The organism is Rhodococcus sp. NCIMB 12038 (genome assembly GCF_002165735.1).
Classification (GTDB): domain Bacteria; phylum Actinomycetota; class Actinomycetes; order Mycobacteriales; family Mycobacteriaceae; genus Rhodococcus_F.
Genome location: NZ_NHML01000016.1, coordinates 56,876 through 114,357, shown reverse-complemented (window position 1 = coordinate 114,357; position 57,482 = coordinate 56,876). Strand labels below are relative to the sequence as shown.

The 57,482-nt window shown below is 67.6% G+C and carries 54 protein-coding genes and 1 pseudogene (2 of these 55 running past the window's edge); 31 read left to right on the top strand and 24 right to left on the bottom strand.

Going from position 1 to position 57,482, the window contains the following annotated elements; translation table 11 throughout:
- Nucleotides 1-67 carry the end of a DUF5709 domain-containing protein gene (locus CA951_RS24520; RefSeq protein ID WP_087559397.1) on the top strand. It extends 383 nt beyond the left edge of the window, so only the last 67 of its 450 coding nucleotides appear in the window; its start codon lies off the left edge, out of view; it ends in the stop codon at nt 65-67.
- Here CA951_RS24520 and CA951_RS24515 read toward each other — a convergent pair.
- A complete protein-coding gene (locus CA951_RS24515; protein ID WP_087559303.1) occupies nt 60-470 on the bottom strand; it encodes a helix-turn-helix domain-containing protein in 411 nt (136 codons plus the stop codon). The two genes, CA951_RS24520 and CA951_RS24515, sit on opposite strands and share 8 nt — an antisense overlap.
- Nucleotides 471-593: 123 nt before the next feature.
- Here CA951_RS24515 and CA951_RS24510 point away from each other — a divergent pair, with 123 nt between their 5' ends.
- Nucleotides 594-1,451 carry an SDR family oxidoreductase gene (locus CA951_RS24510; RefSeq protein ID WP_087559302.1) on the top strand — a complete coding sequence of 286 codons (858 nt, stop codon included), beginning with the start codon at nt 594-596 and terminating at the stop codon, nt 1,449-1,451.
- Nucleotides 1,452-1,472: 21 nt separating this feature from the next.
- On the opposite strand, the gene atzF is transcribed toward CA951_RS24510, so the two are convergent.
- The 14 genes from atzF to CA951_RS24440 form a co-directional block, all read right to left on the bottom strand.
- Nucleotides 1,473-3,203, bottom strand: coding sequence for an allophanate hydrolase (gene atzF / locus CA951_RS24505; protein WP_087559301.1), 1,731 nt, complete (start codon nt 3,201-3,203; stop codon nt 1,473-1,475).
- Complete coding sequence (gene uca / locus CA951_RS24500) at nt 3,203-6,853, bottom strand: urea carboxylase (RefSeq protein ID WP_087559300.1); 3,651 nt, start codon at nt 6,851-6,853, stop codon at nt 3,203-3,205. The genes atzF and uca overlap by 1 nt, the downstream gene beginning before the upstream one ends.
- Before the next feature lie 70 nt (nt 6,854-6,923).
- Complete coding sequence (locus CA951_RS24495; RefSeq protein ID WP_087559299.1) at nt 6,924-8,363, bottom strand: short-chain fatty acid transporter; 1,440 nt, start codon at nt 8,361-8,363, stop codon at nt 6,924-6,926.
- 33 nt (nt 8,364-8,396) lie between these two features.
- Entirely contained in the window at nt 8,397-8,930 is a 534-nt protein-coding gene (locus tag CA951_RS24490) for a carboxymuconolactone decarboxylase family protein (protein WP_087559298.1), read from the bottom strand.
- On the bottom strand, nt 8,927-9,793 hold the full coding sequence (locus CA951_RS24485; RefSeq protein ID WP_087559297.1) for an SDR family NAD(P)-dependent oxidoreductase: 867 nt from the start codon (nt 9,791-9,793) through the stop codon (nt 8,927-8,929). Before CA951_RS24485 ends, CA951_RS24490 begins: the two co-directional genes overlap by 4 nt.
- A 99-nt stretch (nt 9,794-9,892) precedes the next feature.
- Nucleotides 9,893-10,591, bottom strand: coding sequence for a GntR family transcriptional regulator (locus CA951_RS24480; protein ID WP_087559296.1), 699 nt, complete (start codon nt 10,589-10,591; stop codon nt 9,893-9,895).
- Nucleotides 10,591-11,304, bottom strand: a complete 714-nt coding sequence (urtE, locus tag CA951_RS24475; RefSeq protein WP_087559295.1) for an urea ABC transporter ATP-binding subunit UrtE — start codon at nt 11,302-11,304, stop codon at nt 10,591-10,593. Before urtE ends, CA951_RS24480 begins: the two co-directional genes overlap by 1 nt.
- Complete coding sequence (gene urtD, locus CA951_RS24470) at nt 11,291-12,136, bottom strand: urea ABC transporter ATP-binding protein UrtD (protein WP_087559294.1); 846 nt, start codon at nt 12,134-12,136, stop codon at nt 11,291-11,293. The genes urtE and urtD overlap by 14 nt, the downstream gene beginning before the upstream one ends.
- A complete protein-coding gene (gene urtC, locus CA951_RS24465) occupies nt 12,133-13,251 on the bottom strand; it encodes an urea ABC transporter permease subunit UrtC (protein ID WP_087559293.1) in 1,119 nt (372 codons plus the stop codon). Before urtC ends, urtD begins: the two co-directional genes overlap by 4 nt.
- Nucleotides 13,248-14,132 carry an urea ABC transporter permease subunit UrtB gene (gene urtB / locus CA951_RS24460; RefSeq protein ID WP_087559292.1) on the bottom strand — a complete coding sequence of 295 codons (885 nt, stop codon included), beginning with the start codon at nt 14,130-14,132 and terminating at the stop codon, nt 13,248-13,250. Before urtB ends, urtC begins: the two co-directional genes overlap by 4 nt.
- Before the next feature lie 44 nt (nt 14,133-14,176).
- Nucleotides 14,177-15,430 (bottom strand): urea ABC transporter substrate-binding protein, encoded by a 1,254-nt coding sequence (gene urtA / locus CA951_RS24455; protein WP_087559291.1) that lies wholly within the window; start codon nt 15,428-15,430, stop codon nt 14,177-14,179.
- A gap of 207 nt (nt 15,431-15,637) precedes the next feature.
- Nucleotides 15,638-17,050 (bottom strand): acetate metabolism transcriptional regulator RamB, encoded by a 1,413-nt coding sequence (ramB, locus tag CA951_RS24450; RefSeq protein ID WP_012689049.1) that lies wholly within the window; start codon nt 17,048-17,050, stop codon nt 15,638-15,640.
- Between the two features lie 73 nt (nt 17,051-17,123).
- Nucleotides 17,124-18,383 (bottom strand): formamidase, encoded by a 1,260-nt coding sequence (gene fmdA / locus CA951_RS24445; protein WP_087559290.1) that lies wholly within the window; start codon nt 18,381-18,383, stop codon nt 17,124-17,126.
- A gap of 21 nt (nt 18,384-18,404) precedes the next feature.
- Nucleotides 18,405-18,695 (bottom strand): FmdB family zinc ribbon protein, encoded by a 291-nt coding sequence (locus CA951_RS24440; protein ID WP_087559396.1) that lies wholly within the window; start codon nt 18,693-18,695, stop codon nt 18,405-18,407.
- Between the two features lie 402 nt (nt 18,696-19,097).
- On the opposite strand from CA951_RS24440, the gene aceA reads away from it, so the two are divergent.
- From aceA to CA951_RS24420, 4 genes are all read left to right on the top strand, one after another.
- Nucleotides 19,098-20,387 carry an isocitrate lyase gene (gene aceA, locus CA951_RS24435; protein WP_087559289.1) on the top strand — a complete coding sequence of 430 codons (1,290 nt, stop codon included), beginning with the start codon at nt 19,098-19,100 and terminating at the stop codon, nt 20,385-20,387.
- 119 nt (nt 20,388-20,506) lie between these two features.
- Nucleotides 20,507-21,403 carry a 3-hydroxybutyryl-CoA dehydrogenase gene (locus CA951_RS24430; protein ID WP_087559288.1) on the top strand — a complete coding sequence of 299 codons (897 nt, stop codon included), beginning with the start codon at nt 20,507-20,509 and terminating at the stop codon, nt 21,401-21,403.
- A 123-nt stretch (nt 21,404-21,526) separates the two neighbouring features.
- Nucleotides 21,527-23,821, top strand: coding sequence for a 5-methyltetrahydropteroyltriglutamate--homocysteine S-methyltransferase (gene metE / locus CA951_RS24425; protein WP_087559287.1), 2,295 nt, complete (start codon nt 21,527-21,529; stop codon nt 23,819-23,821).
- 82 nt (nt 23,822-23,903) lie between these two features.
- The gene (locus CA951_RS24420) at nt 23,904-24,944 is read left to right on the top strand and encodes an NAD(P)-dependent alcohol dehydrogenase (RefSeq protein WP_087559286.1); all 1,041 of its coding nucleotides are present in this window, start codon (nt 23,904-23,906) and stop codon (nt 24,942-24,944) included.
- Nucleotide 24,945: 1 nt separating this feature from the next.
- Here the strand turns inward: CA951_RS24420 and CA951_RS24415 are convergent, their stop codons facing one another.
- Together CA951_RS24415 and CA951_RS24410 are read right to left on the bottom strand one after the other, a co-directional pair.
- Nucleotides 24,946-25,743 (bottom strand): RNA polymerase sigma factor SigF, encoded by a 798-nt coding sequence (locus CA951_RS24415; RefSeq protein WP_087559285.1) that lies wholly within the window; start codon nt 25,741-25,743, stop codon nt 24,946-24,948.
- Complete coding sequence (locus tag CA951_RS24410) at nt 25,740-26,174, bottom strand: ATP-binding protein (protein WP_087559284.1); 435 nt, start codon at nt 26,172-26,174, stop codon at nt 25,740-25,742. The genes CA951_RS24415 and CA951_RS24410 overlap by 4 nt, the downstream gene beginning before the upstream one ends.
- A gap of 225 nt (nt 26,175-26,399) precedes the next feature.
- On the opposite strand from CA951_RS24410, the gene CA951_RS24405 reads away from it, so the two are divergent.
- Nucleotides 26,400-27,155 carry a GAF and ANTAR domain-containing protein gene (locus CA951_RS24405; RefSeq protein WP_087559283.1) on the top strand — a complete coding sequence of 252 codons (756 nt, stop codon included), beginning with the start codon at nt 26,400-26,402 and terminating at the stop codon, nt 27,153-27,155.
- Nucleotides 27,156-27,513: 358 nt separating this feature from the next.
- Complete coding sequence (locus CA951_RS24400; protein ID WP_236581068.1) at nt 27,514-27,822, top strand: STAS domain-containing protein; 309 nt, start codon at nt 27,514-27,516, stop codon at nt 27,820-27,822.
- 31 nt (nt 27,823-27,853) lie between these two features.
- Here the strand turns inward: CA951_RS24400 and CA951_RS24395 are convergent, their stop codons facing one another.
- From CA951_RS24395 to CA951_RS24385, 3 genes are all read right to left on the bottom strand, one after another.
- Nucleotides 27,854-29,056, bottom strand: a complete 1,203-nt coding sequence (locus CA951_RS24395; protein ID WP_087559281.1) for a glycosyltransferase — start codon at nt 29,054-29,056, stop codon at nt 27,854-27,856.
- 186 nt (nt 29,057-29,242) lie between these two features.
- Entirely contained in the window at nt 29,243-29,398 is a 156-nt protein-coding gene (locus tag CA951_RS43510) for a DUF6131 family protein (protein ID WP_087559280.1), read from the bottom strand.
- A 16-nt stretch (nt 29,399-29,414) separates the two neighbouring features.
- Nucleotides 29,415-29,972: a DUF2231 domain-containing protein gene (locus CA951_RS24385; protein WP_087559279.1), complete on the bottom strand. Its 558-nt coding sequence runs from the start codon at nt 29,970-29,972 to the stop codon at nt 29,415-29,417.
- Between the two features lie 105 nt (nt 29,973-30,077).
- On the opposite strand from CA951_RS24385, the gene CA951_RS24380 reads away from it, so the two are divergent.
- Nucleotides 30,078-30,299, top strand: a complete 222-nt coding sequence (locus CA951_RS24380; protein ID WP_072939646.1) for a hypothetical protein — start codon at nt 30,078-30,080, stop codon at nt 30,297-30,299.
- A 21-nt stretch (nt 30,300-30,320) separates the two neighbouring features.
- Here the strand turns inward: CA951_RS24380 and CA951_RS24375 are convergent, their stop codons facing one another.
- On the bottom strand, nt 30,321-31,181 hold the full coding sequence (locus tag CA951_RS24375) for a polyphosphate kinase 2 family protein (protein ID WP_087559278.1): 861 nt from the start codon (nt 31,179-31,181) through the stop codon (nt 30,321-30,323).
- A 35-nt stretch (nt 31,182-31,216) separates the two neighbouring features.
- Here CA951_RS24375 and CA951_RS24370 point away from each other — a divergent pair, with 35 nt between their 5' ends.
- Nucleotides 31,217-32,692, top strand: coding sequence for an NAD(P)/FAD-dependent oxidoreductase (locus tag CA951_RS24370; protein ID WP_087559277.1), 1,476 nt, complete (start codon nt 31,217-31,219; stop codon nt 32,690-32,692).
- Here the strand turns inward: CA951_RS24370 and CA951_RS24365 are convergent.
- Together CA951_RS24365 and CA951_RS24360 are read right to left on the bottom strand one after the other, a co-directional pair.
- Nucleotides 32,679-32,987 (bottom strand): DUF4873 domain-containing protein, encoded by a 309-nt coding sequence (locus CA951_RS24365; protein WP_087559276.1) that lies wholly within the window; start codon nt 32,985-32,987, stop codon nt 32,679-32,681. The genes CA951_RS24370 and CA951_RS24365 overlap by 14 nt on opposite strands.
- Nucleotides 32,988-33,036: 49 nt before the next feature.
- The gene (locus tag CA951_RS24360; protein WP_225858509.1) at nt 33,037-33,732 is read right to left on the bottom strand and encodes a TetR/AcrR family transcriptional regulator; all 696 of its coding nucleotides are present in this window, start codon (nt 33,730-33,732) and stop codon (nt 33,037-33,039) included.
- Between the two features lie 190 nt (nt 33,733-33,922).
- Here CA951_RS24360 and CA951_RS24355 point away from each other — a divergent pair, with 190 nt between their 5' ends.
- The 11 genes and pseudogenes from CA951_RS24355 to CA951_RS24305 all read left to right on the top strand — a co-directional run bounded on the left by CA951_RS24355 (nt 33,923) and on the right by CA951_RS24305 (nt 43,312).
- Nucleotides 33,923-35,194: a DUF445 domain-containing protein gene (locus tag CA951_RS24355; RefSeq protein ID WP_087559395.1), complete on the top strand. Its 1,272-nt coding sequence runs from the start codon at nt 33,923-33,925 to the stop codon at nt 35,192-35,194.
- Nucleotides 35,195-35,296: 102 nt separating this feature from the next.
- On the top strand, nt 35,297-35,803 hold the full coding sequence (locus tag CA951_RS24350; protein ID WP_012689029.1) for a helix-turn-helix domain-containing protein: 507 nt from the start codon (nt 35,297-35,299) through the stop codon (nt 35,801-35,803).
- A complete protein-coding gene (gene tadA / locus CA951_RS24345) occupies nt 35,796-36,629 on the top strand; it encodes a major lipid droplet protein TadA (RefSeq protein ID WP_087559274.1) in 834 nt (277 codons plus the stop codon). Before CA951_RS24350 ends, tadA begins: the two co-directional genes overlap by 8 nt.
- 72 nt (nt 36,630-36,701) lie before the next feature.
- Complete coding sequence (locus CA951_RS24340; protein WP_005251878.1) at nt 36,702-36,995, top strand: DUF2516 family protein; 294 nt, start codon at nt 36,702-36,704, stop codon at nt 36,993-36,995.
- A gap of 128 nt (nt 36,996-37,123) precedes the next feature.
- Nucleotides 37,124-37,900 carry a MerR family transcriptional regulator gene (locus CA951_RS24335; RefSeq protein WP_087559273.1) on the top strand — a complete coding sequence of 259 codons (777 nt, stop codon included), beginning with the start codon at nt 37,124-37,126 and terminating at the stop codon, nt 37,898-37,900.
- Between the two features lie 18 nt (nt 37,901-37,918).
- Nucleotides 37,919-38,950: an alpha/beta fold hydrolase gene (locus CA951_RS24330; RefSeq protein WP_087559272.1), complete on the top strand. Its 1,032-nt coding sequence runs from the start codon at nt 37,919-37,921 to the stop codon at nt 38,948-38,950.
- Nucleotides 38,951-39,232: 282 nt separating this feature from the next.
- Nucleotides 39,233-39,858 (top strand): annotated as a pseudogene (locus CA951_RS24325) (hypothetical protein); the annotation flags it as partial.
- A 315-nt stretch (nt 39,859-40,173) separates the two neighbouring features.
- Complete coding sequence (locus CA951_RS24320) at nt 40,174-41,046, top strand: SDR family NAD(P)-dependent oxidoreductase (protein WP_012689023.1); 873 nt, start codon at nt 40,174-40,176, stop codon at nt 41,044-41,046.
- 15 nt (nt 41,047-41,061) lie between these two features.
- A complete protein-coding gene (locus CA951_RS24315; RefSeq protein WP_087559271.1) occupies nt 41,062-41,295 on the top strand; it encodes a ferredoxin in 234 nt (77 codons plus the stop codon).
- Nucleotides 41,296-41,301: 6 nt separating this feature from the next.
- Nucleotides 41,302-42,531 carry a cytochrome P450 gene (locus CA951_RS24310; protein WP_087559270.1) on the top strand — a complete coding sequence of 410 codons (1,230 nt, stop codon included), beginning with the start codon at nt 41,302-41,304 and terminating at the stop codon, nt 42,529-42,531.
- A gap of 178 nt (nt 42,532-42,709) precedes the next feature.
- On the top strand, nt 42,710-43,312 hold the full coding sequence (locus CA951_RS24305) for a TetR/AcrR family transcriptional regulator (RefSeq protein WP_087559269.1): 603 nt from the start codon (nt 42,710-42,712) through the stop codon (nt 43,310-43,312).
- A 308-nt stretch (nt 43,313-43,620) separates the two neighbouring features.
- Here the strand turns inward: CA951_RS24305 and CA951_RS24300 are convergent, their stop codons facing one another.
- Nucleotides 43,621-44,235: a TetR/AcrR family transcriptional regulator gene (locus tag CA951_RS24300; protein WP_087559268.1), complete on the bottom strand. Its 615-nt coding sequence runs from the start codon at nt 44,233-44,235 to the stop codon at nt 43,621-43,623.
- A gap of 71 nt (nt 44,236-44,306) precedes the next feature.
- On the opposite strand from CA951_RS24300, the gene CA951_RS24295 reads away from it, so the two are divergent.
- From CA951_RS24295 to CA951_RS24250, 10 genes are all read left to right on the top strand, one after another.
- Complete coding sequence (locus tag CA951_RS24295; protein ID WP_087559267.1) at nt 44,307-45,488, top strand: Rieske 2Fe-2S domain-containing protein; 1,182 nt, start codon at nt 44,307-44,309, stop codon at nt 45,486-45,488.
- Nucleotides 45,485-46,246, top strand: a complete 762-nt coding sequence (locus tag CA951_RS24290) for an enoyl-CoA hydratase/isomerase family protein (protein ID WP_087559266.1) — start codon at nt 45,485-45,487, stop codon at nt 46,244-46,246. Before CA951_RS24295 ends, CA951_RS24290 begins: the two co-directional genes overlap by 4 nt.
- Entirely contained in the window at nt 46,243-46,914 is a 672-nt protein-coding gene (locus CA951_RS24285; protein WP_087559265.1) for a PaaI family thioesterase, read from the top strand. Before CA951_RS24290 ends, CA951_RS24285 begins: the two co-directional genes overlap by 4 nt.
- Complete coding sequence (locus tag CA951_RS24280) at nt 46,911-48,161, top strand: CaiB/BaiF CoA-transferase family protein (protein WP_087559264.1); 1,251 nt, start codon at nt 46,911-46,913, stop codon at nt 48,159-48,161. Before CA951_RS24285 ends, CA951_RS24280 begins: the two co-directional genes overlap by 4 nt.
- Before the next feature lie 191 nt (nt 48,162-48,352).
- Nucleotides 48,353-49,894 carry a class I adenylate-forming enzyme family protein gene (locus CA951_RS24275; RefSeq protein WP_087559263.1) on the top strand — a complete coding sequence of 514 codons (1,542 nt, stop codon included), beginning with the start codon at nt 48,353-48,355 and terminating at the stop codon, nt 49,892-49,894.
- A 62-nt stretch (nt 49,895-49,956) separates the two neighbouring features.
- Nucleotides 49,957-51,360, top strand: coding sequence for an MFS transporter (locus tag CA951_RS24270; RefSeq protein WP_087559394.1), 1,404 nt, complete (start codon nt 49,957-49,959; stop codon nt 51,358-51,360).
- Between the two features lie 3 nt (nt 51,361-51,363).
- Nucleotides 51,364-53,493, top strand: coding sequence for a molybdopterin-dependent oxidoreductase (locus tag CA951_RS24265; protein WP_087559262.1), 2,130 nt, complete (start codon nt 51,364-51,366; stop codon nt 53,491-53,493).
- Complete coding sequence (locus tag CA951_RS24260; RefSeq protein ID WP_087559261.1) at nt 53,493-55,730, top strand: molybdopterin-dependent oxidoreductase; 2,238 nt, start codon at nt 53,493-53,495, stop codon at nt 55,728-55,730. Before CA951_RS24265 ends, CA951_RS24260 begins: the two co-directional genes overlap by 1 nt.
- On the top strand, nt 55,730-57,352 hold the full coding sequence (locus CA951_RS24255) for an FAD-dependent oxidoreductase (protein ID WP_087559260.1): 1,623 nt from the start codon (nt 55,730-55,732) through the stop codon (nt 57,350-57,352). Before CA951_RS24260 ends, CA951_RS24255 begins: the two co-directional genes overlap by 1 nt.
- Nucleotides 57,349-57,482 carry the 5' end (the start) of a molybdopterin-dependent oxidoreductase gene (locus CA951_RS24250; RefSeq protein ID WP_087559259.1) on the top strand. The gene runs 2,008 nt beyond the window's last position, so 134 of the gene's 2,142 nt are visible here — the first part of the coding sequence; its start codon is at nt 57,349-57,351; its stop codon lies beyond the right edge, outside the window. Before CA951_RS24255 ends, CA951_RS24250 begins: the two co-directional genes overlap by 4 nt.

Sequence of the window (57,482 nt, the reverse complement as noted above, 5' to 3'; positions counted from 1 at the left end):
GGCATCGGCCGAGGAGGCCGCGGTCCACATCGTCGACGAAGAGTCCGATCTCGACGACCTCAGCTGACGCCGCGACCGGCGTCGTACTTTTCCTGCGCTGCCAGAACGTCGGGTACGCGCGCCTCGACCAGTTCGATCAGTTCGATCAGGCGTGAACCGACCTCGGCGCCGAGCGGCGTGAGGCTGTATTCGACCTTCGGCGGGATGGCCTCGAGCACGTCGCGGACGACGAGGCCGTCCCGTTCGAGTGCCTGCAGTGTCTGCGACAGCATGCGTTCGCTGACGCCGTCGACGCGTCGGCGGAGTGCGCTGAATCGATAGTTGCCTTCCGTCAGTGCCGCGAGCGCGAGCACACCCCAGCGGCCGGTGATGGTCTGCAGGGTCTCGCGCGACGCGCAGTTGCGTGCGAAGACGTCCGCTTCGAGGGTGCGGTCTTCACTTTCCTGTGCTGGGTGCGCGGGCTCGGACATGCGTCCAGTGTATCCCACGAAGGGGAAGCACTTACTCAAACATTTGCACTTACGAAAAATTAGTGCATTATGGAAAGTGAGCTTGAACAGTCAACTCGCACCACTACGCGCTAGGAGTTCGTCATGACCATCGCCGTCACAGGAGCAACCGGACACCTCGGCAGGCTCGTCGTCGAGGCACTGCTCGACAAGGGAACGCCCGCCGCCGACATCGTCGCCGTCGTCCGCACCCCGGCCAAGGCCGCAGACCTCGCGGACAGGGGAGTTGAGGTCCGGCAGGCCGACTACAGCGATCGCGCCGCGCTCGAGACCGCATTCGCCGGCGTCGACAAGCTGCTGCTCGTCTCCGGCAGCGAGGTAGGACAGCGGGTTGCCCAGCACGCCAACGTGATCGACGCCGCGAAGGCGGCCGGGGTCGGCTTTGTCGCCTACACCAGCGTCCTCGACGCGCAGAACAGCACGATCGGGCTGGCCGTGGAACACCGCGCCACCGAGGATCGGCTGGCGCAGTCCGGGATCGACTTCGCGCTACTCCGCAACGGCTGGTACTGGGAGAACTACCTCGGCAGCATTCCCGCGGCGGGCGAGACCGGTGCGCTGTTCGGCAGCGCCGGGACCGGTGTCGTCGCGGCTGCCGCCCGCAAGGACTACGCCGAGGCCGCCGCCGCCGTCCTGCTCGCCGACGGACAGGCGGGCAAGGTCTACGAACTCGGTGGCGACGAGCGCCTGACGTACGGCGAACTCGCGGACGTCATTTCCTCCGTCATCGGAAAGCCGGTGTCGTACAAGGACCTTCCGCAGGACGAGTACGCCGCCGCGCTCGAGGGTGCCGGCCTGCCCGCACCGATCGCGAGCATGCTCGCCGATTCCGATGCGGGCGTGGCCGTCGGCGCTCTGGACACCGAGAGCGGCGATCTGCAGAGGCTGATCGGCCGCAACTCGACCCCTGCCGCCACCGTCCTCGCCGTGAGTACTTCTTAACCGCCCGACGTTAATAAGTACTCACGGGCGCGAAGCGGCATAGGCGACCCAGCTCCCGAACTCGGTGATGTCCGTGGCCCCGTCGACCGCGTCGTGGGTGCAGCTGAAGCCCACCACGGCGCGGCCGTCGGACAATTCGACGCTCGTCAGGGCCATCGGGGCGGGCAGCGCCGCGAGGAAGCTGCCCAGCCCCGCGGCGGACACGCGGAACAGTTCCCCGGAAATCGGGGAGCCCGCGCCGGGACCGCGGCGGACGAGGCCCGGTTTGGGCGGGGTGGTGGCGAGCGCGGTGAGCCGGTACGCGTCCGTGGTGGTGACGGTGCCGACGAAGCGTGCCCCGATGTCCTCGAGTTGGAAGTGCAGCGGCTGCCCGCGTAGGTGCGCGCCGAACACGGCCAGTTCCACCCCCTCCTCGACGAGGGTGGGTGCGGGCGCGCCGAGGAGCCGGGCGGCGAGGTCGACGGCCACCTGATCGGCGAACGCCGGCACCACGAACATGACTCCGAACGGGTCGCCGGCGGCGGTCGGCGCGCCTGGGACGGCGACCGCCGCCATGTCGAGCAGGTTGCAGAAGTTCGTGTACGTGCCCATCCGCCGGTTGATGCCGATCGGATCCGCCTGCACGGCAGCGATGGTCGGATGTTCGGTGGTGGTGGGCAGCAGGAGCCCGTCGAAACCGGCCAGCAGATCCCGCGTCTGCGCCTTGACGCGGGTGAGCGTGTCGAGGTCGGCGGCGAACTCGTGGCCCGCGGGCTTGCGCGCCGACTCGACGATGGCGGTGACCACCGGATCGGCACCCGCAGGCGCCGTGTCGAGGAATTGCCCGACGGCGGTGTACCGCTCGGCGACGACGGCACCGTCGTACAGCAACCGGGCGGCGTCGAGGAGTGGGGAGATGTCGACCGACTCGACGGCGAACCCGCGGTCCGTCAGCGACGCGACCGTGTCGGCGAACGCCGCGCGGTACTCCGGCGTCAGCAGGGCGAGGTTCGCTTCCGTGGGAATCGCGACGCGTGCGTGCGCGGGCGCGGCGAGCCTGACGTCGGACGGCCATGCGCGGCTGCGCGGGTCCGCCGCCGCGGGCCCCGACATGATGCGGGCGGCGGTCACGGCCGTGTCGAGTTCGGTGGCGAAGACGGTGACGCAGTCGTAGTCGACGCACGCGGGAACGACGCCGTCGGCGGGGATGACGCCGAGCGTCGCCTTGATCCCGACGAGACCGTTGAACGCCGCCGGCACCCGGCCGGATCCCGCTGTGTCGGTGCCGATTCCGATGTCGGCGATGCCGAGGGCGACGGCGACGGCGGAACCCGAACTGGATCCGCCCGACACACGTTCGGGGTCCCACGAGCACCGGACGGCGCCGTACGGACTGCGTGTCCCGACCAGTCCGGTCGCGAACTGGTCGAGGTTCGTCTTCCCCAGTACGACGGCGCCCTGGTCGACCAGGCGGCGCACGGAAGTCGCGGTGACGTCGGGGAGATAGGCGAACTCGGGGCACGCGGCCGACGTCGGGAGCCCGGCGACGTCGATGTTGTCCTTGACCGCCACGACCTTCCCGGCCAGGGGCAGGTGCTCGCCTGCATCGAGGCGGGCCTGCACGGCAATGGCATCGGCGTGGACGTCCTCGGCGGGCCGGAGGGTGATCCACACCTCCGGGCGGTCCACCTCGGCGATCCGCCGGAAGACGTCCTCGACCCGGGCGGTGGGGGACAGGGCGGTGTGTCCGCGGTTCACGGCATCGACAGTCATCAGTTTTCTGCTCCAATCACGACGAGAGGGGTGCCCGGTTCGACGATCGCGCCCGGTGACACGAGGACTTCGAGGACGGTGCCCGGCGAGGTGAACGCGACCGGCATCTCGAGTTTCATCGCCTCGAGCACCACGGCGTTCTGGCCCGCGTCGACGCGTTGCCCGGCCTCGACCTCGACACGCCACACGCTTCCGACCATCGGCGCCTCGACGACGACGGCGCCCGGCGGGAGGTCACCGCGCGCGGACGACTCGGGTGCGGGGGCCTGTTCGACACGGTCGAATTCGCCCGACGCACGCCACGCCGCCTTCTCGGTGTCGAACGCCGCGGACTGTCGGGCGTCGAACGCGGCGATGGATTCGGCGTTGTCCTGCAGGAACTTCAGATGGTCGGCGAACGGGAACGTGCTCTCGGAGATCTCCGCGTCGAACCGCCCGGCCACCGCCTGCGCGCGGTACTCGAGCAACTGCTCCGGGGTGACGGGTTCCCACACGATGCGGTCGAAGAACCGGAACATCCAGGGTTTGCCCTCGTCGAACGGGCGGTGCTGCCGGTACCCCGACCAGATCGGGACGGTGCGCCCGATCAGCTGGTAGCCGCCCGGCGACTCCATCCCGTAGACGCACAGGTACTTGCCGCCGATCCCGACGGCGTCGGACGGGGTCCACGTGCGGGCGGGGTTGTACTTGGTGGTGACCAGGCGGTGCCGCGGGTCGAGGGGCACGGCCAGTGGCGCGCCGAGGTAGACGTCGCCGAGTCCCAGGACCAGGTATTCGGCGTCGAACACGGCGTCCCGGACGTCGTCGATGCTGTCCAATCCGTTGATCCGCCGGATGAATTCGGTGTTCGACGGCAGCCACGGCGCCTCGTCGCGAACCCCGCTGCGGTAGCGGTCGATGGCCTCGGCGATGGACGGGTCGTCGAACGACAACGGCAACCGGACCGTGCGACTCGGAACCACCAGATCGTGCGTGGCAGGCAGCAGTTCCTCGATGTCCTGGAGGATGTCCAGCAGCCTTCCGGCCGGGAGGCGGTCGGCGTCGAAGTGCAGGTGCAGCGAACGGACGCCCGGGGTGACGTCGACGATGCCCGGGACGCGGCGCCGGACGAGCGCCTCCGACAGTGCGTGGACGCGCATGCGGAGCCCGAGGTCGAGTTCTTGGTCCCCGTATTCGACGAGGATGTTGTCGTCGCCGGCGCGCAGGTACGCGACCTCCGGTCGGTCCAGGATCGGCGCGATGCGGTGCAGCACTCCGCCGTCGCTGTGCGCCGACCGGGTCGCCGCGGGCGGAACATCCAGTCTGCGACCCGTATCCGATGCCCGCAGCGCGTGTGCACCGTGGTCGGAGATGGCGACGAACCGCACGCCGTCGCCGGGCCGGATCTGCCCGAGCTTCCACCGGTGGGCCTTGGCCACGGTGAGGGGGCACGCGAAACCGCCGAGGCTGGGGCCGTCGGGGCCGAGCAGAATCGGAGTGTCGCCGGAGACGTTGAGGGCTCCGACGCTGTACGGGTTGTCGTGCAGGTTCGACGGGTGCAGTCCGGCGTCGCCGCCGTCGGTCCTCGACCACGCCGGTTTGGGGCCGTCGAGTCGGAGTCCGGTCCGGTTCGCGTGGGTCTGGACCTTCCAGGTGGTGTCGTAGAACTGCGCCATGTCGGAATCGGTGAAATAGGCGGGCGCGGGCTGCGGTCCCTCGGTGACGGCCAGATGCCACACGTGCGTGAACTCCGGGATCGAGTCTTCCGGGACGGGATGCGGCGCGTCGAGACCCGTCGTGTTATCGAACAGCGAGTCGTCGAACAGGCCCAGCACGTCGCCCGTGGCGACGGCCTTGCCCGTGATGCCGCCGAACCCGCCGAGCGTGAATGTGGCTGCGCTGCCGTGATACAGCGGGGCGTCGATCCCGCCCCGGAACGCGACGTACGTGCGCAGGCCGGTGTCCGGCGGAGTGCCGACGTCGAGTACGGACCCGGCAGGCACTTCCACCGGGTGCCACAGGGGGATCGGCTCGTCGTCGAGGGTGACCGGAGCGTCGGCGCCGCCCACGCAGATCACGGTGGCGTCCGAGAACACGAGCCGCGGCCCCTGCAGGGTGCATTCGAGCCCCGGTGCGCCGGGCGGATTGCCGACCGCCGTGTTGACCAGCTGGAACGACAGGTCGTCCATCGGCCCGGACGGGGGAATTCCGACCTCCCACAACCCGATTCGGCCGGGGTGGTCCTGCACGGTGGTCATCGTTCCCGCGCGGAGAACGTCGACGCGGCGGCCGGTGGGCCGCAGATCGGCCAGCGACTGCGTGGTGTGCTCGGCGTCCAGGACGGTGTCGGCGACGCAGATCCGCCGGAGCTGGGGCAGGTTGGTCTGGATCCCGTAGATGTGGGTGTCGGCGAGCGCCTCTGCGAGGGCGGCGAACGCTGCCGTGCGCCGGTGCCCGCGGGTGACCACCTTCGCCAGCATCGGGTCGTAATAGGCGCTCACCTCGGTGCCCGTGTCGACCCACGTCTCCACCCGCGTGTGAGCCGGGAACTCCACACCCGTGAGGCGTCCGGCGCTGGGGCGGTAGTCGTGGCCGGGGTCCTCGGCGTAGATGCGGGCCTCGACGGCAGTTCCCCTGATTTCGGGTCCGGAGTCGGGCAGCCCGTCCAGCATGGAACCGTCGCCGCGGGCGAGCCTCAGCATCCACTCGACGAGATCGACGCCGGTGACCTCCTCGGTCACCGGGTGCTCGACCTGCAGTCGGGTGTTCATCTCGAGGAACGAGGCCTCACCGCGGTCCACGTCGTAGACGAACTCGACGGTTCCGGCCGACCGGTAGTTCACCGAGGACGCGAGACCACGGGACGCGCTCAGGAGTTGCTCCACCACCTCGTCGGAGAGTCCGGGCGCCGGAGCCTCCTCGACCACCTTCTGGTTGCGGCGCTGCAGCGAGCAGTCGCGGGTGCCGAGGCTGAGCGTGCGGCCGCGGCCGTCGCCGAACACCTGTACCTCGATGTGCCGGGCGCGGGCCACGAACCGTTCCAGGAACACCCCCGAGGAGGAGAAGTTGGCTTGGGCGAGGCGCTGGACGCGGTCGTAGGCTTCGCGGAGTTCCGCGGCGTCGAAGCACGCCTGCATCCCGATGCCGCCACCGCCGCCGACCGCCTTGATCATCACCGGATAGCCGATGTCGGAGGCCGCGGTCAGGGCGGCGTCGGCCGAGTCGAGGAGCCCGCTGCCCGCGACGAGCGGGACGCCCACGGCGCGAGCGGCCTCGCGTGCGGTGTGCTTGTTGCCGAAGGTGCGCAACTGTTCGGGGGTGGGACCGACGAACGCGATGCCCGCGGATTCCGCGGCCGCGGCGAACGCGTCGTTCTCCGACAGGAACCCGTACCCGGGATGAATCGCGCCTGCGCCCGTGGCGAGTGCGGCCTCCACGACGGCGTCGGCCCGCAGATACGACTCGTGGGCGGGAGCCGGGCCCAGCCGGACGGCCACGTCGGCCATCTCGACGTGTGCAGCCGCGGAATCGGCGTCGGAGTACACCGCGACCGTCTTCAGTCCGAGGAGGTGCGCGGTTCGCATGATGCGGCAGGCGATTTCGCCCCGGTTCGCGACGAGCAACGTGTCGAAGGAGTACTCGATCGGCGGCGTATTCATCCCTGTGGACATGGTTGTATACGCTAAGGACGAGGTGTTTCACCGAGATTTCTCGAAGTAAAGCGTGGGTTAGTAACACCTCTCACGGTGTCGAGGGCTGCACCGGGGGGACGAAGTCGAATGTGGTGCCGAGCAGCCACACCAGCAGCAGGACCACCGGCAGGTGGAACATGAACTGCAGGAACGTGAATCCCACCAGATCGCGCGCCCGGAGCCCCAGCACCGCGAGCAGCGGCAGCATGAAGAACGGGTTGATCAGGTTCGGCAGCGCCTCGGCGACGTTGTACACCTGGACCGTCCAGCCCAGGTTCATCTGGACGTCGGTGGCCGACTGCATGACGTACGGCGCCTCGACCAGCCATTTTCCGCCGCCGGACGGCACGAACAGGCCCAGTACGACGGTGTAGAGGGCGATGACGACGGTGAACGCTCCGCCGCTGCCGATGTTCGTGAAGAACTCGGCCAGGTGCTCCGAGATGGTGAGGCCATTTCTGCCCTCGGCCTTGGTGAGGATCGCGGCCATCGCGGCGTACAGCGGGAACTGGACCAGGATGCCTGCCGTGGCCGGGACGGCCAGGGCGACGGCCTGCAGAAATTTGCGCGGCGTCCCGTGCAGCACCAGCCCCAGCATGAGGAAGACCAGCAGGTACCCGTTGAGGCTGCTGACGACGGTGAGCAGGGGTTTGGTCGCCAGTTGGGAGATGAGCCATCCCAACGTCATCAGACCGGCGAGTATCGGCAGGATCCGGCTGTACTCGAGCCATTCCCCCGGACGCGATCGGGGCGGGACGTCCTTCGGCCGGTCGTCGAGGTCCACCTCCAGGTCCTGGGCGGTGGTGACGGCGGCGCCCCTCGGCGCCGAGAAGTGGGCGATCACCACGGTCAGCGCGATGATGACGGCGCACATCAGCAGCGACTGCCAGGTGAAGATCGTGGTTCCGAAGTCGAGGACGCCCGTGATCTGCAGCAGCGCCGGCGGCAGGGAAGCGGCGGTGGCCTGGAGTTGGGCGGCGGAGGACGACATGCCGAGCGCCCACACCGCGCCGAGGCCCATGAAGGCCGCCGCGCCCAGGGCGCGGTAGTCCACCCGCAGGTCGGTTCGGCGCGCGATGGCCCGGGCCAGCAGCCCGCCGAACACCAGACTGAGCCCCCAGTTCAGGAACGAGACCGACATGGACAGGAACGCGACGAAACTGACTGCGCTGCGTGCAGTGCCGGGCACCGTCGCCAGACGGTCGATCAGCCGGGCCACCGGCGGGGACGTCGCGACGACGTACCCGGTCAGCACCACCATCGCCATCTGCAGGGTGAACGCGGTCAGATCCCAGAACCCGTCGCCGAACGCGTCCACCACTTCCTGAGGAGACGAACCGTTGGCCAGTGCGGCCACCGCGACGACGAAGACGCCGACGAGGGCGAAGACGTAGGCGTCCGGAAACCACTTCTCCGTCCACCCGGCCAGTGACTGGGCGACCCGCGCCAGACCTTTCTCGGAACGGACGTCTTCGGTGGCGGAGGTCATGCAGCCGTTCCTCTTCTCTGCGCGATGCGGAGCCTACGAGTAGTCGCGTTCGATCCTCAGCGTCCCGATGGTGGTGGCCAGGGCGTCGTACTGGGTCACCAGAAAACAGAACTCGATCAGCCGGCGATCGTCGAAGTACGCACCGAGCGCCGACCACGTGGCGTCATCCAGGTTGTCGGTGGTGACGAGTTGGTCGACGGCGGTGAGGATGGCGCGGCGGCGCGCGTCCCAGCCTTCCGCGTCCGGACCTTCCAGCACCTGTTCGAGCAGCGCCGGGGTGACGCCGGCCCGGCGTCCGAGGCGCACGTGGTGGTCCATCTCGTAGCCGCACTTCCGCAGGTGCGCCACCCGGAGAATGATCAGTTCGGTCTCGTGCCGGGAGATCTTTCCGCCCGGCATCAGCTTGCCGGAGTACCGCAGCCACGCGCGGAAGAGGCCCCCCGTGTGGCCCACCGTGCTGAACAGATGCGCGTCCGGGACGCCGGCGACGCGGGAGATGATGCGCCACAGCACCCAGTTGACGGGACCGAGTTCCTTCAGACGTCCCGGTGGAATGCGTGCGGTCACGCCGCCCCCTCTCCTTGTACTCGCCCCCTGGCAGGAACGGTTGCGTGCGTGCGTAGTTCGATCGACCGGGTCATCTCGGTCGCCCGAGATGCGATGCCCCGAAGTGGGAGGGCCCGGAGTGCGAGCATACGCACAGAATCCGACCCGGGTACCCGGGACGGCGCGGAAATCCGGTTCTTCCGTCCCGCGATTCCCCGTTCGAGCGCGTCGATCGCCACCGTGATCGAGTAGGTCCGGGCGAGTGCGCTGCCGCGGGGTGCAGGGACCGCTGCGCCGTCGAAACCGATCAGTGTGCGATCCGTGTCGATCTCGCCGAGCCGGGCGATGCCGACCCGGGTCCCGAGCGGCTTCAACTCCTCCCGCAGCGCCTCGCCGAGTTCCTCGGCGCCGCCTCTCGTCGCACTGTGGACACCACGCAGCGGGTCGAATGCCGTCGACGATGCGACGACCAGTGCGTACCCGTTGCGATGCCCGATGTACGGCCCCGCGGCCCGCAGCGTGTGGTACGTCCCGAGCACGTTGACCTCGATGGCGTAGCGCATCACTTCCGGATCGCCCGCGACGATGTGCGCCGGGGGCGTCACTCCCGCGTTCGCGACGACGACGTCGAGGCCGCCGAGCTGGTCGGTGAGGTAGTCGAACGAGTCCTCGACGGCACGCCGGTCGCGGATGTCGCACCGGCACCACGGCGCCCGACCGCACGTGGTGGCCGTCTGTTCGAGGAGTTCGGGTTCGAGGCCGAGGAGCCCGACGCGGGCGCCCCGCTCGTGAAGTCGTCTGGCGAGTCCGGCGCCGATTCCCCGGGCCGAGCCGGTGATCAGGACGCGGCGTCCGACCAGATTCTCTTCGAGAGTGCGTGACATGAAGCGAGTTCCCAACCTGTGTTACCGAGCGGTAGCAAGACGCTAGCACCCGCTCGGTGCATTGGTGGGAAAAATGTCCCACCGAGTTGGACAACTGTCTCAATCACGGATCGCCCAGGCCATCCGCGCCAGGGACAGCGCCTGCTCGGCGCGCTCGATCACCACCTCCCGCGACTCGCTGATGTGCGCGAGCAGCGTGTCGTACGCGGTGTCGAGCTTGCCGTCGAGCGCGAACTCGGCCACTGCGATGTGCTCGTCGATCGTCGCGCTCATCCGGTCGGGGGTCAGATAGTCGAACATCCGGACCGGCCGCACCTTCGCGTTCACGCTGACCAGCGCGTCGGACAGCGCCCGGTTTCCGGCCGACCGCAGCAGCACCGTGTGGAACTGCTCGTCGAGCGCCACGAATCCGGCATCCGGCTCCGGGTTCTCCTTCCGCAGCGCGTACCACCGCTCGAGTTCCGGACCCAGAACGTCCGGGTCGTGCGACAGCGACTCGTCGGCACGGACCCGGGCGATTCCCTGGAGCTCGAGCGTGATGCGCAGTTCGTAGAGTCCGGCCAGTTCGTCGATGCGGGGGCGGTAGGGAAACAACCCGCCCACGTCGCGCTGGACCAGTCCGTCGGCGAGGAGCCGGGCCAGGGCCTCCCGCACCGGTGTCCGCGACACCCCGTAGGTGTCGGCGAGACGCTCCTCGCCGAGCCGCTGTCCCGGCGGGATCCGGCCGCTCATCAGATCGGTGCGCAGCGACAGGTACACGTGGTCGCTGAGGGACCCGGCCGGTTCTCGGCGTGCCATCAGATCGCCATCGCCGCGCGGACGTCGGAGACCGCGGTCCGGACGTCGGAATCGGGTGCGGCGCCGCCGTGGCCGGACGATGTGACCCGTCCGGACTCGAGGACGTAGTAGCGCTCGGCGGATTCGAGCGCGAACCCGATGTGCTGTTCCACCAACAGAACTCCGAGGCCGCCGCGGCGGGTGAGTTCCATGATCGTGCGTTCGATCTCCGTCACGACGGACGGCTGGATTCCCTCCGTCGGTTCGTCGAGGATCAGCATCTTCGGTTCCGTGATCAGCGCCCGCGCGATGGCGAGTTGCTGACGCTGGCCACCGGAGAGGAGGCCGGCGCGCCGGTCGAGCAGGCCGCGCAGCGCCGGGAACAGGTCCAGCGCCTCGCCGACGAGTTCCTTGCCGCGCTTGCGGCCGTCCGCCACCACCTGCAGGTTCTCCGCGGTGGTCAGCTGACCGAACGACTGCTGGCCCTGCGGCACGTACGCCAGGCCGCGCGCCACCCGGGCGCTGGGCCGCAGCGCCGTGACGTCCTCGCCGTCGAACAGCACCCGCCCGGAATTCACCTTGATCAGTCCGACCGCGGCCCGGAGAAGCGTGGTCTTGCCTGCACCGTTGTGTCCCATCACCGCGGCGACCCCGTCCGAGGGGACGGTCAGCGACACTCCGTGGATCACCTCGGTTCGGCCGTACCCGGCCCGGACGTCGTCAAGCTCGAGCATCGCTGTCCTCCTTCGAAACGTCGGGCTGCAACTCGGGGGCGGCGCCTGCCGCGGCGGTCCCGAGGTACACCTCCTGCACACGTGGATCGGCCTGCACCTGCTCGACAGTTCCCTCGCTCAGCACCTTCCCGGCATGCAACACGGTCACCGAGGTCGCGAACGCGCGCATGAAGTCCATGTCGTGCTCGACCACGACGACGGTCCGTTCACCGCCGATGCGGCGCAGCAGGTTTCCCGTCTCCTCGCGTTCCTCGTGGCTCATGCCGGCCACCGGTTCGTCGAGCAGCAGGACGGAGCAGTTCTGTACCAGGAGCATGCCGATCTCGAGCCACTGCTTCTGCCCGTGCGCGAGGATTCCGGCGGGGGTGTCGCGGAGCTTGCCGAGACCGGTGACGTCGAGCGCCTCTTCGATCGCGGGGAGCACCGACTTGCGGCGGCGCAGCAGGGTGAGCGCGGAGCGGCCCGCGCCCGCGGCGATGTCGAGGTTCTGGAGCACCGACAGTTCCTCGAACACGCTCGCCGTCTGGAACGTGCGGCCCACGCCGAGCCGGGCGATGCGGTGCACCTTCCTGCCGATCAACTCGACGCCGGATTTCGTGACCGACCCGGTCGCCGGGACGAGCCCGGTGATGGCGTCGACCAGCGTGGTCTTGCCCGCGCCGTTGGGGCCGATCAGGAACCGCAGATCGCCCTGCATCAGAGTGAGGTCGACGCCGTCGACCGCCTTGAAGCCGTCGAAGCTGACCCGCAGGTCCCGGACCTCGAGGTACTCGCTGGACATTCCGGCGTTGCCGCCGAGCACCGGCTCCCTGGACGTGGTGGGAATCGTCATCGCGCCATCTCCATTCGCTGCGCCGCCTCGGTCTCGTCCTCCGGCCCGGGCGGTGGCTGCTGCTCGGACGCGGCCTTCCGCTTGCGCTTCAGCAGCGCGAACAGTCCCGCGACACCGGCCGGGAAGAATCCGACGACCACGATGAACAGCAGACCCTGCGCGTAGATCCAGCCGGACGGGAACGACTCCGAAAAGGCGCTCTGCGCCCACGCCACGCCGATGGCGCCGAGGACGGGGCCGAGCAGCGTGGAGCGCCCGCCGATGGCCACCCCGATGAGGAACGCGATCGACGGGACGATCCCGACGTCGGCGGGGGAGATGATGCCGACGATCGGCACGAACAGCGCACCGGCGAGGCCGGCGAAGAACGCTGCCGTCACGTAGGCGACGAGCTTGATGTTCGCCGGGTCGTACCCCAGGAAGCGCACGCGCTCCTCCTGGTCCCGGACGGCGACGAGAAGTTCGCCGTAGCGGCTGTTCATCAACTGCCGGGTGACGGCGACGACGGCCAGCAGCACGCCTGCGGCGATGAAGAACAGCATCTGCTTGTTGGCCGGATCGTTCAGGTTGAAACCGAAGAACGTGCGGAACCGGTTGAGGCCGTTGCTTCCACCGGTGCTCTGCTGACCCACCAGCAGGATGGCGAACGCGGCCGCGAGCGCCTGGCTGAGGATCGCGAAATATGCGCCCTTGACGCGGCGCTTGAACACGCCGAGACCGAGCACGAAGGCCACCGACGCGGGGATCAGAAGGATTCCCAGGATCGTCACGATCGGCGACGTGAACGGCACCCAGTAGCCCGGCAGTTCCCGGATGCCCGCGATCTGCATGAAGTCGGGCACGGGGTCGCCGCGGAGTTCGGCGTCGGCGATCTTCAGATGCATCGCCATCATGTACGCGCCCAAGCCGAAGAACACACCCTGACCGAGGGTGAGCATGCCGCCGCGGCCCCAGGCCAGGCCGATCCCGACCGCGACGATCGCGAAGCACAGGAACTTGCCGAGCAGACTCAGCCGGAAGTCGCTGAGGACGGCGGGGGCGACAACGAACAGAAGCAGCGCGGCCAGCGCGAATCCCGCCCACGCGCGGTAGCGGCCACTCGTCAGGATGCTCATACGAGACTCCTCGTCTTGACGGCGAACAGGCCCTGCGGCCGAACCTGCAGGAACACCACGATGACCACGAACACGATGACCTTGGCGATCGACGCCGTGGTCGAGTACTCGACGAACGAATTGAGAATGCCGAGCGCGAACGCGGCGATCACCGCGCCCTTCATCTGACCCAGGCCGCCGACCACGACCACCAGGAACGCGTCGATCAGGTAACTCTGGCCGATCGTCGGGCTCGTCGAACCGATCAGGGTCAGCGCCACACCCGCGACACCAGCCAGCCCGGAACCGATGAAGAACGTCGTCACATCGGTTCGGCGACTGGAGATCCCGCTCGTCTCCGCGAGATCGCGGTTCTGCACGACGGCGCGGATGCGGCGTCCCATCGACGACTTCTGCATCGCCAGCGACAACGCGACGACGGCCACCACGGCGAGCACCAGGATGAACAGCCGCGTCTTCGGGACCACCGCGCCCAGGATCTCCACCCCACCGGACAGCCAGTCCGGTGCGGCGACGTTGACGGCGGGCGCCCCGAAGACGTCGCGGGCCAGTTGCTGCAGGATCAGTCCCACACCGAACGTCACCAGCAGCGTGTCCAGCGGCCGGTGGTACATCCGCTTCACGAGCGTCACCTCGAGGAGGACGCCCATCGCGCCGCCGACCACGAAGCCGACGAGCAGAGAGACGAACAGAGAACCGGTGGCGCTCGACACCACCTGCTGCACCACGTAGGCCGTGTACGAGCCGGCCATGATGAATTCGCCGTGGGCCATGTTGATGACGCCCATCTGGCCGAATGTCAACGACAGCCCCAACGCTGCGAGCAACAGGATCGATCCGATACTCAACCCGGTGAACAGCTGTCCGATCACTACATCCATCGATGTATGTCCTCTCTCTTCCCTCGTGCTCGTCGGACCGTGTTCTAGCTACCCAGCGCCTCGGCCCACGGGTAAGACTTCAGGTACGGGTCCGGCTGAATCGGGGTGCCCGAATCCCAGACCGTGTAGATCAGGCCGTCGCCCCGGATCTCACCGATCCGCGCGGTCTTGGTGATGTGGTGGTTGGACCCGTCGATGGTGACCGGACCCTCCGGTGCGGCGAACGTGACGCCGTCCGCGTTGTCCTGGATGTCCTTGGTGGCGAACGAGTTCGCCTTCTCGACGGTGTTCTTCCACAGGTACACGGACGTGTACGCGGCTTCCATCGGGTCGGACGTCGGCTTGTTCGCGCCGTACCGGGCCTTGTACGCGTCGACGAACTTCTTGTTCTCCGGCGTGTCGATGGTCTGGTAGTAGTTCCACGCGGTCAGCTGACCCTCGACGTTCTGGACGCCGATGCCGCCGACCTCCTCTTCGGCGATCGACACCGACACGACGGGCATGTCGGCGGGCTTCAGGCCGACGTTCGCGTACTCGCGGAAGAAGGCGACGTTCGAATCGCCGTTCAGGGTGTTGAACACGGCGTCCGCGTCGGCGGAGCGGACCTTGTTGACGATGGTCGAGAAGTCGGTGGAGCCGAGGGGCGTGTAATCCTCGCCCTTGATCTCGATGCCGTTGGCCTCCGCGTACGCCTTGATGATGCGGTTGGCCGTCTGCGGGAACACGTAGTCGCTGCCCACCAGGTACAGCGACTTGACGCCCTTCTCCTTCAGGTAGTCGAGAGCGGGCACGATCTGCTGGTTGGTGGTGGCACCGGTGTAGAAGATGTTCTTCGAATCCTCGAGCCCCTCGTACTGCACGGGGTAGTAGAGCAGCGAGTTGTTGTCCTCGAAGACCGGCAGCATCGCCTTGCGGCTCGACGACGTCCAGCCGCCGAACACGGCCGCGACGCAGTCGCTGCTGATGAGCTTCTCGGCCTTCTCCGCGAACACGGTGGGCTCGGAGGCGCCGTCCTCGGCCACGATCTGGATCTTCTTGCCGAGCACGCCGCCCGAGTTGTTGATCTCGTCGACCGCGAGTGCGATCGAGTCCCGGACGGTCACCTCACTGATGGCCATGGTGCCGGACAACGAGTTCAGCGACCCGACCTTGATCGTGTCCCCGGACGTGTCCACACAGGACGCCGCGGTGGACTCGCCGGCCGTGTCGGACGCCTTGCTGCCGCAACCGGTCAGCACGAGCCCGATGGCGGCGAGCGCGGTCGGTGCAGCGAGGGCGCGCTTGGAGAAGGTGCGCATGTACGGGCCTTTCCGTCGGAGGACTTGGTGGACCTCCGCAACCCGGGACATGTATCCGCCCCACGTATACAGAGGTGTATTCGTGGGGCGAACATTAAGCGGCCGTTGTTGCGCCTGAATGTCTGTCGGTGACGTGTTCGTGACGCGAATTACGGTTGCGTGAACAACCGCTCACAGTGCCCCGGTGTGGCCGGGAACCGGTGTGCGCTAACGGATCAGGTACGGGGAGACCGAACTCTGGTGCTCGCTGATGTCGAGTTGCTTGCCGAGGGGCGGGAACGCGCGCTGCGGGCAGTTGACCCTCTCGCACACCCGGCAGCCGGCGCCGATGGGGGTGCCCGGGTTGGAATCGTCGAGGTCCAGACCGTCGCCGTACACGAGCCGGTGCGCGTGCCGGATCTCGCAGCCCAGCCCGATCGCGAAGATCTTGGCGGGCTGACCGTAGCGCTGGGCGCGACGTTCGACGGTGCGGGCGATCCACAGGTACCGGCGGCCGTCCGGCATCTGCGCGATCTGGTTCATGATCTTGCCGGGGTATGCGAACGTCTCGTACACGTTCCACAGCGGGCACGTGCCGCCGCTGGTGGAGAAATGGAACCCGGTGGCGGACTGCCGCTTCGACATGTTGCCCGCCCGGTCGACGCGCACGAACATGAACGGGACACCGCGCAGCTTCGGGCGCTGCAGCGTGGAGAGGCGGTGGCAGATCGTCTCGTAGCTCACCGAGTAGAACGCCGACAAGCGCTCGATGTCGTACCGGAAGTCCTCGGCCACGTCGTGGAACTGGCCGTAGGGGAGAACCGTGGCCGCGGCGAAGTAGTTGGCCAGCCCGAGCCGGGCGAGTGCGACGGACTCGTCGCTGGTGAAGCCGCCCTCCGCCACCAGTTTGTCGAGCAGGTCGCCGTATTCGAGGAACGCCAGCTCGGTCGCGAACTTGAACACCTGCTGCCCACCCGACAGATGCGGCGAGATCTCCAGCAGCCGCGACTCGGGGTCGTACCGGTGCAGGACATTCTCGCCGAGGTCGATGCGCTTGACGATCTGCACATCGTGCACGGTCTGCAACCGGCGGGCGATCTCACCGCCGACGTCGCCGCGGTGGAACCGCATCCGTGCCGTCAGTTCCTCCGCCGCCGTGTCGAGTTCGTGCAGATAGTTCTGCCGCTGATAGAAGTAGTCGCGGACCTCCTCGTGCGGCATCGTGATCGCGCCGCTGCCGCTGCCGTCGCTGTAACGGTCCTCCGTCGCGAGAGCCAGCTGGGCTGTGGTGTTGCGGAAGCGGCGGTGCATATTGACCATCGCCTTCGCCAGGCCCGGATGCGACGCGACCATCTCTGCGATCTCCTGGGCGTCCGCGTCGATGCCCATCTCCTGGTCCAGCGCGACCTCGCGCATCTCCGCGATCAGGCGCGTGTCGTCCTGGGAGGAGAAGAACGTGGTGTCGACGCCGAAGACCTCACTGATCCGCAGCAGCACCGGCACCGTCAGCGGCCGGACGTCGTGCTCGATCTGATTGAGGTAGCTGGCCGAGATCTCCAGCGTCTTCGCCAGCGCCGCCTGGCTCAGACCACGCTCGGTTCGGAGCTGACGCAACCGGGTACCGACGAAGGTCTTGGACATACGGCAATGGTACCGGTGCAGGTCAGGTGTGCGAACGGAACCTTCGCAAGATTTACTCGCGAGGGTCCGGCGATCAGCCCTTGTTCTCCGAGCGCGGGGCGCCGATGCCCGGGTCGATCCGGAACGGGCCCGACGTGGACGGTGCGACGGGGAAGTCGAACATCGCCGTCGGCAGGTAGACGGTCGAGCAGGAGTTCGGGATGTCCACGACCCCCGACAGCCTGCCCTCGATCGGTGCGGCCCCGAGCAGGAGATACGCCTGCTCGGGGCTGTACCCGAACTTGGTGAGGTAGTCGATCGCGTGGAGACACGCACGCTGATAGGACAGGTGCGAGTCGAGGTACTTCTGTTCCCCGTCCAGGGTGACGGACGTCCCGGAGAACGCGAGCCACTCGGAATACTGCGGATCCGTGTTGCCGGGCATGAAGATCGCGTTCTCGGACACGCCGTACGTGTCCATCCCGCCGGGAATGATGTCGACGCGCAGGTCGATGAAGCCGCCCATCTCGATGGCGCCGCAGAACGTGATCTCGCCGTCTCCCTGCGAGAAGTGCAGATCGCCGACCGACAGGTTCGCGCCGTCGACGAACACCGGGTAGAAGACGCGGCTGCCCTTGGTGAGGTTCTTGATGTCCTGGTTGCCACCGTTCTCCCGCGGGGGAGCGGTGCGGGCGGCCTCGCCGGCGACGCGGTCGAAGTCGGCGCCCGGCAGGGACCCGAGGACGGCGTCCTGCGGTTCGGGCGGTAGGGCGAGTGGGGGAACCCGGCCCGGGTCGGTGGCGATGAGCGCACCCTCCCGCGCGTTCCACTTCGAGAGCAGGGCGGCCGACGGCGCGGTGCCCATCAGCCCGGGGTGCACGATGCCGGTGAACGAGACGTGCGGGACGTGCCGCGACGTGGCGGTCTGACCGGAGAAGTCCCACACGGCCTTGTAGGCGTCGGAGAACTGCTCGGTGAGGAATCCGCCGCCGTTGTGGCGGGAGAAGATGCCCGTGTACCCCCAGCCCTGGCCTGCCAGCGGGCCGGAATCCTCCTGGGGGATGGGTCCGACGTCGAGGATGTCGACGATCAGCAGGTCGCCGGGCTTCGCGCCCTCCACGGCGAAAGGTCCGGACAGGGTGTGCACGGTGGTGAGCGGTGCGTTGAGGATGTCGTCGGCGGAGTCGTCGTTGTGGATGGCGCCGTCGAACCATTCGCGGCAGTGCACTCGGAAGGAGTCGCCCGGTTTCACCGTGACCGCGGCCGGGATGTCGGGGTGCCAGCGGTTGTGGCCGACGATCGCCTGATCGGTGAACTTCTTCGAGGAATCGAGCGGAAACAGCAGTTCGGGCATGTGCGCTCCTTCTGTGGCCGGTCAGGGACGAGGAAGTCGGCGGTGCAGCGGGTTGTTCGTGACGGGTGAACGCCCGGTTGCGGCCCGCGGCGGCGGCCCGGCGACGACGGCCGGTTCGTGAGCCGACCTCTTCGTTCCGTCGAGGAGTTTCATCGCGGGCGAGGTCCCGTGGCCGAGGCGCGGGGAGGACACGAGCCGGGTGGCGTCGCCTTCGCATCCGGGGCAGGGGACCGATCGGGGCACGTCGGCCATGGGGAACGACCGCTCGAACGGGCCGCAGTCGGCGGCGCATCGGAATTCATACAGCGGCATCGTGGTGCCCTTCGCCCGGAGGAGACCATTCGAGGTCACGGTAGCCGACCGGATCCGTGATTGCAGTCACATCCGATGCGCCGGGGCCCCTGCGCAAGTGGTGAACTGCACGGTCCGGCGGGAGCAACTATCTGTGTACGACGGGTTGCGTGCATTCGGTTCACCACCTGCGAATATTTGCTACTCGCGAGTATTTTTCCTCCCCGATCGGGCAGGTTTGCCGCTGAACTTTCTTAACAGTCTTTGCAAAGTGCTGTGAAAAGCTAGCCAAGATTGGCAGTAGCAACAGGTAGACGGCACTTTTTGCTTATGTCATTCTCGGTGAGTACATACGAAGGGCCTGGCAAGGATGTGAAGCAGTACATCCGTACCGGACCAGAAGTCGAAGAGAGTGGAGTCTTGATGTCGACCACCGGCACCCCGAAGACCGCAGCTGAAATCCAGCAGGATTGGGACACCAACCCGCGCTGGAAGGGAGTAACCCGCAACTACACGGCGGAGCAGGTCACCAAGCTCCAGGGCACAGTTGTCGAAGAGGCGACCCTCGCACGCCGTGGATCCGAGATCCTCTGGGACCTCGTGAACAACGAGGACTACATCAACTCGCTGGGCGCGCTGACCGGTAACCAGGCCGTGCAGCAGGTCCGTGCAGGTCTCAAGGCCATCTACCTGTCCGGCTGGCAGGTCGCCGGTGACGCGAACCTGTCCGGACACACCTACCCCGACCAGAGCCTCTACCCGGCCAACTCGGTCCCGCAGGTCGTGCGCCGCATCAACAATGCGCTGCTGCGCGCCGACGAGATCGCCAAGGTCGAGGGCGACACGTCCGTCGACAACTGGCTCGCCCCGATCGTCGCCGACGGTGAAGCCGGCTTCGGTGGCGCGCTCAACGTCTACGAGCTGCAGAAGGCCATGATCGCGGCCGGTGTCGCCGGTTCGCACTGGGAGGACCAGCTCGCGTCGGAGAAGAAGTGCGGCCACCTCGGTGGCAAGGTGCTCATCCCCACGCAGCAGCACATCCGCACCCTGACCTCGGCTCGCCTCGCGGCCGACGTCGCGGACGTCCCCACCGTGGTCATCGCCCGCACCGATGCCGAGGCCGCGACCCTCATCACCTCCGACGTGGACGAGCGTGACCGCCCGTTCCTCGACGGCACCCGCACCGCCGAGGGCTTCTACGGCATCAAGAACGGCATCGAGCCCTGCATCGCGCGTGCCAAGGCCTACGCCCCGTACTCCGACCTCATCTGGATGGAGACCGGCGTGCCGGACCTCGAGGTCGCGAAGAAGTTCGCCGAGTCCGTGCGCAGCGAGTTCCCCGACCAGCTGCTCGCCTACAACTGCTCGCCGTCCTTCAACTGGAAGGCGCACCTGGACGACGCGACCATCGCGAAGTTCCAGAAGGAGCTCGGCGCGATGGGCTTCAAGTTCCAGTTCATCACCCTGGCCGGCTTCCACTCGCTCAACTACGGCATGTTCGACCTGGCGCACGGCTACGCCCGTGAGGGCATGACCGCCTTCGTCGACCTGCAGGAGCGCGAGTTCAAGGCCGCCGAGGAGCGTGGCTTCACCGCCATCAAGCACCAGCGTGAGGTCGGCGCCGGCTACTTCGACAGCATCGCCACCACGGTCGACCCCAACACGTCGACCGCTGCGCTGAAGGGCTCCACCGAAGAGGGTCAGTTCCACTGAGCCTTGTTGTCCGAGGCTTCGACCGATCATGGTTTCACCTGATCAACCCGAACCCGGGGAGGGGCCTGTGACAGGGCCCCTCCCCGGGTGACGACTCCACTAGACGAAAAGGAGCTGACGTGACCAGCGAAAAGATTCAGCGCGTCGGCGTGATCGGCGCCGGGATCATGGGTGCCGGAATCGCAGAGGTGTGCGCTCGCGCACACGTCGACGTTCTGGTGTTCGAGCAGACCCGTGAGCTTGCGGCCGCGGGGCGCTCGCGCATCCTGCGTTCGCTCGATCGCGGTGTGAGCAGCGGCAAGATCACCGAGCGGGAACGTGAGCAGGCCGCCTGGCGGCTGCGGTTCACCTCCGATCTCGGTGATTTCGCGGATCGGCAGCTCGTCGTGGAGGCCGTCGTCGAGGACGAGAAGGTGAAGAGCGAGATCTTCGCCGAACTGGACCAGGTCGTGACAGATCCGAACGCCGTGCTGGCGTCCAACACGTCGTCGATCCCGATCATGAAGCTGGGCATCGCCACGACGGCCCCGGAGCGGGTCATCGGGATGCACTTCTTCAACCCCGTTCCCGTGCTTCCCCTCGTCGAGCTGGTGACCACGCTCAAGACGAGCAAGTCGGTGGCCGAGCGGGCCGAGGCCTTCGCGAGCGACGTGCTGGGCAAGCAGGTCGTCCGGTCCGCGGACCGTTCCGGATTCGTCGTCAACGCCCTCCTGGTGCCGTACCTGCTGTCCGCGATCCGGATGGTCGAGTCCGGGTTCGCCACCAAGGAAGACATCGACAAGGCAACGGTTCTCGGCCTCGCACACCCGATGGGTCCGCTCGCGCTGACCGACCTGGTGGGCCTGGACACGGTGAAGTCCATCGCCGACTCCATGTACGAAGAGTTCAAGGAGCCCCTCTACTCGGCTCCGCCGCTGCTGCTCCGCATGGTCGAGGCCGGGTTGGTCGGCAAGAAGTCCGGCGCGGGCTTCTACGAGTACGGCGACAACGGCCGTGCGAGCAAGAAGGCCAGCTAGTAGTCAGGTAGGCGACTACGCCTGTGCGCCTTTCACGACCTCCGGCGGTTGTGAGAGGCGCACAGGTGCATCGAGCCCAGAGGCATTCTCAGCCACCGGACTGAGCCCAGAAAGGTCGACCGCATGTCCAGCACCGCAGCATACGGATCCAGCATCCTGGGGTATCCCCGCATCGGACCTCGCCGCGAACTCAAGCGTGCCCTCGAGTCCTACTGGCACGGCGCGGGAACGAAGGAAGAACTCGTCGCCGTCGCCCGGGATCTCCAGGAGGAGACGTGGAGTGAGCTCGCCGCGACCGGTCTGACCCAGGTCCCGGGCAACACGTTCTCCTACTACGACCACGTACTCGACAACGCGCTGCTGTTCGGTGCGGTCCCCGAGCGGTTCGCGTCGCTCGAGAACCAGCTCGATCCGCTGGACTTCTATTTCACGCTGGCACGGGGCAGGCCGGACTTCCCGCCGCTCGAGCTGGTGCGGTTCTTCGGCACCAACTACCACTACCGCCAGCCCGAATTGGACGAGAACACCGAGTTCTCGCTGCGGTCCGAGATCCTGCTTGACGAGTTCGAGCGGGCGAAGGCACGCGGGATCGAACTGCGTCCCGTCGTGTTGGGACCCGTGTCGCTGCTCCTGCTGTCGAAGGTCGGTCCGACGTCGAAGCGGCACGGCTTCTCGACCCTCGACCTGCTGGACAAGCTGCTGCCGGAATACGAGCTGCTGTTCGAGCAGCTGGCGAAGGCCGGCGCCACGTGTATCCAGCTGGACGAGCCGTCGTTCACCGAGGACCGCACGCCGGAAGAGCTGGCGGCGCTGGCCCGGGTGTACGAGAAGTTGTCGCACGCGCCGCTGCGTCCCCGCATCCTCGTCACCGGCCCTTACGGGCATCTCGGGGAGGCTCTCGCGATCCTCGCCCCCACCAAGGTCGAGGCGCTCGGACTCGACCTCGTCAGCCACCGGCTCAGTGCCGACGAGCTGGCGAGGATCCCGGGGATGAAGCGCAAGCGCATCTACGCCGGTGTGGTCGACGGCCGGAACGTGTGGCGCGTCGACCGGTACAACACGCTGACGTACCTGAACACCCTGAAGGACGTCGTGCCCGATCTTGTGGTCTCGACGTCGACGTCGTTGCTGCACGTGCCGTACGACGTGTTGTCCGAGTACGACATCCCGGGTGACGTCGCGGACCGGCTCGCGTTCGCGAAGCAGAAGGTCGGTGAGGTGGTCTCGCTGGCCAAGGCGCTGACGGAGGGCCCGTCCGACAAGTGGCGCAAGCGTCCCACGTCGGTGCACTTCAAGCTCAAGCACGCGGTGCGCGCACGGGTCAACGCCATCAAGCCGGACGACCGCATCCGGGCTCCGTACGAGGAGCGGCGCGTCGCGCAGCAGGAGCGACTGAACCTGCCGCTGGTTCCGGCGACGACGCTGGGTTCGTTCCCGCAGACGAACGAGATCCGGAGGGCCCGGTACGAGCTCGGGCAGGGGCGCCTGGAGTGGGACGAGTACTACACGCGGATCCAGGCGGAGATCGAAAGCACGATCCGGTTGCAGGAGGACATCGGTCTCGACGTCCTCGTGCACGGTGAGCACGAGCGCAACGACATGGTGCAGTACTTCGCGGAGCTTCTCGAGGGGTATGCCTTCACCCACAACGGCTGGGTGCAGGCTTACGGCTCGCGGTGTACACGTCCCCCGATCCTCTACGGGGACGTGTCGCGGCCGAAGCCGATGACCGTCGAATGGATCGCGTACGCGCAATCGCTGACGGACAAACCGGTCAAGGGCATACTGACGGGCCCGGTGACGATGATCGCGCGGTCGTTCGTCCGCCAGGATCAGCCGCTGTACGAGACTGCCGACCAGTTGGCGCTGGTGATCCGTGACGAGATCGCCGACCTGGAGGCCGCGGGTATCGCGATCATCCAGGTCGACGAGCCGGCCATCCGTGAACTGCTGCCGTTGCGCGAGAACGGCCGCGAGGCGTATCTCGAGTGGGCGGTCGACGCGTTCCGTCTCGCGACGGGTGCGGCGAAGCCGGAGACGCAGATCCACACGCACCTCACGTACACGAGCCGGGCGTCGGTGGTCGACGCCATCGAGCGGCTCGACGCGGACGTGACGGCGATCGTGGCGACGCGTTCCATCACGTGGGTGCTCGATGCCATCAAGGAGCGGGCGCTGACCCACGGGGTCGGTCCGGGTGTGTACGAGAGCCGGTCGGCCCGGATTCCGGACATCGACGAGTTGGACGAACTGCTCACGGAGGCGAGCGAGTCGGTTTCGCTGGAACGGTTGTGGGCCAACCCGGACGGTGGCCTGAAGACTCGCCACTACTGGCAGCTCGAGCCTTCGCTGCGCAACCTGGTGGCGGCCGCGAGGCGTCTGCGCCGGCGGTCCGAGAAGGAAGAATACGAGGACTGATTCCTCAGGTCTGTTCGGGGTCACCGCGGAAGCGGTGGCCCCGAACGTGCGTTCGGTCGCGCAAACATGTAGGCATGTAAGCATGGTTACCGCAGCCGCATACGCAGTCACGTCCGCAAACAGCCGTTTCGAGAAGACCACCGTGCAGCGCCGCGATCTCGGACCGCTCGACGTGCTCATCGAGATCAAGTTCGCCGGCATCTGCCACTCCGACATTCACACCGCCCGCAACGAATGGGGCGGCACCCACTACCCGGTCGTGCCCGGTCACGAGATCGCGGGCGTGGTGAGCGCGGTCGGCTCCGATGTCACGAAGCATCGGGTCGGCGACCGCGTCGGGGTCGGCTGCTTCGTCGATTCCTGCGGCGAATGCGACGCCTGCCGGGCCGACGAGGAGCAGTACTGCTTCAACCGGGCGACCGGGACGTACAACGCCACGGGGCGGGACGGCGAGCGGACGCAGGGCGGCTACTCGACGCACATCGTCGTGACGGAACGATTCGTCCTGTCCATCCCGGACGGCCTCGAACTGGACGTCGCGGCGCCGCTGCTCTGCGCGGGCATCACGCTGTACTCACCGCTCGCCCACTGGGGCGCCGGACCGGGCAAGAAGGTCGCCGTCATCGGGATGGGCGGTCTCGGACACGTCGGCGTGAAGATCGCGCATGCGATGGGCGCCGAGGTCACCGTGCTCAGCCAGTCACTCGGCAAGAAGGACGACGGCCTGAAATTCGGCGCCGACCACTACTTCGCCACCTCGGATCCGGGCACGTTCACCCAGTTGCGCGGACAGTTCGACCTCATCGTCAACACCGTCTCGGTGAATCTCGACATCGACGCGTACATGTCCATGCTCGCGATCAACGGCACCCTCGTCGAACTGGGGTTGCCGGAGAAGCCGATCGAGGTGCGCGCGTTCAGCCTCGCGGCGAACCGTCGCAGCCTGGCCGGTTCGATGGTGGGCGGCATCGCTCAAACGCAGGAGATGCTGAACTTCTGCGCCGAACACGGAATCGGCGCCGAGATCGAGGTGATCTCGGCGGACCAGATCGACGCCGCCTACGACCGCGTCGTCGGCAGCGACGTGCGGTACCGATTCGTGATCGACACGGCAACGATCTGACCTACGCGTCACCGAGTTGATCTCGCAGCGACGCCAGTGTCTTCGCGAGCAGGCGGGACACGTGCATCTGCGAGATGCCGACGCGGTCGGCGATCTGGGTCTGGGTCATGTTGCCGAAGAACCGCAGCATGAGGACGGTCCGCTCCCGTTCGGGCAGTGACTGGAGCAGGGGCCGCAGGGTTTCGTGGTTCTCGACGTCGTCCATCGCGGCGTCGTAGTCGCCGAGCGTCTCCACCATGGACAGCTCGCCTGCCCGGTCCGAGGACGTGTTGTCGACGGAAACGGTCTGGTAGGCGTTGCCTGCGAGGAGTCCCTGCGCCACCTCCTCCTGTTCCAGGTCCAGATGCTCGGCGAGTTCGGAGACGGTGGGGGCGTGGCCGAGGCTCTGCGACAGTTCGGCGACGGCCTGGCTGAGAGCGAGGTGCAGTTCCTTCATCCGGCGGGGTACCCGGACGGCCCACCCGGTGTCGCGGAAGTGCCGCCGGACCTCGCCCATGATGGTGGGGACGGCGAACGACACGAAGTCCGATCCCCGCTCCACGTCGAACCGGTCCACGGAGTTGACCAGGCCGAGGCGCGCGACCTGCACCAGATCGTCGTGCGCCTCGCCGCGGCCGTCGAAGCGGCGTGCGATGTGCTCGGCAAGCGGCAGGCAGCGAGTCACGACGGCGTCGCGAAGTCTGCCGCGCCGGGGGTCGTCCTCGTCGAGGGCTGCCATCTGTTGAAACATTGCTGTGACGTCCTGATACTCGTCCGGCCAACGGGCCGTGTGCCCCCCACTGTGAGTATGGGACGTCACAGACTCAGGCCGTTCTTCACCTTGGTGAATTCCATGGTGGTGACGAAACCCGCGGTGGCGGGGTCGGGCTCCTGTTTCAGGTCGACCGAATCGGTGAGGGCGTTGAGGACGTGCCAGGCGAACGAGCGCTCGCCGAGGGAGTCGACCGAGGTGGTGGTGCTCGAAACGTCGACTCGCAAGGTGCCGTCGAGAAATTGCAGCCGGCACACCAGAAGTGCATCCGGTGTCGCGCGGACGATCAGCTGGGTGCAGATCTCGTCCATGGCCAGTTTGATGTCGGCGATGGAGTCGAGGTCGAAGTCTTCGTGGATGGCAACGGTAGCTGCCAGGGCGCGCAGTACGGAGAGCTGATCGGGCGTTGCTCGCACGCGCAGTTCGACGACGGGATGTGTGTGATCCTGGTCGGGTTCGATTGTCTTGGCGATGGCCATGAGACCTCCGGGTAGGGCGTACCGTGCTGTCTGCGAGCGGTGGGTCGGCTCGCGCTGCTGAGAAGTCAGGGTAGCGATCCGGCGACACCGCAGGTGGAATACCGCAGAACAGGACCGATCAAACCAGTCCGATCAGTACGTTTGCGCGGGTAGTGTGGGCGGCACGATCAGCGTTCCTGAGGCCCTCGGCAGGGTCATGGCGGTCACGGGAGACGAGTGAGTGGGATGCCTGACGAGATTCACCTGCACACGTTGACAAGTGACGTCGACGCCGACGCGGTCACCGTCTCGCTCGACTCCGTGCTCGAATTGCTGGGGCCCGAGGACGAGTTCGAGGTCGTGCTGAACAGGGTGTGCCGTCGGATCGTGTCGACGTTCCCGGGTGCGGCGATGGCCGGGGTCACCGTTCTCCGGGCGACCGGTCCGGTAACGGTGGCGGCGACCTCGGACGACGTCGCGGCACTCGAGGAGTTGCAGTACCGATTCGGTGAGGGCCCCGCGCTCGACGCCATCCGCTCCCGCGAACCCGTGCGTGCCGACCGTGCCGCCGCGTACGAGAAGTGGCCGGCGTACGCCGCGAGTTCCGAACCGGCGGGAGTCCACAGCTATCTGTCCGTGCCGCTGCCCGGCCCGGAGCAGTCGGCCGCACTGAATCTGTACGGACTGTTGCCGCACGCCTTCCACCGGATGGACGAATCGGTGCTCGAGTTGCACGTCGAGGCGGCATCGGTCGCGGTGCGCAACGCGCGACGGTACGGCGAGGCGAGAAATCTGATCGAGCAACTTCGTATCGCACTTCGTTCCCGTTCCGTCATCGACCAGGCGAAGGGAATCGTGATGGCGTTGCGGGGTCTCGACGCCGAGACCGCATTCGACGTCCTCGTCACCCGTTCGCAGCGCGAGAACGTCAAACTTCGGGTGGTCGCAGAACGTGTCGTGGCGGCTGTTTCTGCCCGCACAACCGTGCATAACGGTTTGTAATCGCTCACCAGGGCAAATGAGGGCCCCAGTATCTGTTATTTCCTTGTGACACATCACAGGCGGGAGTAGTCTCGAACCGAGGTTGAACACACAGCCGATGTCGGGAAGCGCTGCCGTAGCAGACAGTGTCATGTGTCCGAGGTCGGGTCTGTCTGCAGGTGCTCCGCTTCCCCTCTCAATGTTCGAGATGGGGTGAGCCATGTCTGTTGGTCAAGGGGTCCCAGAACCTGAAATGGCGTGTTCGGGCACGGAGTTCGGTACCACGTGCAAGCCGAGGGTAACGCTCGCGGCCGTCGGTTCCGCTCCGACACGCTGTGCGAGCGCGGAATTCACTTCCGAACGTCTCGGTTCCGGGGTGATGTTGGTAGGGGTGCGGGGCGAGATCGACCTGTTCAGTGCACCGGGGTTCCGCGACTACGTGTGCACGCGGATCTCGCCGGAGGGGCAGTTCATCCTCGACATGTCGAAGGTGGACTTCATCGGAACCGCGGGGCTGTCGGTGCTCGACACCGTTCACGCGACGAATGTCCGGGACGGGCGGACGTGGGCGATGATCTGCGGCCGGCCGGTCTACCGGTTGCTCAGGGCGGCGGGCCAGGAGTCGAGCTACCCGTGCTTCGCGTCCGTGGACAGCGCCCTCGTGGCCTGGCACGGCCGAACGGCGTAAGCCGCCGAACCGGCCGAACCGGCGCCCGAGTTCAGTGGGCGCCGGTTCGACTCGTGCGCGGAGGGGCCGACACGCAGCGGCCGTAGGCGCGGAGGATGTCGGTGGCGACCCGGTCCCACGAGTAGCGGGCGCGGGCGCGATCGCAGCCCGCCATGCCGTATCCCGTGCGCAGGGCGTCGTCGTCGAAGATCTGCCGCAGGGCCTCGGCCAGGCGGACCGGGTTGCGCGGGGAGATCAGCCGTCCGGTGATGCCGTCGACCACCGTGTCACGCATGCCGCCGACGGCGGACGCGACCACCGGGGTGCCGCAGGCCATCGCCTCGAGCGGCACCATGCCGAACGGCTCGTACCACGGGGTGCACACGACGGCGTCCGCCGACCGCAGCAGCGCGGGCATGGCGTTTCGCGGTACCCGCCCGACGATCCGTACCCGGTTGCGCACCTTCGTCTCACGAGCCAGCGTCAGCAGTCTGGACGCTTCGGGGTCGTCGGCGACGTCGGCGGCGGCGGGTCCGCCCGCGATGACGAGTTCGGTGTCGGGGAAGTGGGTGAGCGCCTCGATGGCGGTGTCGAAACCTTTGCTCGGCGCCAGCCGGCCGACCATGACGAGGCGGTGGCGTTTGCCCTTCTCGTCGGCGCGGCCGTCGGGCGTGAACTCCTTGACGTCGACGCCGGACGGGACGACGGAGGTGCGCGAGCGGGGCAATCCGAGGTGGGAGAGTTCGAAGACCTCGTCCGTGCACGTCGCCACCACTCGGGTGGCGCCGCGGGCGATCAACTGCTCCAAATGAATTCGGTTGTGCGTGCTCGACGTGTCCGCGTGCTCGAACCGCTGCTCGACCACTCCGAGGGCGTGGAACGTCTGGACCACCGGTATGCCGAGGGTGCGGGCCGCGAGTTGCGTCGCGATCCCGGACATCCAGTAGTGGGCGTGGACGATGTCGGGCCGCTCGGCCTCCCATTCGGACTTCAGGAAGCTGCCGAATGCCCCCATCAGCGGCAGGATCTCGGCCTCCGGCATCGGCCGTGCGGGGCCGACCGGTACGTGCACGACTGTGTACCCGCTCGCGGTCGTGACGCGCTCCGGGGCGTCTTCGTTCTCCGCCCGCGTGTAGACCGTGACGTCGTGGCCCTCCCTTGTGAGGGCCGCCGACAGTTCGGCGAGGTGAATGCTCTGCTCTCCGACTTCGGCGCCGTCCGACACGTCGAGGGGACTGGCGTTGGCGGAGACCATCGAAATCCGTAATCGTCTCGAGGTGCCGACTGCGGCCGTTCTCATCGGCTGCCCGCCGCACACGGGAGGTCTGGGTTCGCGATGAATGGCCGTCATGCCACGGGGATTCCCGAAGTTCGGGTTTGTAAACCGACCGACTCGCATTCTGTCACGGGACGGGTGACACGAGCCGACCGGTGTTGCGTTCTAATACCAGCGACGCCTGCCGCCGACCGCACGCCCGGTCGCGCCGAGAATCCACAGGACCACGCCGATCACCACGAGGATGATGCCGATGGTCCAGAGCCAGTTGATGCCGGCCAGCCATCCGATCAGGAGCAAGATCAGTCCGAGCACGATCATGACGTTCCTCGATTCTTCATCCCACCGAGGTGAGGGGCGAGTCCGACCGCGGACCCTCCCGCACCTCGTCGACCCCTGCGCCCATTGCGTAGGTCAGATGCCCGCCGAGCGCGCCGCCGATGCCGATCGCGAGGAGTCCCGCGGTGCTCGTGGCGACAGCGCGTCCGTCCGTACCGTGTCTGCGGCGAACGTAGGACGCGAGCATGGCCACGACACCGATGGCGTTGGCCTCGGCGTGGATCAGTCCGACGCGGCGCTGTACGGTATCGCGTTCGGCCCAGTCCACCCAGCCGGTCATCAGCGTCGGGGGAGCGGCGAGCAGTCCGAGGCCGATCAGCCTCCGTGCGCCGGCGTGATCACGAAATGCCAGATCGAAGACGCTCGCGCCGACCCACGCCCCGATGGGGAGGCTGACGAGAACGGGATGCACGGGGTGCCCGAGCCAGGACCCGCGCAACAACGGGCCCGCGGCGGAGGAACCGAGTGCCCCCTGGATCCGCTGCTGCAGAAACCGGCTGCCACCGTCGAGGAACCGGGCGGCCTCCGCTTTCCGGAACACGCTCTCGAGGTTCATGCCTTCCGGTTACCCACGGCGGCCCGAAGAAAACCGGTCCGCCTTGTCGTCGGTGCAGGTCGGGCGTAGCGTCGGGACCACGTTCTCGAAGGTGAGGTGAGTGCAATGAAACTCAATCTCTTCGCAGCTTGGGTCAGCTTCGCACTGGTTCTGCTCTCGGTGGTCTGTCTCGGCGGGTTCCTCGTCGCCGCGGGATCCGGGCAGGGCGGCTGGGCGGTGATCTCCGGGTCTCTGTGCGTCGTCGCACTGGCCGGGGCGATGGCGCTGTACGGCGGAACTGTGCGCCACGACCACAGGTTGCATCACGAATCGCCGCACCTGTTCTGACTGCGGCAGTTCCGGACGGCGTCAGGATTCCGCAAGTCTCCGCTTCTCCGCGTCGATGTCGAAAGTGGCGGGCGGCCAGTCGAGGTCGAGCTTCTCCAAGGCGTCGATCAGCAGTTCGGTGACCGCGAGCCGGCTGTACCACTTGCGGTCGCACGGAACGACATACCACGGCGCGTAGTCGGTCGACGTCAGGTCGAGCATGGCCTGGTAGGCGTCCTGGTAGGCCGGCCACAGCAAGCGCTCGTCGACGTCCGAGGGGTCGTATTTCCAGTATTTGTCGCGGCGCTCCAACCGCTCCCGCAACCGTGACTTCTGCTCGTCGAGTGACACGAACATCGCGACCTTGACCAGGGTCGTGCCGCCTGCGACGAGTTCCTTCTCGAACTGGTTGATCTCGTCGTAGCGGCCGCTCCAGATCTCCTCGGGCACGAGATCGTGAACCCGGACCACCAGTACGTCCTCGTAGTGCGACCGGTCGAATACGCCGAGTTGCCCGGCGCGGGGGACGGCCTTGCCGATCCGCCACAGGAAGTGGTGGCGCTTCTCCTCGGGAGTGGGAACACCGAACGAGGCGTGATCGACACCCTGCGGGTCCACGTGCCCGATGACGTGGCGGACCATTCCGCCCTTCCCCGCGGTGTCCATGCCCTGGAGCACGAGGAGCACCGACCGCCGGTCGCCGGATCGTCCGTTGGCGTAGAGCTTCTCCTGCAGGGCGGACAGCACGGCGCCGCGTTCCTCGAACAGCTGGAGGCCGTCCGACTTGTCGCCGACGAATCCGGGTGTGCTCCCGCAGTCGAGGTCGGCGATCCGCCGGCCCGAGTGTGACCGCAGGGCCTCGGTAGCGGGCGTCTTCCAGAATCCGCGTGCGTTCTCGGCCATGTACAGACAGTGCCACAGGAGCGTTACATGGAGGTGTGGTCGGCGAGGTGAATCATTGCCGTGTCCTGGTGATCGGGACCGGGTTCTCCGGTCTGGGCACGGCGATCCAGCTGCGCAAGCGTGGGCGCGACGACTTCATCCTGCTGGAGAAGGCGCGGGAGGTCGGCGGCACGTGGCGGGAGAACACGTACCCGGGGTGTGCGTGTGACGTGCCCTCGCACCTGTACTCCTTCTCGTTCGAGCCGAACGCGGACTGGACGCGGATGTGGTCCGGGCAGGCGGAGATCTTCGATTATCTGCGCGGACTGGCCGACAAATACGACCTGCGGCGCAACATCCATTTCGGCCGCACGATGACGGGCGGCTACTGGGACGCCGAACACCGCCGCTGGCACATCCACACCGAGTCGGGCGACGAGTACGTCGCGCAGTTCGTCGTGTCCGGGATCGGCTCCCTTCACATCCCGAACTTCCCGGGTCTGCCGGGAGCCGGCAGGTTCGAGGGCACGGTGTTCCATTCGGCGCAGTGGAACCATGACTACGACCTGCGGGGCAAGAAGGTCGCGGTGATAGGCACCGGTGCCAGCGCCATTCAGTTCGTTCCCGAAATCGTGGGCGACGTCGCAGAGCTGCAGCTGTATCAGCGGACGCCGCCCTGGGTGATTCCGGGCTTGAACTTCCGCATTCCGCCGAAGGCGCGGCGCCTGTTCGGCCGGGTACCGCTGGTGCGACGGATGGCGCGTGCCGCGGTCTACTGGACTTACGAATCGCTCGCGCTCGGGTTCAATGGGCACTTCCGCCTGATGAAGCCGATCGAGAGCGCGGCGCGGGCGAATCTGAACAGGACTGTCACCGATCCCGAACTCCGCCGCAAGCTCACCCCGTCCTACCTCATCGGCTGCAAGCGGATCCTCGGTTCGAACGTGTACTACCCGGCTCTGATCTCACCGAATTCGGTCGTGATCACCGAGGGCATCGCGGAGGTCCGTCCGCACGGCATCGTCGCGGGGGACGGGACGGAGCGGGAGGTGGACGCAATCATCTACGCGACCGGATTCCACGTCACCGACGGCTTCGACAGGTTCGCCCTCACCGGGGTCGACGGCAGGCGCCTCGCCGACGAATGGGAGGAGCACGGGATCCGCACCCACCTCGGTATCACCGTCGCGGGTTACCCCAACGCGTTCTTCCTGTTCGGCCCCAACACCGGACTCGGTCACAATTCGGTGGTGTTCATGATCGAGTCGCAGATTCGTTACGTCCTCCGGCTGATGGATCTCGTCGACCTGCGCGGCGCCGACGCCGCGGTCGTCCGGCCGGCCGTGCAGAGCAGGTTCAACGCAGACATTCAACGGAAGCTGTCGAAGGGTGTGTGGTCCCGTGGCGGATGCGTGAGCTGGTATCTGGACTCGCACGGCGTCAACCGCGCGATCTGGCCGGGCTCGACCGTGCGTTACTGGCGACAGACGCGGGAGGTCGATCCGGCGGACTTCGAGTTCACGCCCGGCTGAAGGGCGGGGGCGTCACTCCGTCGACGAGATGGCTTCCCCAGAGGTCCACTCCGGTGATCCGGGCGGTGGCCGTGCCTTCCGGGCCGGTGATCTGAAGTTCCGTACCCGCGGACAGGTCCGCGTCCGCGCCGAGAGCGTCCGTCAGGGTGCGGACGCGGCCGTGCCAGACGTACCGACCGCTGATGGGTTCGAAGTTTCCCGCCAACTGGACCCTTACGGTGACGGCGGGACGGTCGCCGACGACGACGTCGGCGGGGCCGCGGTAGCCCTCTTCTTCTTCCTCGTGTTCGTTCACACGGGGAAGTTTACCTGTAACTGCTAGTTACACAAGAATGGATCGACGCCTATTCGGTGGCGTCGGCAGGCGGCAGCAGTGGGTGCGGGATCGCGTTGAAGCGTGCGGGCGAGCCGTTGACCGCAGCAATTCCGGTGACGCCACCCCAGGTCATCATCGTGAGGTAGTTGATCAGGTCCTCGACCGACATCGACCGGTTGGAGATCCACCAGTGGGTGGCCAGTTGCACACCGCCGACGATTCCGTACGCCCACGGGACAGCGCCGCCGGAGTCCATCTCCATCTGCCGCAACCGCTCGCCGAGCACGGTGGACAGCACCTCGGCGATCATCCGCTCCGAGTCGGCGACCGTCTCGCGGCCGGGGCCGGAACCGTTGGCCATGATGTACAGGTAGACGTCGGGATCCGACGCCACCGTCTCCACGTACGCGGTGATCGTGGCGCGGGTCAACTCGAAGTCGTCGAGGTCTCCGCCGATGGCCTCGTAGATCCGCGGGGCGAGCGTCGTCTCGACGTACCGCGCCATGGTCGCGTTCGTCAGATCGCTCTTGTCCGCAAAATAGCGGTACAGCACGGTCTTGGAGACACCGATCTCGGACGCGATCTCGTCCATGCCGATGTCCCGTCCACGCAGGCGGATGGCGGCGATCGTTCCGTCGACGAGTTCCTCTCGGCGCGCGATCTTGTGCTCACGCCAGCGGCGCTTGCGCCCATCGGGCTTTGCCGCTTTGTCCAGCTTCGTCATCGACTCGGTCACCTGCTCGGGATCCTTCACGCCGTCGTTCGCCACTGACTCTCTTCACATCCGTTTCGTGTCGCGATCTCCTGTCAGCTTAGTGCGAGGGTGTTGTCTCACGGCACAACGCCGTCTGTGCGGGCGCGCGTCCAACGGCTGGGTGACCGCCCCGGCGCCGACCTTGGGCACAATGGCGTCTGTGGATCAATTGAGCCTTTCCGCCTTCGACGACGATGCGAAGCGTCGTGATCTCCGCAAGATGAAGGCTGTCGCGACGGGCTTCCTCGTCTTCGCCACCGTGGTCTATCTCGTGTGCCGGTGGCAGGAATCGCGGGGCGCGGGGGCGTGGGTCGGCTACGTGCGAGCCGCGTCGGAGGCAGGCATGGTCGGCGCGCTGGCCGACTGGTTCGCGGTGACGGCCCTGTTCCGGCATCCGCTGGGGTTGCCGATACCGCACACCGCGATCATCAAACGCAAGAAGGATCAGCTGGGGGCGAGTCTGAGCAGCTTCGTCGGCCAGAACTTCCTGGCCCCCGAGGTGGTGTCCGCCAAGGTGGAGGCCGCGGAGATCCCGCTCCGGCTGGGCACGTGGATGGCACAGCCGAAACATGCCGCGCGGGTCGCCGCCGAGACGGCCACCATCCTGCGCGGCTTCGTCGAGATCCTGCGCGACGAGGACGTGCAGCAGATCATCGACAGCACGCTGGTGCGCCGGCTGGCCGAGCCTCAGTGGGGGCCGCCGATCGGGCGGGTGCTCGGCGAACTGCTGCGTGAGAACCGGCAGCTGCCGATCCTGGATCTGCTCGCCGAGCGGGCGCACCAGTGGGCGCTCGGGAGCCAGGAGACCATCGACCGGATCGTCAGCCGCGATTCGCCCGCCTGGTCGCCCAAGTTCGTCGACGCCATGCTCGGCGAGAAGATCCACCGGGAACTCGTCGAATTCACCTGGAAGGTGCGGTCCAACCCGGAGCACGAGGTGCGGCAGGCGGCCAACCGTTTCCTCGTCGACTTCGCCGACGACCTGCAGAACGATCCCGCGACCATGGAGAAGGCCGAGAAGATCAAGGCCGAGATCATGGGACGCGAGGAGGTGACCGGCCTCGCCGCGGCGACGTGGACGGTCGCCAAGCGCCTGATCATGGAGTCCGTCGACGACCCGGACAGCACGCTGCGCACGAAGGTCGCGGAGAACGTCGTGCGATTCGGCGAGCGGCTGCGCGACGACCACGAACTGAGGACCAAGGTCGACGGGTGGGTACTCGCGGGCACGCGTTACATCGTCGTCCACTACACCGACGAGATCACCGCGATCATCTCCGACACCGTCGAGCGCTGGGACGCCGAGGAGGCGTCCAAGAAGATCGAGCTCCAGGTGGGACGCGATCTCCAGTTCATCCGCATCAACGGCACCGTGGTCGGTGCGATCGCGGGCCTGCTGATCTACACGTTCTCGACGTTGCTGTTCGGCTGACTTCCCGCGCGGAACGGCGCCGCTAGCTAGGTGCTAACAGAGTGCTTGCAATTGCTAGCACCCTGCTTTAGGCTGGGTGCTGCCCAGCAACACGGAGGACTGATGGCAAGCGATGACCGCGATGCGGCCGGTGCAGGAGATCTGGCAGCTCGCGTAGTCAGCAACGCCGCTCACGACATCGGAGGTTTCATTCGTGCCCAGCGCGAAGCAGCCCAGGTGTCGATGCGGCAGCTGGCGCAGCTGGCCGGAGTCAGTAATCCGTATCTGAGTCAGATCGAACGTGGGTTGCGCAAGCCCTCGGCCGAGGTGCTTGGGCAGATAGCCAAGGGGCTCCGGGTCTCGTCGGAGGTCCTGTACGTCCAGGCGGGTTACCTCGAGCAGCGGCCACACGGTCCCCTCCGTGACGCTCTGCTCGCGGATACGGCCATAACCGAGCGGCAGAAGCAAGTGCTGCTCGAGATCTACGAGTCGTTCTGTCGTGAGAACGAATCGGCGGAAGCGGCCGAATCCCGGACGTCCGAGCTTCGGACAGAAGAACACCAGCGTTCTGATTCCCAGACGCCGGAACCAGAACCCCCCACCGTTGAAGAGGAGAAAGCCGATGACTGACCAGAAGACCATCGACAGCGTCAAGACCTCGCTGTACGCCGCCGTAGGTGCCGGAGACGTCGTGGTGCAGGCCGTGGCCGACGTCGTCGCCCAGGTCCGCTCGCGCGCCGAGTCCACCCAGGGTGACGTCGAAGAGCGTGTCGGCGGCGCCAAGGAGCGCTTCGCCGGACTGCAGGAAGAGGTCACCGAGGGTGTCGAGAACCTTCGCGACCGCCTCGCCGGACTGCCGTCCGAGCTGCCCGAGGAGCTTGCCGAGCTGCGTGAGAAGTTCACCGCCGACGAGCTGCGCAAGGTCGCCGAGGCCTACCTGAAGGTCGCATCCGACCTGTACACGTCGCTCGCCGAGCGCGGCGAGGACACCGTCGAGCGCATCCGCAAGCAGCCGGTCGTCGAGGAGGGCATCGGCCGTGCCGAGACCGCCTTCGGTGACGCCGTCGAGCTGACCGAGGAAGCTCTCGGCACCGTGGCCCGCCAGACGCGCGCCGTGGGCGAGCAGGCCGCGAAGCTCGCGGGCCGCGCTTCGGGCCGCATCTCCGAGACCGCAGAGGGACTCGGCGAGGCCATCGCCGACGCCGGCGACGAGGCTGCCCTGAAGGTTCTCGACCTGGGCGACCAGGCCGAGGAAGCGTCGAAGGGCGCTGCCGATCGCGTCACCGCCACGGCGGCCGACGTCCAGGCTCGCGCCGACCAGGCGGCCCCGGCCAAGCATGCTGCCGCTCCCGCGAAGAAGGCTACTCCCGCTCCGGCCAAGGCTGCGGCAACTCCGGCTCCGGCCAAGAAGGCCGCCGCTCCGGCCAAGAAGGCTGCTCCGGTCAAGAAGGCTTGATCCTTCACGCTTTTCGGCCCCCGCACGTTCGGTGCGGGGGCCGTTTGCGTGCCCACCTCGTAGGATGGGGCTGTGATTCAAGTTGACGGCGTCGTCTCGGTGATCTTGTTGGTGATTCGCATCGTCGCTCTGGGTGGTGCTGCGTACGCGCTGTTCCACGCCGCCCGCCAGCGCAAGGACGCGTTCACCGCGGTGGACAAATTGAGCAAACCGATCTGGCTGAGCATTCTCGCGGTCGCGTTCCTCGTCCTCCTGCTTTTCCCCGCCGTGCAGTTGTTCGGCATCGTCGCGGTCGTCGCGGTGTGCGTCTACCTCGTGGACGTACGCCCCCGCGTCGACGACGTGCAGCGCGGACCGCGCTGGTAGGCATTCCAGCCGGACAGATACCGCTCCTCCCTCACGGTCCTGCGAACGTTCGGGGCCTTTCGCGCCCTGACGATGACAATGGACATTGTGACAATGCTATGGTGGTTTACGGCTACCGAGGAGCTGACATGTCCGCGAGGGAATACCGAATAGACGACCTCGCACGCGAGGCGCGGGTGAGCGTGCGCAACGTGCGCGTCTACCAGGACCGCGGACTGCTCCCGCCGCCGAGGAAGCAGGGGCGCACGGGGTGGTACAACGACTCGCACCTCGCGCGGCTGCACCTGATCGGACGGATGCTCGATCGCGGCTACACATTCGCGACCATCAGTGAACTGCTCACCGCCGCGCACTACGGACTCCAGGTCAAGGACGTTCTGGAGACCGACGACCCGGGCGGCCGCTGGAAGAAGCGCAGGCGCGCGGCACGCCTCACGATCGCCGAGCTGAAACGCATGTTCGGGGCGCAGACCACCGAGGCCAACATCGCCCGCGGCACCGAACTCGGTGTGCTCGTTCCCGCAGGGGACGACTATTCGGTCGACAATCCGCGACTGGTCGAGGCGGCGCAGGTCCTTGTCGACGCCGGCATCCCGCTCGAAGACGTCCTCGAACAGGCCGCGGCGGTGCGACGCGATCTCTCGGACGTCGCCGCACGGTTCGTCGCCGTCGTCGCGGACCGCTATCTCGCCGCCGAAAGTGAGCCGCTCGAACTCGACGAGGCGAAGGTCTCGGACATCGCGCGGCTCGTCGACCAGATGCGTCCCCTCGCGCACGACGCCGTCCAGTCGCTGTTCGAAGAGGCGATGGAGGAGCAGATCTCCCGGGCCCTCGAACGGGCTGCCCGGCAACTCGGCGAGACACCGGGTCCGGCGTCGGGCACAGACACCAACAAAGCAAGTTAGACAGGACAGGGGTAGGGAATGACCAGCAGTTCGCGCACCATCGCCTTCCGGGCGCTCGCAGGCGCAGCCGGGGTCGGTGCCGTCGTCGCCGCGGCAGCGGCGATCCGTCACAAGCGCGCCACCCGCGGGTTGACGTTGTCGACCGAGGTGGCCCCGAACGAGTTGCTGCGCACCCCGGATCTGCGCCCGGATGTGACGGAGATCCTCACCGACGACGGAGCGACGTTGTACGTTCGCGCCTACGGTCCGGTGGACGGCGATCCCATTGTGCTGAGTCATGGTTGGACCTGTTCGACCGAATACTGGTACCCGCAGGTGAATGCGCTCGCGGGCGAGTACCGGGTGATCACCTACGACCAGCGTGGGCACGGCCGCAGCTCGGTCGGCTCGCTTCCGCTCGGTCCCGACGTCCTCGCCGACGACCTGTCGGAGGTGCTGAAGGCGACGGTGCGTGAAGACAAGAAGGCCGTCCTCGTGGGCCACAGCATGGGTGGCATGAGCATCATGGCGTGGGCAGGCCGGCACGCCGACGAGGTGAAGAAATACGCGTCGGCGGTCCTGCTCGCCAGCACCGCCTGCGACCGGCTCGTCGCCGAGACCACCGTCATCCCGTTGCCGAATCGTTTTCCGCGCGTGCCGGTTCCGGTCGGTCGCGCCGTCCTGAGCACACCGGTTCCGTTGGTGTCTTCGCCGGTGATGACGCGCGCGCTGCAGTACGTGTCGATGTCGCCGAACGCCACTCGCGCCGAGGTCCAATTCTGCGAGAACATCGTCCGGGACTGCAAGCCGCGCATCCGCGGCGGCTGGGGTGCCGCGCTCAGCGGCCTCGACATTCACGAGGCACTCGACCACCTCGACGTCCCGACCACGGTGCTCGTCGGTTCCATGGATCGGTTGACCCCGCCCGTCCATGCCCGCAAGCTCGCTCGCGTCCTGGACGAGGCCGGTCACCTCGAGCGGCTGATCGTCCTTCCCGGCGTCGGTCACATGAGTTCCGTCGAGAGCATCGACGAGTTCGACAAGGAGATCGTGCGGCTACGTAACCTCTGACCTTTCGGCTGCCCTGCAGTCGGTCGGGCCCACACGCTGATGGCGTGTGGGCCCGATTTTTTGTGCCGGTGTGAGGCTTGACACATCGACGACAATACATCTAACGTAATTTGTATCACTGTAAAACGTGTCGCGATCCAGCGTTCCACCGATCCGGTCATCAGGCGATAGGAGCTCACGTTGGCTCATGTAGTTACGCAATCCTGCTGCAACGACGCGAGTTGCGTTGCGGTGTGCCCGGTGTTTCCGAGGCGGTCCAGGTATCCGAACGCGCACTGCTGCTTGATCCGATTCGGTGTCGCACCGGACCATCAGGGCACCAAGGCGGTCGCCTCGCTGTTCCAGAAGACGGCGTCGCGGAAGAACGTGGACTTCTACCTCGATGTCGAGGTCGGTCCGCACCTGACTCACGACGACCTCCTCGCGCATCACGATGCGGTGATCTACGCGGTCGGCGCCCCCGCCGACTGCGCGCCGGGGATTTCCGGCGAGGATCTGCCCGGAAGTCACTCGGCAGCGGCAATGTGGCGTTGGACGTGGCCCGAGTGCTCGTCGCGGGCACCGCCGAGATGACGAAGACCGACATAGCGCCGTACGCATTGGAAGCGTTGTCGGAGAGCAGGATCAGGGAAGTGCTCGTCGTCGGGCGGAGAGGTCCGGCGCAAGCGGCGTACACGAATCCGGAGTTGCTCGCGCTCGGCTATCTTCCCGGCGTGACTGTCGCGGTGCAGTCCACGATGCTGAACGACGGAGGTCGTGTGCTGGAACCGGACTCGGGCAGGCCGATGTCCGGTGTGTACACCGACGGGTGGATCAAGCGAGGTCCCTCCGGCGTCATCGGAACCGACAAGGCGTGCGCCGCCGAAGCTGTCGGCAAACTCGTCGACGACTTCCACTCCGGTCGATTGCAGGAAATCGGGCAGGCCGCGCGTGAAGCTGGTGGACACCGTCTCGATGATTGAAATTGTTTCGAGTGCAGCTGTTTCCGGATGACTCACTCTGGTACGCGCCGACTCGACGCGCGTCGCAAAAAGTGATTGACGTCTCATCACCTAACGGTATAAGGTTTATTCGGATCGGAGATGCGGCCCGCACTCGATCCTCTCGACCGGCGACAGCCCCCGCCGTCGAGGATCGGAACAGTCTCGCCGCCCGACTTCGCCGGACGATGTCCCACGCACCGCGAGTCTCCGGCATTGACGAATCATCACATAGGAGTTCACATGAAACTTCAGGACAAAGTCGCCGTCATCACCGGAGGTGGATCCGGACTCGGACGCCAGGGTGCACAGTTGTTCGCGTCGGAAGGCGCGAAGGTAGCGGTCGTCGACATCGACGGCGACCGGGCTGAACAGACTGCGAAACTGGTTGAGCAGCAAGGTGGAACGGCGATCGCCATCACCGCAGACGTGAGTGACGAGGCGGCCGTCTACCGCAGCGTCGAGACCACCGTCGAGCAGTTCGGCAAGCTCGACATCATGTGGGCCAACGCCGGTGTCGTCTCCCGCGGTGGAGTCCCGTCCGTGGCCGGCGGCGAACACGTGGAGTTCCAGGACCTCACCGATGCCGACTGGCAGCACGTTCTCGGAGTCAACCTCAGCGGCGTCGTGTACTCCTGTAAGGCTGCGGTTCCTGCAATGCGGGCCAACGGCGGCGGCACCATCCTGGCGACCTCGTCCGCGGCTTCGTTCGCCGCCTATCACAGCATTGCGATGTACTCGGCGACGAAAGCCGGTGTGAACGGCCTGGTTCGCGGGCTCAGCCTGGATCTCGGACGCTATGGCATCCGCGTCAATGCCCTCGCCCCCACGCACGGGATGTCACCGAATTTCCTGATGGGCCCGGGCACCCCGGTGATCGGCCAGTCCTACGAGGAGACCGCGGGCCCGTGGGATCCGGGCGTCTCGCCGATTCCGCTCAAGCTCCAGCGTCCGCCGTCGCTCGTGGACAACGCGAAGGTCGCACTCTTCCTCGTGTCGGACGATTCCGCGTACATTTCCGGTCTGACGCTGCCCGCGACGGACGGCGGCACGCTGTCACGTGTCGCGATGATGTTCGAAGAGGACACGCCGACTCCGACGCTTCCCGTCGACTGAGTGGAGCGTACGCCGATGACCATTCATGCGCAGAACCGTGCGCCGTCGTTGAAGGTCGACCGATCCGCCTGTGCGGGACACGGCCTCTGTTACGGCGCGGAACCCGAGATAGTCGACAGCGACGACCAGGGCTATCCCGTCGTCGTTGCCGAACCGGTTCCCGAGGAACTACGAGACCAACTGGGTGCCCTCGTCGAGATGTGCCCCGAACGCGCGCTGAGCGTCGAACTCCCGAATTCGGAAGGCTGAGAAGCAGTGACGACAACCCAACTACCCGAGAACCTCATCGTGGACTTCGACGTCTACGACCAGACCCTGGCGATGCCGGAGGACGTGTTCCAGGAACGCGCGGCGGCGCTGCGGGCCATCGGCCCCGTCGTGTATTCGAAGGCGCACGGCGGTCACTGGATCGTGACGCGCTACGAGGAGATCCACCAGGTCCTGCGTGATCCGGAGACCTTCTCCAGCTACCCGAACAACCTCGTGAACGCGGGCCAGGGGAAGTTCATCCCGATCGAGCTGGACCCGCCCGAGCACACGTTCTACCGGCAGGCGCTGCAACCGCTGTTCAGTCCCAAGCGGATGAAGGAGCTCGAGCCCCAGATCCGGGACGTCATCAACGAGCTCATCGACGACTTCGTGTCACGCGGTGAAGCCGAGTTCATCTCGGAGTTCGCCCACGAGCTGCCGACACGGGTGTTCCTGGCCCTGATGGGCTGGCCGCTCGAAGACGCCGAGATGTTCACCAAGACGACGGACGTTGCACTGCAGGGTATTCCCGGTGGAACAGAAGAAGAGTCCGCCAAGGCGCGCGAGGATGCGGCCAACCAGATCTTCGGCTACTTCGGTGCCATCGTCGCCGGAGTGCGTTCCGGTGAGAACACCTCGGACAGTCTGACCGCGCAGATCATCAACACCCCGATCGAGATGGAGGACGGAGTACGGCTGCTCACCGACGAAGAGCTCTACCGCATGTTCTTCCTCCTGCTCATCGCGGGCCTGCACACCGTCCAGGGTTCACTGGCGTGGGGGATCATCCACCTGGCGAACAATCCGGGGCAGCGGCAGGAGATCGTGGACGATCCCGACACCATCCCGGCGGCCGTCGAGGAGATTCTGCGGATCGAGGCTGCCGTGATCGCGGGCCGGCGAGCGACCCGCGACGTCGAGATCGGCGGAGTCACCATCGCGGAGGGGGAGCAGCTCATCGTGCTGCTCTGCTCGGCGAATCGCGACGGCGGCGAGTTCGAGGATCCGGACGAGCTGAGGATCGACCGCTCGCCCAACCGGCACCTCTCCTTCGGGGCCGGGCCTCATCGGTGCATCGGGTCTCACCTGGCACGCATCGAGCTCGAGCTGGCCATGGAGGAGATTCACAAGCGGTTGCCCGATTACCGACTCGTTCCGGAGGATCCGCCGATCCTGCATGCCACCCAGGTACGCGGCTGCATCCGGCTCCCGATCACCTTCACCCCCTCGGCCTGAGGCCGGGCGGACGTCCGAGGCAGTTGTCCGTGGTCCTGTGGGACTTCGGGCAGCTGCCTCGTTCTTTTGGTGTAATGGAGTGGATGCGGCCGCCCGGTATGCAACAACTTACGTGTATTGTCATTTGTATCGCGACTGGTCGGGTGGCCGGTCGGAAGTGACGGTGTCTGGAGCGAGGATGGCAAGAAGGAAGACCGCCGGTGTGCTGAGCCAGGACGCCGATGTCGCACGGTCTCAGATACTCGTGGCCGCCCAGACGATGATTCTGCGTTTCGGGATCGCGAAGACCACCATGGAGGACATTGCCAAGGAGGCGGGAGTCTCTCGCCCAACGGTCTACCGGTACTTTCAGGACCGCGAGACGCTCACCACCGAGCTGATCAGGTGGCGATCGCGTCAGACGCTCGAACGCGGCCGCAAGTTCCTGATGGAATGTGCGTCGTTCGAGGACCGGCTGATCGAAGGCCTCATCTACCTGGTCTACGACGGGATCAACGATCCGATCGTGCGCATCCTCGTCAGCCCCGAGCACGTCGGCGGGGATTCGTGGCTCGAGACCATCCCCCTCGCGACGAGTCTCACCACCGAACTGTGGGGGCCGATCTTCGACGACGCCAAGGCCGGCGGCGAGATGAGGGCGGATATCGACACCGACGAGGCGTGCTCCTGGATCACCCTCGTGCAATTGATGCTCGCACCGCGACTGGACAATTCGGATCCGGCCGATCCCTCACACCGGCAGATGATGAAGCAATTCGTCCTACCGGCCTTCCTTCCCTAGTTTGCCCGCGTCCCCCAGGAGCCGTGCCCCCGGATCGGACGGGAATCCCTATGCCGAAGCATATTTCGCAGGTGAGCCATTTCACTTCCCGCATCGAATCTGCCGGGGCAGACCAGATCGTGGCCGACGCGGAGAACCTGCTCAGTGTGATGGGAGCAAGCGTACTGCTCCGTGGGTGGCGATCGGACGCATCCGTGACGTGACGGCGTCCGCCGATCACATCGAGGTCGCGTGGAACTACGAGAGTGACCGGTCGATCCCCGCCGACAGCGAGTTCCGCGTCGACAATCTGTCGGCGCTCGGCGAGATCAGTCGCCGGCAGGCAGCGCGGCAGGAACGACCGAGGGGACCAGGAACGTGCGGATCTTCTCGCGGAACCGTTCCAGTGAGCCGGTGCCGCCGTTGAGTTGACTGATGCACATGATCTCGAGTTCCGAGATCCATTCGCACAGCAATGTCAGATCCAGGTCGGCGCGGAGGTCGCCGGCCTCCTGCGCCTCGCGCAGAATCGGCTCCCACAGCTCGCTCGTCAGTTCGACGGCCTTGCCCGACGTGGTCAGCAGGGAGTTCGCCAGGGTCATCTCCGAGGGGGAGACGAGCAGGTGGACCATGGGGTCCCGCAGACCGCTCTCGACGTTCTGGCAGATGCCCTCGACGAGTCGTTCCTCGATCGTGGGCCACTTCGCTATGAAGGCGCGGGCGGGCGTCATGTTCTTGCGCGCGCGCCGCGCGACCGATTCGATGATCAGACTCTCCCGGTCCGAGAAATACCGGTAGACGGTCGCGCGGGACATATCCGCGGCGCGGGCGACGTCTTCCATCGTCGTCTTGGTGATCCCGAAGCGTTCGAAGCACGACTCCGCTGCGCTGAGGATCGTCGAGCGGACGTCGGTCGCGGGGTCGTTTCCAGTCCTTGCAGCCACCAGGAAACAGTACAACCACTATCTGCCGTGAGACGCTAGACAATGAATGTCTCATGTGCCACTCTCGGTGTATGGAGCGCGAAGACAAGATCACCCTCACCGAGCGACTGATCGCACACGTCGACAACAACAGCACCGACTACGCGGACGACCTGCTTCGAGTGCCGTTCTCGGTGTTCAACGACCCCGAACTCGCCGAGCGCGAGCGCACGGTGGTCCGGCGGCTGCCGCACATCGTCGCCCACGTCGACGAGCTGAAGAAGGCGGGCGACTTCGTCACGACCGAGCTGATCGGCACGCCGCTACTGGTGGTCAAGCAGACGGACGGCAGCGTCAAGGCCTTCTCCAACGTCTGCAGGCACCGGGGCTCGAAGGTGGAGTTCGAGGAAACCGGCTGTAAGCGCGTCTTCAGCTGCCCGTATCACAACTGGGCGTACGGCCGCGGGGGAGATCTGCGGGGAATGCCGCACGCGGAAGGCTTCGACGGCATGGACCGTTCGCAGTACGGGCTCGTCGAATTTCCCTGCGAGGTGCGGCACGGCCTGGTCTGGGTGGTTCCGACGGTCGGCGCCGAACTCGACATCGCGGGGATTCTCGGCGCAAAGCACGACGCGGAGGTGACGGACACCGGGATGGCCGAGTCGTTCCAGGTACGCAAGGAGACCTGGAAACTCGACATGAACTGGAAGATCGCCGTCGACGGCGTCCAGGACTCGTACCACCTGTGCCAGTTGCACACCAAGACCGTGTGCAACTACCTCGAGGGCAACATCACGGCCTACGACCTGGTCGACCGTTCCTGGCGAATCGTCGTGGCCCGCAAGTCGATCACCGAGGTTCGCGGCGCAGACCCCGACTCGTTCGACGTCCGCGACTACTCCCTCGCGAACTACACGATCTACCCGGGCACGATGCTCGTGACCGAGCCCAACCACTTCGAGATCTGGACGATCGTGCCGGACACCGAAGACCCCAATGTGTCGTACTGCACCATTCGGCTTCTGTCCCCGAAGGAGCCCGAGACTCCGCGCGAGAAGCGGATTCTGGACAAGAACTGGGAACTCCTCATGGAGACCCTGCACGCCGAGGACTGGTTCGTCACGAAGACGATCACGGCCAACGCGGCGCACGGGCAGGTCGACGAGCTGATCTACGGACGCAACGAACTTCCCGGTCAGGTGTTCCACAAGATGATCACGCGGGACGCCGAGGAGGTCGCTCGGCAGGAGGCCGCGGTCGGCGGTGTGCGGTGACGACGGGCGACCTGCGCCGATCGTCGCCCGCACCCGGAGTGCTGCAACTCGACCTCGCGCGGCCGGATGTGCACAACGCGATCACCCTCGGCCTGCAACGTGAACTCGATGCCGCGCTCGCCGAGGCGGCGGACGACCCGCACGTCCGGGTCGTGCTGCTGGCAGGGGAGGGTACCGCTGCATTCTCCGCGGGATACGACCTGAAGGAACTCCGGGCGATGACGGCGGACGCCTGCGTCCTGAGCCTGCTCGAACGGGACGAACTGTTGTGGAGATACTTCACGTTCCCCAAACCCACCGTCGCCGCGGTCCAGGGCATGGCCTACGGCGCGGGCACCCTGCTGGCGGTGTGTTCCGATCTGCGCGTGGGAGGTCCCGGCACCCGCATCACCGTCACCGCGGCGAAGTACGGCGGCGCCAACCTCACGTGGGTGCTCGACCACTTGATCGGTGCGGGACTCGCCCGCGACCTGCTGATGACGTCCCGGGCAGTCACCGGTGAGGAGGCCCACCGGATGGGGCTCGTCTCCCGGTACGCGGCCGACGGCGACGTGCTCGGCGCCGCGCTCGAGGCGGCCGGGCAGATCGCCGCTCAGCCTCCGGAGGCGATGCGCGAGATCAAGGCACTGCTGGTCGACGGCCCGGGACACGACCTGCGGTCCCGGTACGACCGGGAGAACGTCGTGTCGCGCACGACGCTCCGGCCGCGTCCGGTCGAGGAGATGTTCGGCTCCTACTTCGGACGGCGCGCCCGGTGACCCGCGTCTCTACTCCCGACGACATCTGGAGTCCCAGCTGGGACGACCCGTTCGAACCGACCGCGGACGGCGACGACGAATTCGCGGAACTGGCCGAGGCCCTGCGCTCCGTGCAGGAGGCCGTCACCCGCAGCCGCCCGACGTCCGACGCGGCGAGTTGCGCGGCGCGTACGCTCCGCGACCTCGCAGCGCGATTGGCGGACTTCGAGGTCGGCGAGGACGAACAGATCGCCGGCCGGCGCTGGGACCTTCCCGGCCGGGCGCAGGCTCTGACGCCGGCCCTCCACGTCGAGGAGGTGACCGCGACCAGGGCGCGGGGACGCGTCACGGTCGGCAGATTCCATTCCGGGCGCTACGCGATGAACGGCGGCGTGACGCCGCTGATCTTCGACGAGATACTCGCGCGCCTCGCCAACAGTTCCGGCAGGCAGTGGGCACGCACGGCGTACCTGCACGTCAACTACCGGGCCCCCGCGCCGCTGGGCGTCGAATTGCGCGTCGAAGCGGAGTTGGCCGGGCAGGAGGGCCGCAAACGATTCCTGCGCGGCGCGATGTATCACGGCGACGTCCTCGTCGCCGACGTCGACGGACTCTGGATCGAACTGAAACCGGAACAGACACAGAATGTCTCGCTGGCCGTCGGCCGGGGAGCAGAGGAGGGTTCATGAGTGGGTACTCGCTGCTGGACGGCGTTCGGATCCTCGAGGTCGCGCAGCTGGCGCCGTCGTCGCTCGGCGGGCATCTCGCCGATCTGGGTGCGGATGTGATCAAGATCGAATCCGGACCGCTCGGGGATCCCGTGCGCATCGGCGGCAGCCGTGCCGTCGGAGGCGAGGACGGGCCTGCGTTCATGCACCTGCGATGGAATCGCGGAAAACGCAGCGTCGCACTAGATCTGCGCACCCCCGAGGGCAAGCAGGCGTTCCTCGACCTCGCGCGGTCGTGCGACGCGGTCATCGAGGGCATGCGGGGCGGGTACCTCGATTGGCTCGGCATCGGCTACGAGCAACTGCGACAGGTGAATCCGAAGATCGTGCTGTGCACGGTGTCGGGCATGGGCACCGACGGGCCGTACCGTGTTCTCGGCACCGGTGGTCCGGTGTTCGACGCGTACGCCGGGCTCCGCGAGGTCGGCACTCCGGCGGTGCCGCCGACCGAGGGGATGGCGGGATCCACGACGCCGCCGATCGCGATGTACGCGCTCGGCGCCTACGGGGCGATGGGCCTGCTCGCCGCGCTGCACAAGGCCGGCGCCACCGGTACCGGCTGCCATGTCGAGGTGGCGGGCATCGACGTCGCCGCCGCGTGGATGCCGGATCTCGTGGACGCGGAGTTGAACAGGGACCGCTCGATTCCCCGGCCGACCTGGCTGCCGGACGGGCGGCTGCCCGACTGGCCACGGCTCGAGGCCTACCGCACCAGCGACGGCGAGGCGATCCTGTTCGGGTCGCACGTGGAGAAGTTCTGGCACAACTTCCTGGCCGCGGTCGGGCGTGACGATCTGATCGGCGTCGACCTCACGGGGACGGACGACGGCGCCCCCGCCCGCGCGGACCTGGTGTGGCGGGCGCTGACGGAGATCTTCGCGCAGCGCACCCGCGCCGAGTGGGTGCAGCTGTTCCTCGAACACGGCATCGCGGGAGGCCCGGTCAACAGCGTGGCCGACATGCTCGACGACCCGCACTTCCGGGCGCGGGACAACACCTACCGGGTCGACTACCCCGGAGTCGGTGAGCTCGAACTCGTGGTCAGCCCCGTGCGTGTCGCCGGGGAGAAGTTCGCGCCGGCGCTGCCACCGGTCGTGGGCGCGGACACCTCGGAGGTGCTGCGGACGGTGGCGCAGTACGACGCCGCGCGGATCGCCGCGGCAACCGAACCGGCGAGCCCCCGGCGCGAGGCCCCGTCCGCCGGCTGACCGCGCGCACTCCGCAGAAGCGACACCCACACGAAACAAGTTGTGTGGGTGTCGTTTTCGTGCGAAAGTCCGGTACTGCCGGGTGCCCGAAATTTCCGAATCGAGCATTGCGTCATTTGCCTATAGCTGTTAGGTTTACGGCACACGAAGTGAGGGTGGTCACACCCGGTCGACGAGCACGAGGAGCACAGATGAATCTCGCGGACCTGACCCGGTTCTGGGGTAAAACGCGTTCGCAACAGCAGGCCATCGTGTTCGGGGACACGTCGCAGACCTGGGCCGAGGTCAACGCGAGCACCGACGCACTCGCCCGCGGCCTCGCAGCCCGGGGCGTCCGCAAGGGGGACCGGGTGGCGGTGATGATGCTCAATCGCCCCGAACTCGCCCACATCATCCTTGCGACGCTCAAGCTCGGCGCCATCAGCGTGCCGCTGAACTTCCGGCTCACCGCGAAGGAACTGGCGCCGATGGTGCTCGACTCCGCGCCGCGCGTGGTGATCGTCGAGGACGGTTTCGCGTCGCTGCTCGAGGTCGCCGCCGAGCAGGCGGAGTTCGAGACCTACGCGATCGGGGGGAGTGCCCATCCGCCGTACGAGCGGCTGATCGACCCAGGGACCGCGCCCGTCGTCGCCATCGACGCCGACGACCCCGGCTTCATCTGCTACACCTCGGGCACCACCGGCGTGCAGAAGGGCGCTCTGATCACCCACCGCAACGCAATGACCCCCGGCATCTCGCAGTCGATCACGTTCGGCTTCTCGTCCCGCGACCGGGTGCTGTGCTCCGCCCCGCTGGTGTACACCGGTTCGATCCTGTCGATCTTCATGCAACTCGTCGTCGTGCCCGGCGCGACGATGGTCCTGCTGCGCGAATACGACCCGGAGATCGCCCTCGACACGTTCGAGCGCGAGCAGATCACGGCCACCACGACCGTCCCCGTGATCTGGGAACGGATGACGATGCTGCCCGACTTCGGCACCCGCACGCTCGCGAAGTTCACGTTCGCCGGCACCGGTGGCGCCCCCGTCAGCCTCGACCTGCTCGACTTCTACCGCTCGCACGGCATCCCGCTCACCCAGTGCTACGGCCTCACCGAGGCGTCCGGCATGGTCTCGACGCTCGCCTACGAGGACGCCCTGTCCCGTCCCGGCTTCGCGGGGCTGCCGCTGGTCGGCACCCACATCCGGATCGGTGATCCGGGAGTCGACACCCCGGCCGGGGAGGTCGGCGAGATCCTGGTCCGCGGCGAGCACGTGTTGCGGGAGTACTGGAACAAGCCCGAGGCCACCGCGGCGACCCTCGGCGGCGGATGGCTGCGCACCGGCGACCTCGGCATGCAGGACGAGGGCGGATTCCTGAAGATCGTCGACCGCAGCAAGGACATGCTGATCTCCGGGGGCCTCAACGTCTACCCCGCCGAGATCGAGAAGGCGCTGCACGGCATCGAGGGCCTGGTCGACCTCGCGGTCATCGGCGTCAAGGACGACCGCTGGGGCGAGGTGCCGATGGTGGTGTTCCACAGCGAGCGCCCGGCCGCCGAGATCGTCGCCGACATCGCCGAGGTCGCGGGCGAGAACCTGGCGAAGTTCAAGCGTCCCAAGCACGCCGTCGCGCTGGGCGAACCCCTGCCGCGCACCTTCTCCGGCAAGCTCGCCAAACCGTCTCTGCGCCAGCGCTTCCCCGAGGTGCCCGCCGACGCCCTCGCCGTCGACGGCACCGTCACCCCTGTCTAGGAAGACCCTCCAGTTCGAGGCTTCATCCCCCGCGGTTCCCCCCTTCGAGAGGAATGCACATCGTGGCCCCAACTCGTGAAGTCGACATCTCCCAACTCATCGACGCCGCACCGGTGTCGGCCCTCCAGAAGCGTGCCATCGCGCTGTGCCTGGCGCTCGCGATCCTCGACGGCATGGACGCCCAGCTGATCGGATTCGCGATTCCCGCGCTGTCCGAGGACTGGGGGCTGTCCAAGGCCTCGTTCGGGCTGCTGCTGGCGCTCAGCAGCGGCGCGATGGTCGTCGGCAGCCTGCTGTTCGGTCCCGTTGCCGACCGCTGGGGCCGGCGACGGGTGATCCTGCTGTGCACCGTGCTGTTCGCGGTGTTCACCCTCGCGTCCGCGTTCGCGCCGTCGATGGGGGTGCTGATCGTGCTGCGGATCCTCGCCGGGATCGGGCTCGGCGGCGTCACCCCGAACCTGATCGCGCTGACCAGTGAGTACAGCCCGGCGCGCAGCCGCTCCACCCTGGTCACCATCGTCGTCGCGGGGATGTCGCTGGGCGGCTTCCTCGGCGGACTCGCTGCCGCCCAACTGATTCCGGCGTACGGCTGGCAGTCGATCTTCGTGGCCGGTGGCGTCCTCCCGCTGATCGTGGCAGCGTTCGCGTGGGCCGGGCTGCCGGAATCGGGCAAGTTCCTCGCGGCCCGGGGCGATCACGCCGGCGCCGCGAAGATCCTCTCGGCGATCGCCCCGCAGGCGGGCATCACCGGATCTGTGACGTTCACTGTGGACGCCGCCGTGGCCACCAAGTCGCCCATCCGGGAACTCTTCGCCGGCGGCCGGGCGCTGGACACGGTGCTGCTGTGGGTCGTGTTCGTCATCAACTTCCTGGTCATCTACTTCCTGTTCGGGTGGATGCCGTCGCTGTTCAGCCAGGCCGGGCAGAGTCCGTCGAACGCGATCCTCGCCGCGGCGCTGTTCAACCTCGGCGGCATGGCGGGCGCGCTGTCGATCGGGTGGATCACCGACCGCGTCGGCACCGCGTGGCGCCGGTCCCGGGGCTCGGACGCCGCGTACGCGGTGGTGATGGCCGGCTACGCACTCGGCGCCTTGTTCATCGGCGTCGTCGCGATGTTCCTGGCGAACTCCACACTGCTGCTGATCACGATCTGCATCGTCGGATTCGGGATGTCCGGCAGTTCGGCGGGCATCATCGCGATCGCGGCATCGATCTACCCGGTGGCGGCGCGCTCGACCGGCATCGGCTGGGCCATGGGAATCGGGCGGATCGGGTCCATCGCGGGGCCCACCCTCGGCGCCGCCCTGATCGCGGCGGGGATGGACGCCCGCACCATCTTCCTGCTGATGATCGTGCCGACCGCCGTCGCAGTCCTCACGCTCGGTGCGCTGTTCGTGCGGGAACGGCTGCGCGGTCGCACCGTCGTCGGGGCCGCGGAGTCGCCCGTTGCCGCCGAGGCGCACTGAGTCATGCGATCCGTCACGTCGAGGGCCGCGTCGTACTGCAGGCTGTGTGCCTCCTCGTGCGGGGTCCTGCTCGACATCGAGGACGGGCGGATCGTGCGAGTGCTCGGCGACGCCCACCATCCCATCTCCGGCGGCTACACCTGCCCGAAGGGGCGCCGCGGCGGCGACCTCGTCCACGGACCGGACCGGCTGACCACGTCGATGCGCCGCACCGCCGCCGGCACCCACGAGCCGGTGCCGGTGGCGCGGGCGGTCACCGACATCGCAGACCGGCTGCGCGCCATCGTGGACCGGCACGGACCGGACGCGGTCGCGCTGTTCATGGGGACGCAGCAGAACTTCGCCGCACTCACCCCGCCGATGGCCCGGGCCTGGTTCCGGGGCACCGGCTCGCACAAGCTGTTCTCCACGATGACCATCGACCAGTCCGCGAAATGGGTTGTCGCCGATCGGATGGGAACGTACCTCGGTGGACGGCAGCGATTCGAGGACGCCGATGTGTGGTTGCTCGCGGGAACCAACCCCGTCGTCTCCGGCAACGGCGGCGACGGGGACGGCGCGGTGGTGCAGAACCCGTCCGTCACCCTGAAGGCGGCGCGGGAACGGGGCCTGCGGCTCATCGTCGTCGACCCGCGACGCACCGAGACCGCGGCGCTCGCCGACATCCACCTGGCGCCCCGGCCGGGGACGGACGCAGTGCTGTTCGCCGGTCTCCTGCACGTCGTCCTCACCGAGCGCCTCCACGACGCCGGCTTCTGCCATGCGTATACCGCCGACCTGGCCGTGCTCGCCGACGCCGTCGCCGGCGTGACCCCCGACGTCGTGCAACGGATCTGCGGTATTCCCGCAGACCGGATCCGCGACGCGGCACGGGTGTTCGCAGGCGGGACGCGCGGGATGGCGACCAGCGGCACCGGGTTGTGCATGGGCCCGCACTCGAACCTCGCGGAACACCTCGTCGCGGCACTGAACGTGGTGTGCGGCAGGTACCTGCGCGAGGGGGAGCGGGCCGACGACCGCGCCGTCCTGACCCGGCACCAACCGGCGCGCGCGGAGGTCGCGCCGGCCACCCGGGCATTCGAGCACGGATTCCGCAGCCGGATCGGCGGGGTCCGGACGATCCGCGGCGAACTTCCGTCCGGCATCCTCGCCGACGAGATCCTCGAACCCGGCCCCGACCGGGTGCGGGCGCTGATCGTCTCCGGCGGCAACCCGGCAGCGGCGCTGCCCGATCGCGAGAAAGCGTTGCGCGCGATGCGATCACTGGACCTGCTGGTGTGCGTCGACCCGCGCATGTCGGACACCGCGCGGCTCGCCGACTACGTGATCGCCCCGACCACGATGTACGAGCGCGCCGATCACACCGCGATCATGGAGCCGTTCTTCCCGCAGCCGTTCGCGCAGTACACCCCCGCGGTCGTGGCCGCGCCGCCCGGGGTCGTCGACGACTGGCGGTTCTTCCTCGACCTCGCCGCAGCCTCCGGGCAGCCCGTCAAGTTCGCCGGCCGCATCCTCGACCCCGCCGCGCCGCCGACCTCCGAACAGTTGCTGGCGATGACGGCCGAACGGGGACGCGTCCCGTTCGCAGACCTGGTCGCCGCCCCGCACGGACACCTCGCCGGACGCAGCGGCGCCGTCGTGGGTCCGGCGGCCGAGGAGAACGCCGGGCACCGCCTGACGCTGATGCCCGACGACGTGCGCGCCGAATTGCGCGCAGCGCTGACGGACAGGACTGTCGCAGCACAGTTCCCGCTCCTGCTGACAGTGCGGCGGATCCGCGAGGCCGTCAACTCCACCGGCACGCGCGTGCCCGGACTCGTTCCGGGTGGCGCCAACCCCGCGAGCCTGCACCCCGACGACCTCGCCGCCGCGGGTATCGCCGACGGGCAGACGGTGACCGTGCGCTCGGCGTCCGGGCACCTGCGTGCGACCGCGCGAGCGGACGCCACCCTGGCTCGCGGCACCGTGTCGATGACGCACTGTTTCGGGAGCGTCGACCCGCGCGACGACGTCGGAGTGAACGTGAATGCGCTGACCGGAACCGGCGACGGCGTCCAGTCGATCAACGCGATGCCCACCATGACCGCGGTTCCCGTCGCGGTCGAGCCCACCACCATCGAACAGGACGTGTGATGACGACGGCAGAACCGATGGCCGGGCACCGGATCTGCCCGCTGTGCGAGTCGACGTGCGGGCTGCTGGTCGAACTCGACGGTCGCGCCATCACGCGGGTCGCGCCGAACCCCGACGACGTGATGAGCGCCGGGCACAGTTGCGCGAAGGGGCTCGGTCTCGGCCGCATCGAGGGCGACCCGGACCGGATCCGGACCCCGCTCCTGCGCACCGCGGACGGTGGGTTCCGCGAGGCCGGCTGGGACGAGGCGTTCGCCGAGATCGAGCGCCGGCTACCGGAGTTCGTCACCGGCGACCCGGGCAGCTGCGCCGTCTACCACGGGAATCCGGCCGCCCACCACCTGGATTCGACGTTCTACCTGGGTGAGCTGATCGGTGCTGTCGGCACCCGGAACATCTACTCGCCGGCCAGCGTCGACACCTGGCCGAAGAACCTCGCACACATGCTGCTGTACGGCACCGGACTGGGCATGAGCCTGCCCGACCTCGACCGCACCGACTACCTGCTGATCCTCGGCTCGAACCCGATGGTCTCCAACGGCAGCACCGTCACCGCGCCCGGCATGCACCACCGCCTGCGGGCGTTGCGCGAGCGGGGCGGCACCCTCGTCGTGGTGGATCCGGTGCGCACCCGCACCGCCGAGGTCGCGGATCTGCACGTGCCGATCCGGCCCGGGACCGACGCCCTGTTCCTGCTCGGGGTGCTGTCCGTCATCGCGTCCGAGGGGCTGTCCAGACCCGACCGGGTGCCTGCGGTGGTGGACGGCCTGGACGCCGCTCTCGCGATGGCGGCGGACTTCGACCCCGACGCCGTCGCCGCCGCGTGCGGGATCGACGCCGACCTGATCCGCGTGGTGGCCCAGGGTTTCGCGGGCGCTCCTGCAGCGGTGGCGCATTCGCGGATCGGGACGAGCATGCAGGAGTTCGGCACCCTCGCGAACTGGCTCGTCGAGGTGCTCACCATCGTCACCGGCAACCTGGACCGGCCCGGAGGGGCGATGTTCGCGCTGCCGCCGGCAGGCGGGCAGAACACCTGGCCGGTGACCCGACCGCCAAAGCTGATGTTCGACCGGTGGCGTTCGCGAGTGCGGGGGCTGCCGGAGGCGATGGGGGAGTTGCCCGCGGTGTGCTTCGCCGAGGAGATCCTCACGCCCGGACCGGGCCGCACCCGGGCGCTGATCACCCTCGCCGGGAACCCGGCCCGCTCCCTGCCCAACAGCGGGGCGATCGAGGAGGCGCTCGGCGCCCTCGACTTCATGGTGTCGGTGGACTGCTACCTCAACGAGACCACCCGCCACGCCGACGTGATCCTGCCGCCGCCACCGCTCGCGACCCGCGGCCACCACGATGTGACGCTGGCTCACTTCCAGATCCGGAACGTCGCGCGGTACACCCCACCCCTCCTCGACCTCGCCGAGGGTGAGCTGGCGGAATGGCAGATCCTGCTGCGGATCGCCGCGATCGCCAAGGGAACCCCGCACCGTCCGGTCGAGGAGATGGACGACGAGGTGGCCGCCGTCGCCGCCCGGCGCGCCGCGAAACTCGCCGGCCGCGAGGTGGAACAAATTCTGCACGCCGTCACCGGCCGGCGCGGCCCTCAACGACTGCTGGACCTGCGTCTGCGCAGCGGACCCTACGGCGACCGTTTCGGGCTCGACCCGGACGGGCTGACTCTCGCACTGCTGGAGGCCAACCCGGACGGCATCGACTACGGGCCGCTGACACCGCGCGTCCCGGAGGTACTGCGCACCCCGGACGGGCGGATCGACCTGATGCCGGAGATGATCGTCGCAGATCTGCCGCGGGTGCGGGCGAGCACGACCCGGGCCGCCCCGGATCTGCTGCTGATCAACCGGCGTCAACGGCGCGGCATGAATTCGTGGCTTCACAATGCCCTGCCCCAACCGGACGGCGGCCAGTGCGCCCTGCTGATCAGCCCACACGATGCTGCCGAGCGCGGCCTGGTCGGCGGCGACCGGGTGGCGGTGACGTCCAAGGTCACCACCGTGACGGCCGAACTACGGATCGACGACGCATTGCGTCCCGGTGTGGTGAGCATGCCGCACGGGTGGGGCCACCACGGGCCGGGTCTGCGGACATCCCGGTCGGCGTCGGTGCCCGGCAGCAACTACAACGCCCTGGTGGACGACACCACCGACCTCGAGGCGCTGACGGCGTCCCCGATCTTCAACGGCGTCCCGGTCACCGTGACGCGCACGAGCGAGGAGCATCCCTGATGGCGTACGTGGTCACCCAGAACTGCTGCAACGACGCGACCTGTGTCGCGGTCTGCCCCGTCGACTGCATCCACCCGACGCCCGCCGAGCGGGAGTACACGCGCACCGAGATGCTGTACATCGACCCGGGCACCTGCATCGACTGCGGCGCCTGCTCCGACGTGTGCCCGGTGGACGCGATCGTGCCCGGCGACGCCCCCGCACCCGAAATCGACCGGTACCGGGAGATCAATGCCGAGTACTTCCAGCGGAATCCCCGCAGCGCCCCGCCCGGTGCCCATGTGCAACCGCTCCCGCTCACCCTCGCGACCACCGGTGTCACCGACCCCCCGGCGCTGCGGGTGGCGATCGTCGGATCGGGACCGTCCGCGTTCTACGCCGCCGAGGAACTGCTGGCCCGCCGCGACATCGCCGCCGAGGTCACCATGTTCGAACGGCTGCCCGTCGCAGGCGGACTCGTGCGGTTCGGCGTCGCGCCGGACCACTGGCACACGAAGACGGTGGACCGGGTGTTCAACCGGACCGCGCGACGCGACGGCTTCACCTTCCACCTCGGCGTCGAGGTGGGGCGGGACGTGACGCTCGACGAGGTGCTGGCCCACCACCACGCGGTGATCCACGCGTCCGGGGCGTCGGGGGACCGGCGCCTCGGCATCCCCGGCGAGGACCTGCCGGGCAGCTACGCCGCCCGGGAGTTCGTCGCCTGGTACAACGGTCACCCCGATCACGCCGAGCGCACCTTCGACCTGTCCGCGCGCCGCGCCGTCGTGGTCGGCAACGGCAACGTCGCCCTGGACGTCGCCCGCATCCTCGTCTCCGACGTGAAAACCCTGCGCTGCACCGACATCGCCGACCACGCCCTCGACGTACTGGCCGACAGCCGGGTCGAGGAGGTGGTGGTGCTCGGCAGGCGGGGACCCGAGCACGCGGCCTGCACCACGCCGGAACTGCTCGCGCTCGGCTCGCTGCCGGGCATCGACGTCCTCGTCGACGGTCCGGTCACGGCAGGTCCGGACGCACCGGCCAAGCTGCGGATCCTCGCCGAATACGCCCGGCGGGAGGCGACGCCGGGGAACAAGCGCATCGTGCTGCGCTTCGGTACCTCCCCGCGAGAGGTGCTCGGTGCGGGCCGTGCCGAGTCGCTTCTGGTGGCCCACGGCGACACCGTGGACCGGATCGAGTGCGGTCTGATCCTCCGGGCGGTCGGGTACCGCGGACTGCCGATCGCCGGCCTTCCGTTCGACGAGGCCGCCGGAACCGTCGCCAACGCCGCGGGCCGCGTCGCGCTGCCGGGCACCGGGGAGACCGTCCGCGGGCACTATGTGGCGGGCTGGATCAAACGCGGTGCGACCGGTGTGATCGGCACCAATCGCTACTGCGCGGCGGAGACCGTCGAGGCACTCCTCGCCGATCACCGCGCGGGACTGCTCGCCGCCCCCACCGCGGCCGCTGCGGACCTGGCGGCGCTGGTGCGCGAACGCAGGCCCGACGCGCTCGGCGGTGCGGACTGGCGCGCGATCGACCGCTTCGAGCGCGAGCGCGGCCGCGAGGAGGGCAGGCCCCGCATCAAGATCGTCGACGCCCGGCAGGCAGCCGTCGTCGCGGGTGCGGCCGCCCGGTGAGTCCGGCGGACACGACCCGGGTGCACACCTTCTGCCGCATCTGCGAACCGGGGTGCGGCCTGCTCGCCGAGGTCCGGGACGGCGAAGTGCTCCGGCTGCAACCGGACCGGGATCATCCCGTGCACAAGGG

Coding starts and splice junctions, on each gene's coding strand:
- atzF (WP_087559301.1), bottom strand. CDS start 3,203: ATGACTGTCGATGCCGTGAACCGCGGACACACCGCCCTGTCCCCCACC.
- CA951_RS24485 (WP_087559297.1), bottom strand. CDS start 9,793: ATGTCACGCACTCTCGAAGAGAATCTGGTCGGACGCCGCGTCCTGATC.
- CA951_RS24255 (WP_087559260.1), top strand. CDS start 55,730: ATGGCGTACGTGGTCACCCAGAACTGCTGCAACGACGCGACCTGTGTC.
- urtC (WP_087559293.1), bottom strand. CDS start 13,251: ATGAGCATCCTGACGAGTGGCCGCTACCGCGCGTGGGCGGGATTCGCG.
- CA951_RS24375 (WP_087559278.1), bottom strand. CDS start 31,181: ATGGCCGAGAACGCACGCGGATTCTGGAAGACGCCCGCTACCGAGGCC.
- CA951_RS24305 (WP_087559269.1), top strand. CDS start 42,710: ATGGCAAGAAGGAAGACCGCCGGTGTGCTGAGCCAGGACGCCGATGTC.
- CA951_RS24400 (WP_236581068.1), top strand. CDS start 27,514: ATGTTGGTAGGGGTGCGGGGCGAGATCGACCTGTTCAGTGCACCGGGG.
- CA951_RS24440 (WP_087559396.1), bottom strand. CDS start 18,695: ATGCCGCTGTATGAATTCCGATGCGCCGCCGACTGCGGCCCGTTCGAG.
- CA951_RS24320 (WP_012689023.1), top strand. CDS start 40,174: ATGAAACTTCAGGACAAAGTCGCCGTCATCACCGGAGGTGGATCCGGA.
- uca (WP_087559300.1), bottom strand. CDS start 6,853: ATGTCCACAGGGATGAATACGCCGCCGATCGAGTACTCCTTCGACACG.
- CA951_RS24265 (WP_087559262.1), top strand. CDS start 51,364: ATGCGATCCGTCACGTCGAGGGCCGCGTCGTACTGCAGGCTGTGTGCC.
- CA951_RS43510 (WP_087559280.1), bottom strand. CDS start 29,398: ATGATCGTGCTCGGACTGATCTTGCTCCTGATCGGATGGCTGGCCGGC.
- CA951_RS24330 (WP_087559272.1), top strand. CDS start 37,919: ATGACCAGCAGTTCGCGCACCATCGCCTTCCGGGCGCTCGCAGGCGCA.
- CA951_RS24385 (WP_087559279.1), bottom strand. CDS start 29,972: ATGAACCTCGAGAGCGTGTTCCGGAAAGCGGAGGCCGCCCGGTTCCTC.
- urtB (WP_087559292.1), bottom strand. CDS start 14,132: ATGGATGTAGTGATCGGACAGCTGTTCACCGGGTTGAGTATCGGATCG.
- fmdA (WP_087559290.1), bottom strand. CDS start 18,383: ATGCCCGAACTGCTGTTTCCGCTCGATTCCTCGAAGAAGTTCACCGAT.
- tadA (WP_087559274.1), top strand. CDS start 35,796: ATGACTGACCAGAAGACCATCGACAGCGTCAAGACCTCGCTGTACGCC.
- CA951_RS24405 (WP_087559283.1), top strand. CDS start 26,400: ATGCCTGACGAGATTCACCTGCACACGTTGACAAGTGACGTCGACGCC.
- CA951_RS24510 (WP_087559302.1), top strand. CDS start 594: ATGACCATCGCCGTCACAGGAGCAACCGGACACCTCGGCAGGCTCGTC.
- CA951_RS24380 (WP_072939646.1), top strand. CDS start 30,078: ATGAAACTCAATCTCTTCGCAGCTTGGGTCAGCTTCGCACTGGTTCTG.
- CA951_RS24480 (WP_087559296.1), bottom strand. CDS start 10,591: ATGGCACGCCGAGAACCGGCCGGGTCCCTCAGCGACCACGTGTACCTG.
- CA951_RS24515 (WP_087559303.1), bottom strand. CDS start 470: ATGTCCGAGCCCGCGCACCCAGCACAGGAAAGTGAAGACCGCACCCTC.
- CA951_RS24275 (WP_087559263.1), top strand. CDS start 48,353: ATGAATCTCGCGGACCTGACCCGGTTCTGGGGTAAAACGCGTTCGCAA.
- CA951_RS24260 (WP_087559261.1), top strand. CDS start 53,493: ATGACGACGGCAGAACCGATGGCCGGGCACCGGATCTGCCCGCTGTGC.
- CA951_RS24395 (WP_087559281.1), bottom strand. CDS start 29,056: ATGGTCTCCGCCAACGCCAGTCCCCTCGACGTGTCGGACGGCGCCGAA.
- CA951_RS24410 (WP_087559284.1), bottom strand. CDS start 26,174: ATGGCCATCGCCAAGACAATCGAACCCGACCAGGATCACACACATCCC.
- urtE (WP_087559295.1), bottom strand. CDS start 11,304: ATGCTCGAGCTTGACGACGTCCGGGCCGGGTACGGCCGAACCGAGGTG.
- urtD (WP_087559294.1), bottom strand. CDS start 12,136: ATGACGATTCCCACCACGTCCAGGGAGCCGGTGCTCGGCGGCAACGCC.
- CA951_RS24295 (WP_087559267.1), top strand. CDS start 44,307: ATGGAGCGCGAAGACAAGATCACCCTCACCGAGCGACTGATCGCACAC.
- CA951_RS24360 (WP_225858509.1), bottom strand. CDS start 33,732: ATGACGAAGCTGGACAAAGCGGCAAAGCCCGATGGGCGCAAGCGCCGC.
- CA951_RS24315 (WP_087559271.1), top strand. CDS start 41,062: ATGACCATTCATGCGCAGAACCGTGCGCCGTCGTTGAAGGTCGACCGA.
- CA951_RS24420 (WP_087559286.1), top strand. CDS start 23,904: ATGGTTACCGCAGCCGCATACGCAGTCACGTCCGCAAACAGCCGTTTC.
- aceA (WP_087559289.1), top strand. CDS start 19,098: ATGTCGACCACCGGCACCCCGAAGACCGCAGCTGAAATCCAGCAGGAT.
- CA951_RS24280 (WP_087559264.1), top strand. CDS start 46,911: ATGAGTGGGTACTCGCTGCTGGACGGCGTTCGGATCCTCGAGGTCGCG.
- CA951_RS24495 (WP_087559299.1), bottom strand. CDS start 8,363: ATGACCTCCGCCACCGAAGACGTCCGTTCCGAGAAAGGTCTGGCGCGG.
- metE (WP_087559287.1), top strand. CDS start 21,527: ATGTCCAGCACCGCAGCATACGGATCCAGCATCCTGGGGTATCCCCGC.
- ramB (WP_012689049.1), bottom strand. CDS start 17,050: ATGTCCAAGACCTTCGTCGGTACCCGGTTGCGTCAGCTCCGAACCGAG.
- urtA (WP_087559291.1), bottom strand. CDS start 15,430: ATGCGCACCTTCTCCAAGCGCGCCCTCGCTGCACCGACCGCGCTCGCC.
- CA951_RS24350 (WP_012689029.1), top strand. CDS start 35,297: ATGGCAAGCGATGACCGCGATGCGGCCGGTGCAGGAGATCTGGCAGCT.
- CA951_RS24335 (WP_087559273.1), top strand. CDS start 37,124: ATGTCCGCGAGGGAATACCGAATAGACGACCTCGCACGCGAGGCGCGG.